Below are 57,671 nucleotides of genomic sequence, written 5' to 3'. Positions count from 1 at the left end.
GGCGCAGGTCACGCGCGAGGTGATGCGCCCGCAGGACCTGCTGGCCCGCTACGGCGGCGAGGAGTTCGTGCTGCTGCTGCCCGACACCACCGTGGACGCCGGCGTGGCCGCCATGACGCGCCTGCAGCGCGAGCTGACCACGCGCTTCTTCCTGCAGGGCAGCGAGAAGATCCTCATCACCTTCAGCGCGGGCGTGGCCCAGCTGCACGACAGCGAGAGCAGCTTCGACGCGATCAAGCGCGCCGATCAGAGCATGTACCTGGCCAAGCGCTCGGGCAAGAACCGCGTGATGGCTGCATGAGCCCCCGCCGGTGACTCCCCAGCAGCGCCGCGCATTCCTGCTGCTGGCCGCCCACGGCGCAGCCACCACCGCCCTGCCCCGCTGGGCCTGGGGCCAGCCGCAGCGCCAGCAGGCCAACCCCTTCGCCCTGGGCGTGGCCAGCGGCGACCCCAGTGCCGATGGCGTGGTGCTCTGGACACGGCTGATCCCCGACGACAGCCACGCCAGCCAGGCTTTCACCGTGCGCTGGGAACTGGCCGACGACGACGGCTTTCAGCGCATCGTGCAGCGCGGCCAGGCCACGGCGCATCCGGGCCTGGGCCACAGCGTGCACGTCGAACTGGCCGGCCTGGCGCCGGGCCGCTGGTACCACTACCGCTTCATGCATGGCGACGCGGTGAGCGCCACCGGCCGCACACGCACCGCGCCCGCCGCCGATGCCCTGCCCGAACGTCTGCGCCTGGCCTTTGCCTCGTGCCAGCGCTGGGAGCATGGCCACTATGCGGCCTGGCGCCATGTGCGCGCGGATGCGCCGGACCTGGTGCTCTTCCTGGGCGACTACATCTACGAGTACGCCAGCCCCAGGGACACCTCGGGCCTGGCCCGCGTGCACGGCCTGCGCCTGGCCACCACCCTGGCCGACTACCGCGACCGCTACGCGCTACACCGAAGCGACCCGGCCCTGCAGGCCGCCCACGCCGCCTGCCCCTGGCTGGTGACCTGGGACGACCACGAGGTACAGAACGACTACGCCGGTCGCACGGGCAAGGGCGATCCCGCCGCCTTCCTGGCCCAGCGCAGCGCCGCCTGGCAGGCCTTCTACGAGAACATGCCCCTGCGCCCCTCCAGCCTGGTGCAGCGCGACTACACGGCCCTGCAGCTGTACCGGCGCCTGCCCTGGGGCCGCCTGGCGCAGTTGCATGTGCTCGATGCCCGCCAGTACCGCAGCCTGCAGGCCTGCCGCACCGCCAGTGCCAGCGGTGCCGGCGCCGTGCGCCCCAGGGACTGTGCCGAACTGGCCGAACCCGCCCGCAGCTTTCTGGGTACGGCCCAGGAGCAGTGGCTGGACACGGGCCTGGCCAGCGATGCCCGGGACAGCCGCACCCGCTGGAGCGTGATCGCGCAGCAGACCCTGTTCTCGCCGCGCCACTACCCCTCGGGCGTGGTCTCTACCGACAGCTGGGACGGCTACCCGGCCGCACGCACCCGCCTGCTGCAATCCATCACGCAGCATGCCCCGCGCAATACCGTGCTGCTGGGTGGCGACATCCACCAGAATTACGTCTGCCGTGTGCTGGCCGACGCGGCGCGGCCCGATGCCCCGGTGATCGCCAGCGAGTTCTGCGGTACCTCCATCAGCTCGCGCTCGGGCAGCACGCAGGACAAGGTGGACGCCGTGGTGCGCCACAGCCCCCATGTGCTGCTGGCCCGCTGCGAGCAGCGCGGCTATGGCCTGGCCGACATCACCCCTGGGCGCTGGACCACCAGCTTGCGCGTGCTGGACGACCCGCTGCGCGAGGACAGCGGCGCCAGCACGCTGGCGCGCTTCGTCGTGGAAGACCGGCGTGCCGGGCCGGTGCCGGCCTGAGCAAGGCGGCCAGCCTCCGGCAATACCCTTTCGGGCGCTTGTAGCATCCTGTAAAAAAAGCGCGCGGCCGCCGTGCAGGCGCCTTACCATGGCCCGTATTCCAGCCCCCTTGGAGACAAGCAATGCGCAAGACCACCCCCACCTTGACCCTGCTGGCCCTGGCCGCGCTGCTGGCCGGTTGCACCAGTGCCCCGCGGTTCGAATACGCGGTGCCGGCCCAGCCCGAAGGCTCCTCGGGCTACACCGAAAAGCCCGGCTGGGCCACCGAAAAGTTCGCCGTGGCCGCCGCCAACCCGCTGGCCACCGATGCCGGCTACCAGATCCTCAAGGCCGGTGGTTCGGCCCTGGATGCGGCGATTGCGGTGCAGATGGTGCTGACACTGGTCGAGCCGCAATCGAGCGGCATCGGTGGCGGCGCCTTCCTGCTGCACAGCGCCGGCACCAAGGTGGAGGCCTATGACGGCCGCGAAACGGCACCGGCGGCCGCCGACGAAAAACTGTTCCTCGGCGCGGACGGCAAGCCCGTGCCCTTCCACGACGGGGTCGTGGGCGGCCGCTCGGTGGGCGTGCCCGGCACCGTGCGCATGCTGGAGATGGCGCACAAGGAGCACGGCAAACTGCCCTGGGCCACGCTATTCCAGCCTGCCATCACCTTGGCCGAAGGCGGCTTCAAGGTCAGCGCGCGGCTGAACACCCTGGCTGCAGCCGACGCCCACCTCAAGAAGGACCCGGTGGCAGCGGCCTACTTCTACAAGCCCGATGGCGATGCGCGCGACGTGGGTTTCAACCTGCGCAACCCCGAGCTCGGTGCCGTGCTGCGCCGCATCGCGGCCGAGGGCAGCAAGGCCCTGCACGAGGGCGAGATCGCCCAGGCCATCGTGGACAAGGTGCAAAAGCACCCCACCAACCCGGGCAAGCTCAGCCTGGCCGACCTGGCCGGCTACCAGCCCAGGAAGCGCGAGCCCCTGTGCCACGACTACCAGGTGGCCAGCAAGAATTACCGCATGTGCGGCTTTCCGCCGCCCAGCTCGGGCGCCATCGCCATCGCGCAGATCCTGGGCATCCTGAAGAACACCGATGCGGCCGCCATGCCGCTCGAAAACGACCTGCCCACGGCTGACTGGCTGCACCTGTACACCGACGCCGCGCGCCTGGCGTTTGCCGACCGCGCCCAGTACGTGGCCGACCCCGATTTCGTGCAGCCGCCCGCCGGCAACTGGGCCAGCCTGATCGCCCCGGCCTATTTGGCAGAACGCGCCAAGCTCATCGGCACGCAGAGCCTGAAGGTCGCCCAGCCCGGCAAGCCCGGCGCCGTGGCCACCAGCTACGCGCCCATGCCCGACCAGCCCGAGTACGGCACCAGCCACATCAGCATCGTCGATGCCTCGGGCAATGCGGTGGCCATGACCACCACCATCGAGGACCAGTTCGGCGCGCGCCAGATGGTCAAGGGCTTTTTGCTCAACAACGAGCTCACCGACTTCAGCTTTGCCCCGGCCGATGCCCAGGGCCAGCCGATCGCCAACCGCGTGCAACCGGGCAAGCGGCCACGCTCGTCCATGTCGCCCACGCTGGTGTTCGACAAGGCTACGGGCGAGCTGCTGATGAGCGGCGGCAGCCCGGGCGGGGCGGCCATCATCCACTACACGGCCAAGACGCTGTATGGCGTGTTCAACTGGGGGCTGATGCCGCAGCAGGCGATCAACCTGCCCAACTTCGGTTCGATGAACGGGCCCTCGCTGCTGGAGGAAAAGCGTTTCCCTCCGCTCACTGTGGAGACCTTGCGGGCGCGGGGGGCGGAGGTGCGGGAGATGAACATGACCAGTGGGCTGCAAGCCATCACGCGGGGGCATGCGCATGGGAAGAAGTTGTGGTTTGGGGGGGCTGATCCGCGGCGTGAGGGGGTGGTGATGGGGGATTGAGCTGGTCTCTGGTCTCTCTGGAATCTTGCCGTATGCCTTGGTTGAGGGCGGGGGCCGGGATGTGCGCCCGGCGGCGCAGTAACTTTCTCTTGGGCCGCCAAGAGAAAGTCACCAAAGAGACGGCGGCCCCCAGTCTGCGACCCTCCGCTTCGCTGCAGGCAACCTGCGATGCTCGGTCCTGGGGTGACGTCGCGGAACTCGCTTCGTTCTTCGAACTCCGCTCAAACATCCGCGACGAGCCAGATCACGAAGTGCGTGTGTCCTGCGGCACACGCACCCACCCCAGGCCCTGCGCTTCTCGGCGCAGCCAGCAGGGGTGGGGAGCGGGGTCAGGGACGGCTGCTGCTTCGCAGCTGCGCCGGGTATAGGTCACGCGCTGGGCACAGCCGCCCTGCCCAGGCCGAGCGCAGCGACGGCAGACCGGGCCGAGCGGAGCAATGGCCCGTGTGGGGCCCCAATCCCTTCTGGACGTGCCGAGAAGCGCAGGAGCTTGGGTGGCGCGTGTGCCGAAGGACACACGCGCTTCGTCATCTGGCTCGCCGAAGCTGTTTGACCGGAGCTGCCTCAAAGAGGCAGCGCAGGGAGTTCTTCGGCGCACCCCAGCTTCGAGGCATTGCAGGTTGCCCGCAGCGAAGCGAAGGGCCACGGACAGCAGGGTCGCCTTTCTTTTGGGTACTTTTCTTTGGCGAAGCAAAGAACAAGTACCTCGGCCGCCGGGCCGAGACCCGGCCTCCGCCCTCGACTAAAGCATGCCGTTCAAAACAGATCGCACATGCATGCAGGGAAATTACTGCTCTGCAATCACATCCACAAAAACCAGCGGCTCGGTGCCCGTGTTCGTGAGGCCATGCGATTCGTTCTTGCGCACGATGGTCACATCCCCGGCCTTCACCGGCACATCCTTGCCATCCTTGTCCTTGAAGGTGCCACGGCCCGAAATGATGATGTAGGTGTCCTCGTTCGTCGTGTGCTTGTGGTAGCCGATGGAGTCGCCGGGCTTGAGGGTCAGCCAGCTGATTTCCTTGATCGCCTGGTCCTTCAGGGCCTTGTCGCGCGTGAATGCGTATTCACCGATCAGGGTGCCCTTGCCGCCGCCCGCGGCTTCCTTGTTGACCTTGATGAGTTCTTCCTTGGTGAACACGTCGGCCAGGGCGGGCGTGGCAGCGAAGGACAGGGCCATGGCTGCGCACGCAGCCCATGCAGAGATTGCTTTTGTCGTCATATGTCTCCAGTGTTGTTGTCTGTCGCGGCAGCGCAGGGCGCACTGCCGGTGGAGATATTAGAGCGTGCCGGGCTGCGCGTGCTTGGGCCGTCAGGAATCTGAAGGCCCCGTCATCCCGCCAGCTTGGGCAAGGCGGATGCCAGCATCGCCACGCCCGACAGCGTGAGCATGCCCAGCACGATCTGGCGAAAGCGCGCCTCGCTGATGCCGTGGTACAGCCGCGCGCCCAGCAGCACGGGCACCAGCATGGCCGGCAGCGCCACCGCCAGGTAGGGCAGCATGGGCGCCGTGACCATGCCCGTGGCCAGGTAGGCCACCATGGTCACGAGCAGCATGGACAGGTTGAAGTTCTGGATCACCGCGCGCTGGGCATCCTTGTCCCAGCCGCGCAGGGTGCACCATAGCGTGGGCAGCACGCCGGTGAAGCCGCCGATGCCGCCCATCACCCCACCCGCCATGCCCACCACCGCATCGGCCAGCCGGCCGCCGCGCGCGATGCGCGGCAGCTGTTTGGCCAGCAGCATGGCCGGGCACCACAGCACCAGCAGCACGCCCAGCACGAGCTTGAAGGCGTCCATGTCCAGCCGCGGCAGTAGCGCCACGCCGATGGGGATGCCGGCGAGCCCGCCCAGCACGAAGGGCAGCAGGCGCAGCTTGTCGAAGCCCCGGCGCACCGAGAACGCCGCCAGCACCTGGCCCGTGAGCGAGCCCGCGACCACCAGCACCGCCGCCAGGCGCGGCTCCAGCGTCCAGGCCCAGAGCGACATGGCCGTCAGGCCGAAGCCAAAGCCCGACAAGCCCTGCACGAAGCCTGCGGCCGCCGCGCCCAGCCCCACGATCACGAACACCGACGAATCCATTGCCTGCCCCCGCTACTGCTGTTGTTGCCTGGTGCCCGCCCCGTACGGCACCCGTAGGCATCCACGGATTGTGGTCGCTCCATATAAGCAAACCATCAGCAATTACTATTCACCCATGCGATTTTCCGCATACCCATTCCAGACCGCCATGCCACCCCACGACACCGACGCCGCCCAGGCCCTGCAGGCCCGGCTGGCCTCTCGCCTGAAGATGCGGCACCTGGTGCTGCTGCAGCAGATCGAAACGCACGGCACCCTCACCCGCGTGGCGCACCACATGGCCACCAGCCAGCCGGCCATCACCCATGCGCTGGCCGAACTCGAGGCACTCTTCGGTGCGCCGCTGTTCGAGCGCCTGCCGCGCGGCATGGTGCCCACCGCGCTCGGCACCCTGGCACTGGCCCGAGCACGCACCATGCTGCAGGACCTCACCCACTGGGCGCTGGACATCGAGGCCACCAGCGCCGGCCGCGCCGCCCACCTGCAGATCGGCGTGATCCCCTTCGTGCCAGGCCGCCTGCTGGCCGCCGCCATCGGACAGACCCGGCCGCGCGGGCTGCGCGCCACCGTCAGCATCCACGAGGGCACCAGCGACCACCTGCTGCAGCGCCTGCGCGCGCACGAACTCGACTGCGTGATAGGCCGCGCCTCGGCCGTGCTCGACATGGACGGACTGGTGCACGAGGTGCTCTACCACCAGGAACCCCGCCTCATCGCCCACCGCCGACTGGCAGCACGACTGGCGCGGCGCCCGCTGTCCTGGCCCGAGCTCGCCGAACTCGACTGGGTGCTGGGCGCGCGCCAGACCCCCATGCGCGAGCAGATCACCGACTTCTTTCTGCGTGCGGGCGTGGCGCCACCGCAGGCCTATGTGGAGAGCCTGTCGTCCAAGATCATTGGCGAGCTGATCGCCGCCAGCGAACGCGCCGTCTCCATCGTGCCGGCCGACATCGCGCAGGAGCTGGTGCGCATTGCCGGCGTGGCCATCGTGCCGCACCGCTTTGGCTGGACGCTGCCGCCCATCACCCTGTTCCAGCGCTCCGAAGGGGCGCAGTACGCGGAGGTGGCGCTGCTGGCACAGGCCCTGCGCGATGCGGCCACGGGGTTTGCGGCAGAGCAGGCCTGAGTTCCGCTGCGCAGGGAACCTTTGTCGCGGGGCGCCACTCCATAGAGCCCAGGAACCGGGGACACCAGCCATGCAACGAAGAACGCTTGTCATCGCCGCCGCCAGCCTGGCGGCTGGCTGCACTGCGCGAGCGCCGCTGGCCGAGTCCGCTGGCAGCACCGCCGACCCGGCCTCGGATGCGCCGGAGCCGGGCCGCACCACCAGGGCCCTGGCCGACGCACCGGCCTCGTATGCCGAAGCCTTGCAGCGCTGGAAGGGTGCGGCCGAGGTGAACACCTGGATAGGTGCGCGCTTCGAGTACGACCTGCAGCGCGCCATGCAGTTGTCCGAGACCCAGCGCAGCCGCAGCGCTCGCATGCCCATCCACGAACCGGCGGCCTTCTTTGCCAACCCCCGTGGCGTGTGCGTGGACCTGTCCCGCTTTGCCGTGGAGACATTGCGCGCCGTGGACCCGGCCTCGCGCCCCGGCTACGTGATGATCGAATTCAACCCGGTCGCCATCCGTGGCAACACCCTGCGCCGCCACTGGGTGGCCTCGTTCCAGCGGGATGGCCAGACCTGGTTCTTTGCCGACTCTAAGCGGCCGGGCCATATCGCCGGCCCGTATGCAGACACGCAGGCCTTCATGGCCGAGTACGCCCAGTACCGCGGGCGCGAGATCGTGGCGTTCAAGGAGATGGACGGGTACGAGCGCAAGCTGCGCTCGGCATCCTCCGCGAAGGATCGCGATACCGATTCTCCGCAATAGCGGGCTGGGCGCCAGGCAGTGTCCGGCGCGTGCCCACTCAGAACGCCGCCGTCAGCGGATTGGGCCCGATGCGCCCCTCCGCCTGGTCCAGTTTCGCGACGGCCGCCATGTCCTGCGCGTCCAGCGCGAAGTCGAACACACCCGCGTTCTCGGCGATGCGGCCCGGGTTCACCGACTTCGGGATCACCACATGGCCCATGTCGATGTGCCAGCGCACGACCACCTGGGCGGCGGTCTTGCCGTACTTCCTGGCGATGGCCTGGATGGCCGCATCCTCCAGCAACTGCCCCTGGCCCAGCGGGCTCCAGGCCTGGGTGGCGATGCCGTGGGCGGCGTGGTAGTCGCGCAGCCGGTGCTGCTGGAATCGCGGGTGCAGCTCGATCTGGTTGAGCACGGGCTTGGCGCCCGTCTCCTGCACGATGCGGTCCAGGTGCTCGGGCTCGAAGTTCGAGACACCGATGGAGCGCACACGCCCTTCGTCGCGCAGGCGGATGAAAGCGCGCCAGGTGTCCACATACAGTTCGCGCGAGGGGCAGGGCCAGTGGATCAGATACAGGTCGAGCACATCGAGGCCCAGCAGCTGCATGCTGGCGTCGAAGGCGCGCAGCGTGCTGTCGAAGCCCTGCTCGGCATTCCACAGCTTGGTGGTGATGAACACCTGATCCCGCGCCACGCCACTGGCGCGCAGGCCTTCGCCCACCCCGGCCTCGTTGCCGTAGATGGCTGCCGTATCGATGTGCCGGTAGCCCGAGGCCAGCGCGGCCTTCACGGCCTGCGCGGTGGCATCGGCCGGGGTGCGCCAGACACCCAGGCCGAGCTGGGGGATGGAGCGGCCGTCGTTGAGGGGCAGGGAAGGAGGCGACTGGGTCATTGCGGGGTTCCTGGCGTCTGGCGGTTGGGAGATTAGATCCGCTGCATGCGGCTTTGCAAAGCATCTTCGCACGCCTGCCAATTGGCTGTACACCCGCGTCCCATAGCTCCAGCCGAAGAGACTGCAACCATCCGCGCGGCCACGTGCCATTAACCCAGTTGGCTGCCAAATGAAATATTTCCGTGGCGCCCACCAAAGTGCATCCATATGCAACCGCCCCAAAACAGGGAGAACCCAGGGGGCAAGCCACGCGCCGATAGACATGGACCCACAACGGACCCTTGGCAGATACGTCTGCATACGTTTTGCAATTAATTAACGCAAATTAACTGAGGCGCCCACGCAACTGCGGTAGACGGCGCAATGGCCTGCATGCCTATGATTTGCCCACAACAAACACACATGGATCCGGGGTGGGAACAGCATGCAGCACACGATGAAAAAGGGCGCGCATCGCGGTGCGCGCTGGGGCGCCTTGAGCGCATTGGCCCTGGGCCTGGTCGCCTGCGGCGGCGGCAGCAGTTCGGACAGCGGCGGCAGCGGCCAGGGGGCTTCGCAGTCCTCGTCCGAAGTGGTGTACGTCCAGCACAAGTCCGCCTACGAGGTGGCAGCAGCGGCGCCCACCCAGCCGGGCGTGGCGATCAAACCGGTGAAGGCCACCTCCTCTGCTGTGGAGAACCCCGGCATGTCGGCCAGCGCCGCCATCGACGGCAACCCGAACAGCCGCTGGGGCAGCACCTTCGTGGACGATGCCTGGATCCAGTTCGACTTTGGCGCCAAGGTCGATGTGGGCTACATGAAGCTGGTCTGGGAGCGCTCCTACGGCAAGGAGTACGCGCTGCAGGTGTCGCAGGACGGCGAGAGCTGGACGCAGGTCCGCTACATCACCAACGGCAAGGGCGGCACCGAGGAATTCCTGAACCTGGGCATGAGCGCACGCTACATCCGCCTGCAGGGCGTGGCGCGGGCCGGTGGCTACGGCTACTCGCTGTTCGAGGTGGAGTTCAAGACACCGGGCACCGACAACACCCAGGGCGTAGGCACCACCTCGGCCTGGCGCTACCCTGCCAATGGCCAGGGGCTGGCGCCCCTGCCCGCCTCGGCCGAACCGGCCGAGCTGACCCAGTTCCGCCTGGCCGATGGCACGCTGGTGACGCGCTTCGGCGCACGCGCCCTGGGGCGCCATGGCCGCGAACGCGGCGAGGAGTGGAACGAGATCGGCTTCGGCCCCAACGACACGGTGGACCTGGTCACGGGCGCCCCGGTGGACAAGGGCCCCGGCGCGCACCTGACCTTCGTGACGCAGTATTTCCAGAACCGCACCTGGGGCATGGAGATCATCGACAACAGCCGCGTGGCGGGCGTCACCAAGCCCACGCTGGTGGTCAACCGCTACACCACGGTGGACTTCCTGGCGGGCGACACGGCGTTCTTCCGCGCCTTCGACCGGCCCGGTGTCACCGGCTACGGCTGGATGAACCCGGGCGAGCTGGTGGACCGCAACGCCAAGGTCTGCACGCCCACGCCCTACCCGGCCAATGGCCGCCTGGCCAGCCCCGACGGCATCAATGGCCCCTGCACGTTGCGCATCAAGGACTACCCGGGCCACGGCGGACTGGGCGCCGACGGCCTGCCCAACGGCACCAACGTGCCTTCGCGCGCGCTGGTGGCCGGTGACGCCATCGAAGTCTCTCCCGCCATGTTCAGTACGCGCGAATCCATGGCCGGGAAGGGCGACACCGGCGGCATCCGCTACTACTCGGCCGAATGGCTGTACGTGGTGGGCACGGGCCTGGTGCCCTGGTATGGCGTGCAGCCACGGCTGAACTCGGCGCCGCTGCCGGCGATCACGCTCTCGGGTGGCACGGGCTCGGTCTCGTACAACTACTCGGACAACGGCGCCTCGATGTTCCAGCAGCCGTTCAACAACGTGGGCATGCAGAACATGCAGCGCTTCGTCGAGGGGCGCCGGCTGATCCACACCAGCTTCGACACCGGGGCCCACAGCGAGCCGGGCAACGACCCCTACCTGCCCGCCGCCAAGCTGCAGGGCACACACTTCAACCAGTCGGCCTGCGTGGCTTGCCACATCAACAACGGCCGCAGCCCTGCGCCCATGCAGGTCAACCAGCGCCTGGACAGCATGTCGCTGCAGACTGCCAGCCTGGGCGATGGCGGCCAGCAGCAGCCGCACCCACGCTACGGCAGCGTGCTGCAGATGAACGCCCGCGCCGCCACCGGCGAGGCGCAGGACTGGGGCAACAGCGTGCGCGTGGCGAAGTTCGAAACGCGCAACGTGCGCCTGGCCGATGGCACGGTGGTGGAACTGCGCAAGCCCGTGCTCGGCTTCGACGGCCCCGTGCCGGCCGTGCACTCGCTGCGCGCCGCACCGCCCATGATCGGCATGGGCCTGCTCGAGGCCGTGCCCGAGGCCGACATCCTGGCGCGCGCACGCGCCACCCCGGATGCCGATGGCGTCAAGGGCGTGCCCAACTACGTCTACGACCCCGAGAGCGGCGCCGTGCGCCTGGGCCGCTTCGGCTGGAAGGCGTCCAAGGCCACGCTGCGCCAGCAGGCCTCCACGGCGCTGCTGCAGGACATGTCGGTGACCTCCACCGTCTACCCCTCGCGCGACTGCAACTACGGCCCCAGCGCCTGCGCATCGGGCGCGCGCAAGCCCGGCATCACCGAGGCCGACCTGGCCTCCATCTCCAACTACCTGGCCCTGGTGGCCGTGCCGGCCCAGCGCAGCCAGGCCAGCGGATTCCCCAAGGGCGTGGCGCCGCTGGACGAGCACCGCGTGAACCCGCAGCAGGTGGCCCTGGGCAGCAAGCTGTTCGACAGCCTGCGCTGCGTGGCCTGCCACACGGCCGAGATGAAGACCGGCTCGGGCCACCTGTTCGCCGAGCTGCGCGACCAGACCATCAAGCCCTACTCCGACCTGCTGCTGCACGACATGGGCGCCGAGCTGGCCGACAACTTCGCGCAGGGCCAGGCCACGGGCGCGCTGTGGCGCACCGCGCCGCTGTGGGGCATCGGCTATACCGACAAGGTGATGGGCGCGGGCCAGGCCGCCAAGGTGGGCTACCTGCACGATGGCCGCGCCCGCTCGCTGACCGAAGCGGTGCTCTGGCACGGTGGCGAGGCCGACGCCGCACGCCGCCGCTTCGAGGCCCTGCCCACGGCCGACCGCGAGGCGCTGCTGGCCTTCCTGCGCTCGCTGTGATCTGATCCTGAAGGCCGCTGCGGGCGAATCGCCTGCAGCGGCCTTTTTTTCGTTTCAATAGAGGGTTGTGCGTTGCCGCTCGGGCAGCGCCTGGTCGTAGGCTGCGCCGTCGAAACTCTGGCTGATGGCCGAGAGAATCGCGCCCGGCGTGGGCACGGGCCGCGGCGCGGCGGGGTCCACCGCCTCCCACAGGCGCGAGCGCAGGATGGCGCGGCCACACTGGAAATACACCGACTCCACCGCAATGCGCACCACGCACTTGGGCGCCTGGCCGCTGACCACGAAGCGCTCCATCAGCTCCGGCGCCGTGGTGATGCTGGCGCGGCCATTGACCCGCAGCGTCTCGCCCACGCCGGGGATCAGGAACAGCAGCGCCACGCGCGGGTCGGCCACGATGTTGCGCAGGCTGTCCACGCGGTTGTTGCCGCGCCGCTCGGGCAGCAGCAGGGTGCGCTCGTCCAGCACCTGCACGAAGCCCGGCGCATCGCCGCGCGGCGAGGCGTCGAGCCCGCCCGGGCCCGAGGTGGCCAGTACCGCGAAGGGCGAGGCCTCGATCATGGCGCGGTACGACGGGTGCACGAAAGGCACCTCCTTGGACAGCGATGCTTCGCCGGGCGTGCCGAACAGGGCTTCGAGCTGGGCAATGCTCTCGATCGAATGGGCGGTATCGGCGACGGTAGCGGTCATGGCAGGTTCCAGGGGTTGATGGCGAAGATCGGGCAGAACATGGCCGCCATGGTGCAGTGCGGCAGCGCTGGCGACAAACGAGTTTACGGTCCGCCATGCGTGAGAAAATCGCACGCATGACACCCCGCCTGCCCCCGCTGAATGCTGTGCGCGCCTTTGCGGCCGCGGCGCGCCACCAGAGCTTCACGTTGGCGGCGGCCGAGCTGTTCGTGACGCATGGCGCCATCAGCCGGCAGGTCAAGGCGCTGGAGGAGTTCCTGGGCGTGGCGCTGTTCGAGCGGCGCGTGCGGCAGGTGTCGCTCACGCCCGAGGGACAGCGCTTCTTTGCCGAGGTGGCCCCTGCGCTTGCGCAGATTGGCGCTGCCGCGCAGTCGCTGATGCAGGACGCGCCCGCCCGCACGGTCACCATCAACGTGCGCCCCTCGTTCGCGGTGCGCTGGGTGATTCCGCGCCTTCCGGCATTTGTGGCGCAGTTCCCCGGCATCGCACCCCAGGTGGTCACCAGCACCGTCCCGCCGGACCAGGCCAGCGAGCATTTCGACGTGGCGATCCGCCGGGGCCGCACCACGGGCTGGCCGACCTCCATCGCCGTGCAGCCCTTCCTGCAGGACGAGGCGCTGATCGTGGGGACCCCGGCCCTGTTCGCCAGCGCAGCCTTGGCCGAACCCCGCGGCTTGGCCGCCCACGTGCTGCTGTGGTCGCGCTCGCGCCCCGACGACTGGGACCACTGGAAGCGCCAGGTGGGAACGCCCCGCCTGCGGCCCGCAGGCCAGTTGCAGTTCGACCACCTGCACTTCGTGCTGCAGGCGGCCATCGATGGCCTGGGCTTTGCGCTGGCCCCGGCTTCGCTGGTATCCCACGACCTGGCCGCCGGCCGCCTGGTCTGCCCCCTGCCCGCGCTGCGCCTGCCGCTCACGCGCCACTACTACGGCCTGGCACCTGACGCGGCGCCCGAGGCGCAGTGCTTTGCACAGTGGCTGCAGGCGCAGTTGCCGCCCCTGGACTGAACGACTGGGCAGCCAGCGCAGCTCAGTCCTGCGCCATCAGGTGGCGAAAAAAGCCGTTGCATTCACGTTCGCGCTCGATGTCGGCCAGCACCTCGGCATCGCCCGCCGCCTGCGCCGCAGCGACAGCGGCTTTCAGGGTGGGCAGCAGCGACCGGGCCGCGGCCACGATGGCGTTCGCATCCACGGTGTTGGCATAGGAATGTGCTGCTGCGTAGGTGCCCTCGAAGCGCTTCCAGTGTGCGAGAGGATGCAGGTAGGGATGCGCGCGGTAGGCCAGGTAGAAATCGCCCTGGTTGGGTGAGTTGCGGGCATAGGACCTCGATGCCGTGCCCTCCACCAGGTGGTGGTTCAGGTAGCGTGTGAAGACCTGCCGCAGCGGGTGGTCGCGCGCCGGGTCCTGCGCATCGGCCAGCGGTGCGAACGAAGTGCCAAGCGCCAGCCGGCGCAAGAATCCGCCCAGCGCCCGGGTGCCGTGCTGCCCGTCGATGGGCGGCAGTTCCAGGATGGAATCCAGCAGTTGCGGCGACACCTGAGGTGTGGAGGTCTGCCGTGCCTGCTCGGCCATGGCCTGGAATTCGGGGTGCTGGTGCAGCGCCGACAGATCGGGGTCTTGCCAGAGCTTGTCGAGGTGCGGATAGCGATAGACCATGGCCCGGCGCACCTCCTCCAGTGCCTCGTCCACGCGGCCCAGGGCGGCGTAGCTGCAGGCGGTGTGGTGAAAGAGGTGGGGATTGAACCAGGCGGTTGCCTCTATGCGCGGATAAAAAGCAATCACCTCGGCCGGCCGGCCCAGCTGGAACAGCGCATAAAAGTAGTTGTTGACATCGCGGTACAGCGAGCCGTCGGCATCCAGGCGATCGCGCGCGTACTCCGCATCGAAGTGCTCGCTGGCCCAACGCGCAAAAAGGTCTGCATAGGCGCCAATAGCGGCCCGGTCATCCGGGCTTGCCGGGTGGGGCATCGAAGGGCGGCCTTGCCCGGGCTGATTGCGGTCATGGTAGGCCTGCCCCCTCTGCGCCAGCAGTACCTGCGCAGCCGCCAGGTCCGCCACGGGCGTGAGCCGCAAGCCGTCGAATCGACCGCTTGGCAGACACTCCCGATCCAGCAGGTAGCGCCCGCTGGCATCACCGACCACATAGGCGTTGACGAATGCGATGCCTGTGCCCTCTACCGGCAGGTCGTGCTCCAGCCGGAAGCTCGCGGCATCGAGCGGCAGGCGGTCCGCGCCCAGGTACACGGCATGCTCGCCCACGAGCAGCTTGAGGTCATGGAAGTAGCCCGCCGGCTCGACCCGGCAGGTGCCGATGTCGGCACGCGGCACCACCTTGCCGCGAAAGTAGAAATGGTGCGCGTCCTCGGCCAGGAAATCGCCCCGCAGCTTGAAGCTGTGCGCGTCGGCCTGGGGTATGCGCCGCAGCTGCCGGGGCCATGTCGCCTCGCCATGGAAGTCGGTGGAGAACACCTGCGCCTGGTCCTTGTAGAACTCCGTTTCTCCCTTCTGCAGCATCTGGAAGCTGGCGACGTCCACCTGCAGGACCTGCCTTGCGACAACGGCGTGCCGCGCATCGGTGCCGCCCCATGCGGCAGGGCGGAAGCTCGCGGCATCGATCTCGGGCAGCGGCGTGATGTCGCCGGCCTTGTGATAAACGCACTGCCCGTTGAAGAAGTAGTCGCCGAAGAGATGCATCGGCTGCACGAAGCTCGCCTCGTGCAAGCTGTCGGCCAGGCGCTCGATGCGCTGCGCCTCGACGCGCGCCAGGCTGCGCTTGGCAATGGACTTGTCCACGATGCGCCCCTTGGGCAACTGCAGCGCGAAGTGGACCTCGGTGGCACGAAAGAAGTGCCTCTTGCATTCCTTGAGGAATGCCGGCTGGTCCAGCCCCTGGACCAGCGCCAGCGGTGTTTCCGTGCAGCGCCCGTCCGCCACCTGGTAGGCGGCAACGGTGTCGTCGAACAGATTCAGCGCATCCAGGCTGTGCAGCACGAAGCCACCCGGCCCGGTGGCATGCGCCGCCAGCTGCTGCAAGGCCTGCCATTCGCGGGATTCCCGCAGGAATGCAGCATTGCCGTGGTTGAAATAGAAAAACGCGAACAGCGCCTGCTCCGGCTTGAGGTAGCGGAACACCGGATAGGCGTTGGAAGGCTGCATCAGCTCGTCGGCAATGCAGTCGGCCAGCAAGCCGGCGGCCTTGCTGCGCAGGAATTTCTTGAAGGCCGCTTCGGTCAGCGGGATGCGGGCGATGAGGGCAACGGGTTGGGACATGAGGACGTCAACAGCGAGGAACAGGGTCAGCCCATTGATTACAGTGCGCGCATGTCCTCGCAGGCCGCACTGTCTGGTGAGAACAACGCAGCGATGAGGAAAAGTGCACGAATGCACGCGATATCACTGGACGCCGGCCGCCCTCTTGCTGCTTTTGAACAGGTCCTCAAACGTCGATGGCGCTGGCAGAACCCGCCTGCTTGCGCAGCTCGAACTTCTGGATCTTGCCGGTGCTGGTCTTGGGCAGCTCGCCGAACACAACGGCGCGCGGCACCTTGAAGCCCGCCAGGTGCTGCTTGCAGTGGGCCACGATGTCCCCGGGCGTGAGCGTGGCGCCGGCCTTGAGTTCGACAAAGGCGCAGGGTGTCTCGCCCCACTTGGGGTCGGGCCGTGCCACCACGGCGGCGGCCAGCACAGCGGGGTGGCGGTAGAGCACGTCTTCCACCTCGATGGAGGAGATGTTCTCGCCGCCCGAGATGATGATGTCCTTGCTGCGGTCCTTGATCTTGATGTAGCCGTCGGGGTACTGCACGGCCAGATCGCCGCTGTGGAACCAGCCGCCTGCGAAGGCTTCGTCCGTGGCCTTGGGGTTCTTGAGGTAGCCCTTCATCACGATGTTGCCCTTGAACATGATCTCGCCCATGGTCTCGCCGTCCTGCGGCACGGGCTGCATGGTGGCGGGGTCGAGCACGCGCACGTCGCGCTCCAGGTGGTAGCGCACGCCCTGGCGGGCGTTCAGGCGGGCACGCTCGCCGATGTCCAGTTCGTCCCAGGCCGCATGCTTGGCGCACACGGTGGCTGGGCCATAGACTTCGGTCAGGCCATACACATGGGTGAGATCGAAGCCCATCTTCTCCATGCCCTCGATCATCGAGGCCGGCGGCGCGGCACCCGCCACCATGGCCTTTATGCCGGCGGGCACGCCGGCCTTCATGGCATCGGGTGCGTTCACCAGCATGCCGTGCACGATGGGTGCGCCGCAGTAGTGCGTCACACCATGCTCGCGCATGGCGTCGAAGATGGCCTGCGCCTCCACCCGGCGCAGGCAGACGTTGACACCCGCGCGTGCCGCCACCGTCCACGGAAAGCACCAGCCGTTGCAGTGGAACATGGGCAGCGTCCACAGGTAGACCGCCCCCTTGGGCATATCCCACTCCAGCACGTTGCTGATGGCATTGGTGGCCGCGCCGCGGTGGTGGTAGACCACGCCCTTGGGGTTGCCGGTGGTGCCGCTGGTGTAGTTCAGGGCAATGGCGTCCCACTCGTCGGCCGGTAGTTCCCACGCGTGCTTGGCATCGCCTGCAGCCACGAAGGCGTCGTAGTCCGTGCCGCCCAGGTCCTGCACGGCCGGGCCGTACACGGCGTCCTGCACCGTGAGCACCAGCAGCGGCGCCTGGGACTTGCGCCATGCCAGGGCCTTGGCCAGGGTGCCGGTGAACTCCGGGTCGACGATGATGGCGCGCGCCTCGCCATGGTCGAGCATGAAGGCGATGGTCTCGGGATCGAGCCGGGTATTGATGGCATTGAGCACGGCGCCGGCCATGGGCACGCCGAAATGCGCCTCCACCATGGGCGGCGTGTTGGGCAGCAGTGCCGCCACGGTGTCGTTCTTGCCGATGCCGGCCCGGTTCAGGCTGCTGGCCAGCTGGCGGCAGCGCGCATAGGTCTGGCCCCAGGTCTGGCGCAGGCTGCCGTGCACGATGGCCAGGCGGTCGGGGTAGACCTCGGCCGTGCGCTCGATGAAGGACAGGGGCGACAGGGGCGCGAAGTTGGCGCTGTTGCGCTCCAGGTGCTGGTCGAACATAGGGGGCATGGCGGCGTTCCTTGGCAGTTGAGAACCTGTTCTAAGGGCAATCGGGCCATTAGACCAAAGGGCCATGCCGCCGCATTCAGGGCCAACCCGCGGGCCGTCCGTCCTTCCTGGCGGCTCATTCCTTGCGGTTGAGCAGCGCGTACAGCAGGATGGCGCCGAAGGTGGCTGTGCCGATGCCACCCAGTGCGAACTGGCCGAACTTGAGCGTGAAGTCGCCCGTGCCCAGGATGAGCGTGATGGCGGCCACGATGAGGTTCTTGTTCTGCGAGAAGTCCACCTTGTTGTCCACCCAGATCTTGGCGCCGGCCACTGCGATCAGGCCGAACACCACGATCGACACCCCGCCCATCACCGGCAGCGGAATGGTCTGGATCAGCGCGCCGAACTTGGGGGAAAAGCCCAGCACCAGCGCGAACACGCCCGCCAGCAGGAACACGGCGGTGGAGTAGATCTTGGTGGCCGCCATCACGCCAATGTTCTCCGCATAGGTGGTCACGCCCGTGCCGCCCACACCGCCACTCACCATGGTGGCCACGCCATCGCCGATGAACGCGCGGCCCATGTAGCGGTCCAGGTCGCGGCCGGTCATGGCCGTCACGGCCTTGATGTGACCCAGGTTCTCGGCCACCAGAATGATGGCCACCGGGGCGATGAGCAGCATGGCGTTGCCGCTGAACACCGGTGCGGCGAAGTTGGGCATGCCCACCCACGCGGCGTTCGCCAGGATGGAGAAGTCGATCGGCTTGCCCAGGCCCATGCCGTTGGTGAGCACCGCGTAGATGATGCTGGCCACGATCAGGCCCACCAGGATCAACAGGCGCTGCACCATGCCGCGTGTGAGCACGGCCACCAGGCCCACGCTCACGAAGGTCACGAGCTGCATCCAGCTGTCGAAGTTGCTGGCTGCCATGTTCTTGATGGGGATGCCCGCCAGGTTCAGGCCGATCACGGCCACCACGGCACCGGTGACCACGGGCGGCATGAAGCGCTCGATCCAGCCCGTGCCGATGGCCTGCACCAGCACGCCAATCAGCGTGTAGAGCAGGCCGCACGCGATGATGCCGCCCAGCGCCACGCCGATGTTGGCGTTGGGGCCGCTGCCCGCATGGCCCGTGGCCGCGATCACCACGCCGATGAAGGCGAAGCTCGAACCCAGGTAGCTGGGCACCTTGCCGCCGGTGACGATGAAGAAGATCAGCGTGCCCACGCCGCTCATCAGGATGGCGACGTTGGGGTCGAACCCCATCAGGATGGGCGCCAGCACCGTGGCGCCGAACATGGCGATCACGTGCTGCACGCCCATGGCCGCCGTCTGCGGCCAGGGCAGCCGCTCATCCGGCGCGATCACGCCCCCCTGCTGCAGCACGTCTGCACTCTTTTCCTGCCAGTTCATGAATCCCATGATGTACTGTTCCTTGTGATTTGAGGCGGGAATGCTAGTGGATGAATAGCGGCCCAATGCGCTGGTTCGGCAGGTTCGTCTTTCAGGGACAACCTGGCCCAGGGGCCGGGCAGCCGGATTCAGGGCCCAACCGCGGGCATTGCAGATGGAGGAAAATGCCCAGGTGTCCATCCCCCAGTCATTCATCCAGGAACTGCTTGCCCGCACCGACGTGGTCGAGATCGTGGGCCGCTACGTCCAGTTGAAGAAGAGCGGGGCTAGTTTCATGGGGCTGTGCCCCTTCCATGGGGAAAAGTCGCCGTCCTTCAACGTCATCCCTACCAAGCAGTTCTACCACTGCTTTGGCTGCGGCAAGAACGGCAATGCCATCGGCTTCCTCATGGACCATGCGGGCATGGGCTTCGTCGAGGCCGTGCAGGACCTGGCCCAGCAGGTGGGCCTGCAGGTGCCCGACGACGACATCTCCCCGCAGGAGAAGGAGCGTGCCGCCGCCGCCCGCCAGAAGCAGGCCACGCTGACCGACGTGCTGGAAAAAGCCGGTGACGCCTACCGCCGCCAGCTGCGCGAGTCGCAGCGCGCCATTGCCTACTTCAAGGGCCGGGGCGTCTCGGGCGCGGTGGCCAAGCGCTATGGCCTGGGCTATGCGCCCGAGGGCTGGCGCAGCCTGGCCAGCGTGTTCCCGCACTACGACGACCCGCTGCTGGAGGAAAGCGGCCTGGTCATCGTGGGCGAAGAGGGCCAGGGCAAGCGCTACGACCGCTTTCGCGACAGGGTGATGTTCCCGATCCGCAACGTCAAGGGCGAATGCATCGGCTTTGGCGGGCGCGTGCTGGGCGACGACAAGCCCAAATACCTCAATTCGCCCGAAACCCCGGTGTTCCACAAGGGGCGCGAGCTCTACGGCCTCTTCGAGGCGCGCACACCCATCCGCGAGCATGGCTATGCGCTCGTGACCGAAGGCTACATGGACGTGGTGGCGCTGGCGCAGCTCGGTTTTCCGAACGCCGTAGCCACGCTGGGCACGGCGTGCACGCCCGAGCATGTGCAAAAGCTGCTGCGCTTCACCGAGGCGGTGGTGTTCAGCTTCGACGGCGACAACGCCGGCCGGCGCGCCGCGCGCAAGGCGCTCGATGGCGCCCTGCCCCACGCCACGGACACGCGCAGCATCAAGTTTTTGTTCCTGCCGGCCGAGCACGACCCGGACAGCTTCATCCGCGCCCATGGCACGGATGCCTTTGCCAGGCACGTGAGCGAGGCCGTGCCGCTGAGCCGCTTCCTGGTCGAATCGGCCAGCGACGGCTGCGACCTGACCACCGCCGAGGGCCGCGCCCACATGGCCAGCAACGCCCGCCCCTTGTGGACGGCGCTGCCCGATGGGGTGCTCAAGCGCCAGCTGCTGGGCGAACTGGCCGAGCTCACGCAGCTCAATGCGCGTGACCTCTCCGAGCTGTGGAACCCCGGCGGAGCCCGCGCTCCCGCCGCAGCGCCGGCACCCCAGCAGCGGCCTTCACGCACGCAGGAAGCCGCCAACCCGTATGCCGATGAGCCCCCCTGGGGCGCCTCCCCGCCCGACCTGGACGGCTGGCAGCCCTCCCATGGGCCCGACTACGTGGGCGGCGGATACCAGGGCCACAGCGATGGTGGCCATGGCGGCTACAGCGGTGGTGGAAGCGGCGGAGCTGGCAATGGCAAGCCCCCCTTCCGCAAGGGCGGCGGCAGTGAATGGGTCAACAGCGGCGGCAAGTGGAAAAAGAAGGACAAGGACTCTCCCTGGGGCCCCCAGCCGCGCTTGCCGCGCACCCCCGCCATGGGCCGGGCAGACCACGCTGCGCGCCTGCTGCTGTCGCACATGGGCTTTCTCGAAGAGCTCACCCACGACGACCACACCGCCCTGTGCGCCCTGCCGGCGCCTCATGGACCGCTGTTCACTTGGCTGGAAGCGCAGTTCCACGAGCACGGCCCGCAGGCCTGGGCGGTGCTGCGCGAGAGCCTGCGCGACCACGAATGCGAGGAACTGGGCGTCAAGGTGATGACCGGCGCCCACGCCCAGACCGAGGGCGAACTGGCGGAACTCCGGCTGGAATTGCGGGATCTACTGAACCGGATGCTCATCGAAGACATCAAGGAACAACAGAAACTGCTGATCCTGCAGGCGGCCAAGGACCCCACCGCCCTGGAGCGCTACCGCGTTCTGGAGCAAAAACGTGTTGTTTTATTGGGTGCAACCGTCAAGGCGGCTTGAAATCGGCCCAGATGGTATAATGTAGGGTTAGGCAAGAGCGACAGCAGCACCTCCGAGCCGGGCCACCGTGACAAACGCGCACAACCGCCCACCCATCGCAAGGACTGCACACCAAATGTTCGCCCAGACATCTTGCCCCTGAGGGATGCCCCTCGAGCTGCAAAAGCACGGCTTTTGCAGTGCCACCCGCGCCGGGATCTGTGGCGCTTGCGTTTTCTTTGTGTCCGTTTTTGATTCTGAGGTTGTTCATGCCCGCTCAAAAGTCCGCGAAGCCATCCAAGTCCGCTCCAGCACCCGCCGCCAAGGCCGTCTCCAAAACTGCGGCCAAGGCTCCCGCCAAGGCCGCGGCCTCCAAAGCCGCCGCTGCGCCCGCCCCTGCCGCCAAGAAAGTGAAACCAGTGCCTGTGAACAAGTCTGCCGAGAAGACGGAAGCCCCCGAAGAACTCAAGAAAGCCCGCGCCAAGGCTGCCGTCGAGGCAGACGGCGAAGAAGCCCCCAAGAAGCGCCCTGGCCGTCCAGCCAAGGCCGCGGGTGCCACCACGGCCGAGGCCAAGGTGCCCGCCAAGCGTGGCCGCAAGCCCAAGGCAGCCGCCGGCGGCGCAAGCGCCGAAGAGAGCGGCGACGACGCCGACCTGTCGGACATCGAAGCCGACCTGGAAGGTGAAGTCGAGACCGAAGCCGAGGCCGCGCCCACGGCCGAGAAGGTCAAGCCGCTGCGCATGAAGATCAGCAAGGCCAAGGAACGGGCCTTGATGAAGGAATTCGGCCTGGACGAGACCGTCCTGTCCGAGGAAGACCTGGCCAAGCGCCGCTCGCGCCTGAAGACCCTGATCAAGCTGGGCAAGACGCGCGGCTACCTCACGCACGTCGAAATCTCCGACCACTTGCCCGACAAGCTGGTCGATGCCGAAACGCTCGAAGCCGTCATCACCACGCTGAACGACCTGGGCGTGGCCGTGTACGAGCAGACGCCCGATGCCGAGGCGCTGATCATCACCGACAACGCCCCCACGGGCGCCAGTGAAGAAGAAGCCGAAGAAGCCGCCGAAGCCGCCCTGTCCACCGTGGACAGCGAATTCGGCCGCACCACCGACCCCGTGCGCATGTACATGCGCGAAATGGGAACGGTGGAGCTGCTCACCCGCGAAGGCGAAATCGAAATCGCCAAGCGCATCGAAGGCGGCCTGATGGCCATGATGGAGGCGATCAGCGCATCGCCCGCCACCATCGCCGAGATCCTCAACATGGGTGAGGAGATCCGCGAAGGCAAGGTCGTCATCTCCACCATCGTGGACGGCTTCTCCAACCCCAACGAGGCCGACGACTACGTGGCCGAGGAAGACTTCGACGAGTTCGACGAAGCCGACGACGACGACGGCAAGGGCGGCTCCAAGGCGCTGACCAAGAAGCTCGAAGAGCTCAAGAAGCAGGCCCTCGAGCGCTTCGACAAGCTCCGGGACCTGTTCGAGAAGGTCCACAAGATCTACGACAAGGAAGGCTACGGCACGCCTGCCTACGTGAAGGCCCAGCACGCCCTGTCGGAAGAGCTGATGACCATCCGCTTCACCGCCAAGACCATCGAGAAGCTGTGCGACATGGTGCGCGGCCAGGTGGACGACGTGCGCAAGAAGGAGCGCGAGCTGCGCCGCATCATCGTGGACAAGTGCGGCATGCCGCAGGAAACCTTCATCAAGGACTTCCCGCCCAACCTGCTGAACCTGCAATGGGTGGAAAAGCAGGCCGCCGCCGGCAAGCCCTGGAGCACGGTGATGGCGCGCAACATCCCGCCCGTGCAGGAACTGCAGCAAAGGCTGATGGACCTGCAGGCCCGCGTGGTGGTGCCGCTGACCGAGCTCAAGGACATCAACAAGCGCATGAACGAGGGCGAGGCCACCTCGCGCGACGCGAAGAAGGAAATGATCGAGGCCAACCTGCGCCTTGTGATCTCCATCGCCAAGAAGTACACGAACCGCGGCCTGCAGTTCCTGGACCTGATCCAGGAAGGCAACATCGGCCTGATGAAGGCCGTGGACAAGTTCGAATACCGCCGCGGCTACAAGTTCTCGACCTACGCCACGTGGTGGATCCGCCAGGCCATCACGCGCTCGATCGCCGACCAGGCGCGCACCATCCGTATCCCGGTGCACATGATCGAGACCATCAACAAGATGAACCGCATCAGCCGCCAGCATCTGCAGGAGTTCGGCTTCGAGCCCGATGCGTCCATCCTGGCTGCGAAGATGGAGATCCCGGAAGAGAAGATCCGCAAGATCATGAAGATCGCCAAGGAGCCGATCTCGATGGAAACCCCCATCGGCGACGACGACGACAGCCACCTGGGCGACTTCATCGAGGACGGTGCCAACACCGCCCCCATCGACGCCGCCATGCAGGCCGGCCTGCGCGACGTGGTCAAGGACATCCTGGACGGCCTCACGCCGCGCGAAGCCAAGGTGCTGCGCATGCGCTTCGGCATCGAGATGTCCACCGACCACACGCTGGAAGAAGTGGGCAAGCAGTTCGACGTGACGCGCGAACGCATTCGCCAGATCGAAGCCAAGGCGCTGCGCAAGTTGAAGCACCCCAGCCGCTCGGACAAGCTGCGCAGCTTCATCGACTCGCTGTAAGCAACAGCTCTGGCGAACGTCCCCTGGCGGGGGCCTTCGCCACCGCCGACGCCCTGCCCCGCACCCGCGGCGCAGGGCGTTTTCCATGGTGGCGTGGCGGCCACAGATGTCACCCGCTTCGGCGTATACCCTGATACCCTGGACAGCCAAATGACAGTTTCAGCGCCCACCATGGCGACTGGATACATCCGCTTACCGAGGGAATGCCATGACCGCCACCACACCAGAGAACACGCAGCGCCGCAAGGTGCTGGCCCGTGCCGCCGCGTTTGCCGCCCTGGCAACCCCCTTGGGCAGCACCGTGCTGGCCCAAGCCCGCCCACCTGCCAAGGTCGCCAAGCTGGCCGGCAACCTGCGCATCGTGATCCCCGCCAACGCGGGCGGCGGCTGGGACCAGACCGGCCGTGCGCTGGGTGCCGCCCTGGTGGGGGCCGGTGCCGTGGACCAGGTGGAGTACGAGAACGTGGGCGGCAAGGGCGGCACCATCGGCCTGGCCCGCTACGCCGAAAAATACGCCAACGACCCCAACACCCTGCTCATGGGCGGCATGGTCATGGTGGGCGCCGTGGCGCTGCAAAAGCCTGCCGTGGACCTGACGCAGATCCAGCCCATCGCGCGCCTGACCAGCGACTACCTGGTGGCCGCCGTGCCGGCGTCGTCTCCCATCCGCAGCGCCAAGGACCTGGTGGCCGCCATGAAGGCCGACCTGCCCGCCCTGCCCGTGGCCGGCGGCTCCGCGGGCGGCGTGGACCACATCTATGCGGGCGTGCTGGCCCGCGCCGCCAAGGCCAGCCCCGAAGCACTGGTCTACCGCCCCTTTGCGGGCGGCAACGAGGTGGTGGATGCCCTGGTCACCGGCAAGGCCGCCCTGGGCCTGTCGGGCTACAGCGAGTTCAGCGAGGCCATCGCGGCCGGCAAGCTGCGTGCCATCGGCGTGTCGGCCCGGCGCAGCGTGTTCGGCCTGCCGGCCTTTCGCGAGCAGGGCATCGATGCCGTCATGGCCAACTGGCGTGGCGTGTTCACGGGCAAGGGTGTCTCTGCCGCACGCCTGGCCGAGATGGTGACCGCCGTGGAAGCGGCCACCGTGCATGAATCCTGGGTGCGCACCCTGAAGGCCAACAAATGGGACGCCTCCTGGCTCACCGGCAAGGACCTGACCGAATTCATGGAACTGGACCTGACCACCGCGCGCGTGATGGTCTACCTGCTCAAACTGAAGGCCTAGGCTCAAGGATTTCCTGATGAACATGTCCCGCTACTCCATCGGCACCCGCATGGCGGGCGCACTGGGCCTGGTGCTGGCGCTGATGATCGGCGCGGCACTCTTCGGGATTGCCGCGCTGTACGGCACGCTCGGTACCTATGACGCCACCGTGCTGCAGCGCGTGGCGCAGGAGCGCGCGGTCTCGCGCATGGAGAGCGAGTTCAAGACCCAGGTGATGGAGTGGAAGAACACGCTCCTGCGCGGCGAGGACTCGCGCAAGCGCGAGCTGCACTGGAACGCCTTCCAGGCCAGCGAAAAGCGCGTGGCCGATGCCGCCAAGGCGCTGGCACCGCAGCTGGTGGACAGCAGCGAGCGCGCCGCGCTGCAGAAATTCGCCGACGCCCACACCCAGATGGCCCAGGGCTATCGCAAGGGCTTCGAGGCCTTCCAGTCGCTGGGCTTCGTGGCCTCGGCCGGTGATGCCGACGTGGCCGACATCGACCAAGGCCCTGCCAAGCTCCTGGGAGAGCTGAGCCGGCAGGTGGCCGACAGCAGTGCCGCCATTGCCCAGCAGGCCGCGCAAGATGCGCGCCGGGCCCTGGTCAGCAGCCTGGTGGCGCTGGCCCTGGTGAGCGCACTGGGTGTATTTGCGGGCTGGGTGCTCACCCGTTCGGTAGTGGGCCCGCTGCGCGTGGCCGTGTCCCTGGCCAACAAGGTGGCGGCTGGCGACCTGACGACCACCATCTCCATCGACGGCAACGACGAACCCGCGCGCCTGCTGCAGGCCCTGGCTGCGATGCAGGAAAACCTGGAGCGCGTTGTCTCGGGCGTGCGCACCAATGCCGAGGGCGTGGCCAGTGCCAGCGCCGAGATCGCCCAGGGCAACACCGACCTGAGCATGCGCACCGAAGACCAGGCCTCGTCGCTGGACGAAACCTCGTCGTCCATGCAGCAGCTGCAGCAGACCGTGCAGAACAACGCCGCCAGCGCCCAGCGCGCGAACGAGCTGGCCAAGAGCGGTGCCTCGGTCGCCGAGCGCGGCGGCCAGGTCGTGGGCCAGATGGTGGAGGTGGTGCAGGGCATCCAGGACAGCTCGCGCAAGATCGCCGACATCATCGGCGTCATCGACGGCATTGCCTTTCAGACCAACATCCTGGCGCTCAATGCCGCCGTGGAAGCGGCCCGCGCCGGCGAGCAGGGCCGCGGCTTTGCCGTAGTGGCCAGCGAGGTGCGCAACCTCGCCACGCGCAGCGCCAGCGCCGCGCGCGAGATCAAGGCCCTGATCCAGACCAGCGTGGATCGCGTGCAGGCCGGCTCCGACCTGGCGCGCAACGCCGGCAGCACCATGGACGAAGTGGTCACATCCATCCGCGGCGTGAGCACCCTGGTGGAAGAGATCAGCCAGGCCAGCGCCGAGCAGACCCGCGACATGCTGCGCGTGACCCAGGCCATCGTGCGCATGGACGACGCCACGCAGCAAAATGCCGCACTGGTGGAGCAGAGCGCGGCCGCCGCCGGAAGCCTGAGCGGCCAGGCCCACCAGCTGGTGGAGGCGGTGGCGGTATTCCGGCTGCGCTGAGACCCACGCAGCGCTTCAGGGCGTGGCGCGCCCGGTGCCTGCGGCCTCGCACACCACGGCCTCCCAAAGCGCCTCGGCGGCGCGCCCCATCTGAGTGTGGGAGCGGTAGACCCGGATCTCGAGTTCGATGTTCCATTGCGGCGTGGCCGCAGCGGCGGCCAGCCGACCGGCTGTCAGGTCATCGCCCACCAGACTCTGGGGCAGCCAGGCAATGCCCCGGCCTTCCAGTGCCATGGTCCTGAGCACGGACGCCAAATGCGCGGTGAAGACGGTATGGGTCGGCAGCCGGCCCAGCGCGCTGTCGAGGGTCTTGTGCAGGATGTTGCCCAGGCCTGATTCCGCGCTGTAGGCCAGCAACGGCGCTGCCGCGACGGAGCGCTCCAGGCCGTACAGGGCTGCACCGCCCGGCCCCATGGCGCACACGGGCCGCAGAACGTCCGAGCCCACGCAGACCGAAGGGTAGCCCTGCGCATGCAGTTGGCTGGGTGCCTGCGCATGCGCGTGGCACAGCACGAACTGCACCTTGCTCTGGGCCAGCAGCGCCTCGCAGCGGTGCAGCATGTCGGACTCCAGCTGCAGGGTACCAGCCATGGTGTGCGCGCCGTAGCTGCGCAGCCAAGCCGGCATGAAGGTCAGCGACAAGGCATGGGTCGCTGCAAAACGCAGGCTTTGGGAGCTTGCCTCGGCCACCGCACGCGCCGCACCGGGCAGGCGCGCCACCTCCGCGAGCAACTCGGGCGCAACGCCCTGGAACCACAGGCCCGCCTCAGTGAGCTTGACCGGCTGCGTGCTGCGATCAAACAGCTCCGCCCCCAGCCACTCTTCCAGCGCGCGCACGCGGCGGCCGAAGGCAGGCTGCGTCATGTGGCGATCTTCCGCCGCGCGCGAGAAGTTTCCGACCGCGGCCAGGACCAGGAAATCCTCGAGCCAGGAGATGTGCATGGGCGGTGCTTTGAAAGCACTGAAGAGAAGAAAAACGGCATTGGTCAAACGCCGTGCAGTTGCGGATCATACCGACCCCGACACCCGTTTTGACCTATGGAGCACCGCATGAAAATCGTTGAGATCCGAGAAAAGACCATCCCCATCAGCTCCCCCATTCGCAATGCCTACATCGACTTCAGCAAGATGACGCTGAGCCTGGTGGCGGTAATCACCGACGTGATTCGCGACGGCAAACCGGTGGTCGGCTATGGCTTCAACTCCAACGGCCGCTATGGCCAAGGCAAGCTGATGCGCGAGCGCTTCATCCCGCGTGTGCTCGAAGCCAACCCTGATTCCCTGATCGATGACAGCGGCAAGAACCTGGATCCGCACAAGATCTGGAACGCGATGTTCACCAACGAAAAACCAGGGGGTCACGGTGAGCGCTCCGTCGCCATCGGCACCATCGACATGGCCGTGTGGGACGCTGTGGCCAAGATCGAAGGCAAGCCACTGTTCCAGTTGCTCGCCGACCGTTATGGCAATGGCACGCCCAACCGCAATATCTTCGTCTACGCTGCCGGCGGTTACTACTACCCCGGCCAGGACCACGGCAAGCTCAAGGACGAGATGAAGAGCTACATCGACCGCGGCTACACCGTGGTCAAGAAGAAGATCGGCGGAGCCTCGCTCGACGAAGACCTTCGCCGCATCGACTCCATCCTCAGCGTGCTGCAGGACGGCCAGAAGCTGTGCGTGGATGCCAATGGCCGCTTCGATCTGGACACCGCCATCCAGTACGCCAAGGCGCTGTCTCAATACGACCTGTTCTGGTACGAGGAGCCAGGTGACCCACTCGACTTCGAGCTGCAGGCAGCCTTGCGCAACTACTACAAGAACCCCATGGCCACGGGTGAAGACCTGTTCTCCATGCAGGACGCGCGCAACCTGATCCGCTATGGCGGCATGCGCCCCGACCGCGACTGGCTGCAGTTCGATTGCGCGCTGAGCTACGGCCTGGTGGAGTACCTGCGCACTCTGGACATGCTCAAGGAACACGGCTGGTCCGCAAGCCGTTGCATCCCGCACGGCGGGCACCAGATGTCGCTGAACATCGCGGCCGGCCTGGGCCTGGGCGGCAACGAGTCCTATCCGGACCTGTTCCAGCCGTTCGGCGGCTTCCCGGACGGCGTGAAGGTGGTCGACGGCCACGTGACGCTGCCCGACCTGCCGGGCATCGGTTTCGAAGGCAAGGCCGACCTGTATGCGCAGATGCAGGCCCTGTCCGCCTGATCACCCCCTCACAAACAGAACCTGAAGGAGACAAGCCATGGGCACTTTGAAGCTAGGGGCTGCAGCCGCAGCCATCGGACTGATTGCGATCAGCAGCAGCACTACCGCATGGGCGGAATTTCCGGACAAGCCAATTACCTTGGTTGTCCCCTTTTCCGCTGGCGGTCCCAGCGACAAGATTGCCCGTGATCTGGCAGAAGCCCTGCGCAAGCCTTTGGCCCAGACAGTGATCGTCGACAACACTGCGGGCGCGGGAGGCACCATCGGCGCGGCGCGCGTCGCACGTGCATCCCCGGATGGCTACACCCTGCTGGTGCACCACATCGGCATCTCCACGGCACCCGCGCTCTACAAGAAGCTGCCCTACAGAACGCTGGAAGACTTCGAGTACCTCGGACTCATCAACGAAGCGCCTTCCACCCTGATCGGCAAGCCAGGCCTGGCGGCCAACAACTTTGCCGACCTTCGCAAATGAATCAGTTCCAACGACGGCAAGGTCAACCTCGCGAATGCCGGCGTGGGCTCGGCATCCCACCTGTGCGGACTGGTGCTGCAGGCCACCCTGCAATCGAAAATGGCCTTCGTTCCCTACAAGGGAACGGCGCCCGCCATGACCGACTTGATGGGCGGACAGGTGGACCTGATGTGCGAGCAGGCCACCAACGCCGTGCCCCAGATCGAAGCGAAGAAGGTCAAGGTCTTTGGCGTCACCAGCAAGCAGCGGATGGCGTTGCCCGCGCTTGCCCAAGTGCCCACGCTGGCAGAAGCGGGCCTGACCGGCTTCGAGATGTCGGTATGGCACGGCGTGTACGCACCCAAGAGCACGCCACCGGCCGTGCTGGCCAGACTGAACGCCGCCATCCGGGCAGCGCTCAAGGATCCCGAACTCATCCAGCGCGAGGAAGCACTTGGCGTGCGTATCGTGACCGACGCACGCCTGGAACCTGCGGAGCATAAGAAATACGTGGAGGGCGAGATGATCCGTTGGGCCAGGATCATCAAGGACTCCGGGGAAACCGCGGACTGACGATAGAAGGCAGCCGCCGGATCGACTCGACCGAAGACTCCGGAGGCTGCCAGGTCCCTCGGCGCTTCAGAACGGCACGCGACCCCGCCAGATATCCCGGTACATCGCCCAGTCCCCCATGAAGCTGTACAGCGGCCGCTTGAAGCTGGCCGGCTTGTTCTTCTCAAACCCGAAATGCCCCACCCACGCAAACCCGTAGCCGCACAGCAGCCCCACTAACAGAAACCACGGTTGGCGGGTGGCAACCGCCAAAGCCACGCACAGGAGTGACAGGGTCGAGCCCACGAAATGCAGCCGCCGGCAGGTGCGGTTGCTGTGCTCGGTCAAGTAGAACGGGTAGAACTCCGCAAAGCTCTTGAAGGCGCGCGGATCGGTGGGGGTCGTGGGCGCAGCGCTCAGGTCCATGGCTTGTCTCCTTGGGGTTTTGTTGTCTGCGCTTTATACGCCCAAGTGCACTGCACAAGCGTGCCGGGTTTGACAGTGTGCAAGGGGCAATGTTTTAATAGATCGACTGGTTGATCTATTAATAGCCCTTTCCTTATGCGCACCTTCAATCCCGCACAGCACCAGGCCCGGCGCCAGCACATCCTGGCTGCGGCCGTGGAGTGCTTCATGCGCAAGGGCTTTCATGGCACCCGCACGGCCGAGATCTGTGCCGAGGCCGGCATGAGCCCCGGCAACCTGTTCCACTACTTCCCCACCAAGGAGGCCATCATTGCCGCCATCGTGGAGGAGGACCAGCGCGAGACCGCCGAGCGCTTTGCCCAGGCCGCGCAGGAGCAGAACCTGTACCAGGCGCTGCTGGGCATCTTGGAAGACAGCCTGGCCCTGCTGGCGGACCCCGTCTACACCCGCATCGGCCTGGAGGTGCTGGCCGAGGGAGTGCGCAACCCGGCTGTCATGGCCTGTGTGGCGCAGGGCGAGGCGGTGCGCAAGGCTGCGCTGGTGCAACTGCTGGAGGCGGCCGTAGAGCGTGGGCAGGTGCGCCTGTCCATGCCTGCGGCCCAGGCGGCGGACTGGGTGCTGCTGCTGCTAGACGGCGCCTTTGGCCGCGCCATGGTGGAGGTGCCGTTCGACAGCACCGCCTACCGCACGCTGGTGCTGGGCGCGCTGGCGACCGTGATCGGGCCCCTGGCATGACACCGCTCGACACCCCCACCCTCCCCGGCCCTGCAACCCTGGCGCCCGCAGGCGGCCCCAGCCGCGAACACGCCATCGACGCACTGCGCGGCTTCGCGCTGCTGGGCATCCTGGTCGTCAACGCAGGCAGCTTTGCCTCGACCTACTTCGGCCTCGGCGTAGCCGACCCTGCGTTCTCGCGGCCCGTGGACCATGCCGTGCGCTGGTTCGTTGCCCTGGTCTTCGAGACCAAGTTCTACCTCTTGTTCTCGCTGCTGTTCGGCTACAGCTTTGCCTTGCAGATGGACTCGGCCCAGCGCTCCGGCAGCGCCTTCGGGCCGCGCTTCCTGCGGCGCCTGGCGGGATTGCTGCTGCTGGGTGTGGCGCATGCCTGGCTGCTGTTCGCGGGCGACATCCTGGTGACCTATGCGCTGCTGGGCGCGCTGCTGCTGCTGATGCGCCGGTTGCGGCCAGGCACTGCGGTGGTGCTGGCCGTGGCGCTGCTGGGGCTGGTGTCAGCCTGCTGGGGGCTGCTCGCCTGGTTGATGTCGCTGGCGCCGCCGATGGATTGGCCCCTGGCCGAGATCCATGCCAAGGCCCAGCAGGCCGCCGCGGCCTACCGCGCCGGGGCCCTCGACGCCATTGCCCAGCGCGGGCGCGATATGGCCGATGGCGTCTGGTTCGTGCTGGTGTTCGTGCAGGCGCCCTGCGCACTGGCCATGTTCCTGCTGGGGCTGGCGGCCCACCGCTCGGGCTATCTGGCCCGCGCCGCATCAGAGCCAGCGCGCCTGCGCCGGTGGCTGTGGTGCTGCCTGCCGATCGGGGCTGCAGGCGCCTTGCTCTATGCCACGGTGCAGACCAGCATGGTGCGCCCGAGCGACCATGTCTCTGCGGCAGTGCTGGCCGTGGACCTGGCCACGGCACCGTTCCTCACACTGGGCTATGTCGCCGCGTTACTCTGGGCGCTGCAGCACCGCCCCGGCGGCGGGACGCTGGCCGCATGGCTCGAACCCGCGGGCCGCATGGCGCTGTCCAACTACCTGCTGCAGTCTCTGGTGGGTGCGCTGGTGTTCACGGCCTACGGCCTGGCGCTGGTGGGGCGGGTGCCACCGCTGGCGGTGCTGCTGGGCTGCGTGGCGCTGTACGCGGCACAGCTTTCACTGAGCCGCCGCTGGATGGCGCAGCACGCCTACGGGCCGGTGGAGTGGCTGCTGCGCGCCTTCACGCTGCTGCGCTGGCCCGCATGGCGGCGTGCACCCCGGCCGGCAGAATGATCACCGCCCGATGGGCACGAGCTGGTCGTCCGCCATGCCCACCAGCAGGGCCTTGCCGTCCGGCTGCACGCGGAATTCACCAAAGCGCGCCTGCTCCCAGCGGCTGGCATCGCCCTCGGCGAAATACCAGCCATCGGTCACCAGTGTCCACTCGCCGTTCTTGGGCGTGAGCTGGATGCGGAACTCGCCGGGGGCGATGGGGGCATCGTACTTTTCCACACGCTCCCAGTCCACCACGCCGCGCGCATCGAGCCGGCCGACGGCATAGGGCCGGCTGCCCAGCAGGCCTTCCACACCGGCCTCGCGCCGGTCGACACCGGGCATCTGCGGCAGCGTGAAACGCAGGCGCATGTAGTCGCCCTGCATCAGCGAGCGCGGGTCCACCGGGGCCAGGGGCACGTAGACCTTCTGGCCCTTGGCAATCGTGTTTTCCTTGTCGGCGATGCCGATGTTGGCCACGGCCACGGTGGCCACCGCGCTCAAGGCCAGCAGCCAGGGGCTGGCGCGGTGGGCCCAGTGGCGGGCTGCGTGGCCAGGCACCGCAGTGGCGGCAGCACGTGGCGTGCGCAGTGCGCTCCAGGCCAGCACCCCAAGCAGCGCGCCACAGCCCACGAGCACCATGGCCTTGGTGGCCAGGGGCCAGGCCAGCAGGTAGTAGAAGCCGCCCATGATCCAGGTGCAGGCCAGTGCGGCCGCGGTGGCCTGGCCCCAGCGGCGGGTGGTACCGGCGATGGCCAGGGCCAGCAGCGCACTGCCCAGCAGGGGCGAGAACCAGCACAGCAGGGCCAGCACCAGGGCCACCACGGCGGCGCGGGGCTGGCGCAGCACCGGCCAGGCGCGCTGCGCAATCGCGGCGGCAGCCAGCGCCAGCAGCACGCTGCCGGCCTGCACCATCCACCACAGCGCGTAGCCGCGCGGCCCGACCTCACGGCCCACCTCGCGCACCAGCTCGCCGCCGATGCCGGCACCGAACGCACCGCCCACCAGAAAGGTCTGGCCCGACAGGCCGCAGATGCCCCACAGCAGCACCAGCAGCCAGCCGCAGGCCACGGGCTCCAGCAGCGCCGCCAGCCAGTTGCCGGCCGTACCCCGGCCAAGCGCATGGCGCTGCCACAGCAGCAGGCCCACCCACACCGCGAGCACGGCGTGCACCATGCTCCAGGGCACCAGGGGTGACAGGGCCCAGCGGCCATCGGCACCGGGCCAGATGAGCACGGCAAACAGCACCGCCGCGCCCGCCCCCAGCAGCACCCGCAGCCAGGGCAAGGCCACGAGCGCGGCCACTGCCAGCGCCACCACCAGCATGACCGCTGCAGCCGGCTGCAGGCCCATGTCGCGCCCGCAGGCAAAGCCCAGCAGGCCTGCGCCGGTCAGCAGCGCGGGGAACGCCAGCTGCTCCAGAAAGATCGGCAGGTCCTTGCTGCGCAGGGCCGCAGTAGCGCCGGCCAGCACCACGGCGCCGATGACGTAGGCACCCGCATCCCGCACGATCCACTCGCCGAAGAACAGGCCGAACATGGCCAGCAACGGCAGCGCGGCCAGCCAGGCGCCCAGCGCCGTGAGCAGCACTACGGGCCAGGGGCGCGCCGTGCCGCGGGCCCGGTTCGCATCGGCCGCAGAGGCGCCGGCCGGCAGGATGCCCTGCTCCACGGCGACCTGCACGATGGTTTCAAGCGCACCGGGCGTGGGCACGGGCACAGCAGCGCTGGCAGACAGATTCACGGGATCACCGGATACCTCGCTCATGCTGCGTCTCCTTGCTGCTGCACAGCACGGCGCGCCAGGCGCATCACCAGATTCACGGTGGCCGCCAGCAGCCCCGCCGCCACCAGGCCAATGAGCAGCAGCGAACCCACAAAATCCCCGAAGCGGGAAGCCGAGAACATGGCACGCGCCAGCCCGGTCACCAGCAGGATGTTGAGCCCCAGCGCCGCACCGCTGAGCAGGAAGATATCGAAATGTGTGCGCGTGCCCACCAGCGCCGCAGCCGCCGCCAGCAGCGCCAGGCCCAGGCCGTAGTGGCCCGCCACCGGCGAATGGAACAGGCCCCCGAGTGCGGTGAGCGTGACCAGCATCAGCGCCAGCGTGCCCGCCGTGCGCAGCGCCCAGACGCCCGCGCCGGTGAAGCGCTGCGCCTGCGGCAGCATGGCGGCCGCTACGGCCAGCGCGGCGCCCAGGGAGACCAGGTGCACCGTCATGTCCGCGGGCGACACGCGCCAGCTGTGGCCCGTGTGCGCCTGCGCCCACAGCGAGATGCCGACTATGGCCACCAGGGTCCACGGCACCCACACCACGTCGCTGCGCACGGCCAACGCCAGGGGCAGCGTGAGCGCGGCCCACACGGCAAACAGCTGCCAGGGATCGGCCCCGGTCTGGTAGGTCTGCCCGAAGTAGGCGAACAGCGCACCCGTGCCCAGCAGCGCCAGCATGGCCAGCGGTGCGCGCGCTCCGGCACGCAGCGCAGCGCCCGCACACATGGCCAGCACAAAGCCCTGCAGCAGTGCAAAGCGCATGAAGCGGCCCAGGCTCTCCCAGTTGGCCGCGATCCACATCACCAGCCCCAGACCGCCGAGCGCCGCGGCGATGACCGCCACGGTGCGCCACAGCGTGGTGTGCAGGGCGGCAGGCGGGCGGTCGAACCCCGCCAGGCCCAGCAGCCGGGTGGCGGCCGGTCGGGCCAGCGTGTGCTGGCGGGCCAGCTCGAACAGGGCGGTGCGCAGGGTCATGGGAGAGGCCTTTGGCTCAGGACAGGGAAATGAAGTCGCGGATCGCCATCAGCGTACCGTCTGGCGCCTCGCTCATCTGGTTGTGGCCCACGGGCAGGCTAGTGGTGTGCACCCGCTTGCCGGCTGCGCGCGCGGCCGCCACCAGGCCCTGGGCGGCCTTGGGCGCGGTCATCTGGTCCTGCGCGCCCAGCGCGAACAGCACGGGGCACTGCACGACGGCAATCGCATGCTCGCCGTTGGCATAGCTGTCGCAGGCCACGAAGCCGCGGTGGAACACATTCACGGCGCTGTTGCTGCGCAGCACCTTGCGGCCCAACGCCATGCCCGCGTTGTAGACCCAGAAGCCCGCGCCCGAAGGCGGCGCCAGCGTGCTGCGCGAGAACACGTTGACCATGCGCAGCGCCTTCTCGGGCTCGTTGAGCGCCGCGTCGATCAGTGCGGGCGAGACCTTCATCGGGTAGGCCGTGCCCACCAGCACCAGGTGGCTCACGCGCTCGCCCAGGCGGGCCGCGGCCTCCAGCGCGATCAGCGAACCGAAGCTGTGGCCCACCAGCGCCGCGCGCCGCACGCCCGCGGCATCGAGCAGCGCAGCGACGAAGTCCGCCCCCGCCTCGACGCTGGCCGGGGCTTCGCCCGCGCTGCGGCAGTGGCCCGGCAGGTCCACCGCCAGCACGTTCCAGCCATGGTTGGCGAGGTAGCGGCTTTGCAGCGCCCACACGCTGTGGTCGTTGAGCACGCCGTGGACCATGACCACGGTGGGCAGTGCGGGGTTGAACGCCTTGCCGCCGGTGTAGCAGTAGGTGGTGTGGCCGTTGACTTGGATCTGCATACGGATGGTTCCTCTTTGTCTGTCTTTGTTTCGTCGTTCTTGTCGTGCCAGCGCGATGGTCGCTCTCAGCGTGGCGGCACACCGGCGGCCAGGTCGTCCAGCACCTGGAGCCAGCGCTGCGCTGCGTCACGCACCTTGGTGCTGCCGTCCCCTCGGGCTGTGGCCTCGGCCAGCGGGCGCTGAGCGGCGGCCGCGCCACGCCAGTCGTCCAGGGCCAGCACGGCCAGGTAGCGCACGGTCTCGTCGCTGTCGTGTACCACGGCATGGGCCAGTGCGGGCACGGTGCGCGCACCGGCCTCGGCGCCAAGGGCCCGTTCGCCCAGCACCATGGCCGCATGCTGGCGCACCGCGGTCAGCGGCGACTGCAGGCCGCGCAGGGCCTCGTCCACCTCGTGCAGGCGCAAGGTGCAGGTGCCCTTGCCGGGGCGCAGCCATTGCTCCACCAGCGGCAGCAGCGCAGGCCGCACGGCGGGCAGGGATTCGACCGGGCGGTAGTCGAGCGGCAGTGGGTCCAGCGCACGGTTGCGGAACGCGCCATAGGGCGATGACAGGCCCTGCGCCACGCACTCGTCGCCCAGCTTGCCCGCCTGGGCCTGCTGCAGCAGCCAGGCGCTGTCGCCCAGGTGGGCCAGCGCACCGGCGCAGATATTGCGCCCGGCCTGGGCCAGATGGCGCAGGCTGCTGCGCGGCACGGCCCGGAGCACCTGGGCCCGCAAGGCAGCCACCACCTCGGGCGCGGCCGCGCCGATCTCGCCCAGCAGCCGCGCGGCCTCGCACTGCGTCTCGGTGCGCACCAGCAATTGCAGCAGTGCCGGAATGGCAGCGGAGCCAAAAGCGCGCAGCGCGCGCTGCGCCGCTTCGCCATGGCGCTGGGCCTGCTCACGCGTCAGGCCCAGTTCGGGCGCGGGCTGGTGCGCCAGGCAGGCCAGGTGGTAGCGCAGGCGCTCTGCCTCGGGCAGGGCCGCCACGCGCGCCTCTTCGGCCAGGTCTGCGGCATGGCCTGGCAGCAGGCGTGCAAAGGCTTCGTCGCCCAGGCAGCGCAAGGCCATGGCAACGCCCTCGTCGCTGTCCTCGTGCAGCAGAACGGCAAAGCCGGGTGTGAGCCGGTCGGCCACGGCCGATGCGTGCAAGGCATCGCGCAGGCGCTGGCACACGCGCACCAGGGCGTCGATGCAGCGGCGGTCCGCAGCCTCCCACTGCGCCACGTCGCCCCCTTGGGCCTCGGTCGCGAGTGCGGCTTCGGCGGCGGCCATGGCGGCGCTGCCCGACGCCATGTCGGGCCAGCACCAGTCCGCCGGGTTCCAGCGCAGTTCGTAGAGCGTTCCCTCGCCTTCCGATGCCTCGTCCCCGGCCCCGGCCAGTGCGGCCTCGCTGTTCATCGCCACGGTGGGCAGGTGGATGGGGCCATCGTGCTCGCGGTAGATGCCCGCGAGCGCCACGGCATAGACATCGCCGCGCAGCGGGTGCGCCTGCAGCGCGGGCAACACCTGCGCCAGCGCATCGTCGAGCAGCGTCTGCTCGAAGGCCTGCCAGTCCATGGCGGGTGCCGCCTGCGCTCCCATCGCCGGGCTCAGGCCGCCTTCTCCGCGGCCTTGAGGGCGCGCTTGAGGTCGTCGATCAGGTCGTCGGCATCTTCGAGCCCGATGGACAGGCGGATGGTGCCCTGCGTGATGCCGGCGTTGACCAGCGCCTCGTCGCTCATGCGGAAGTGCGTGGTGCTGGCCGGGTGGATCACCAGGCTGCGGCAGTCGCCCACGTTGGCCAGGTGGCTGAAGACCTTGAGCGCCTCGATGAACTTCTTGCCCTGCTCGCGGTTGCCCTTGAGGTCGAAGCTGAACACCGAGCCCGCGCCGCGCGGCAGCAGTTTTTGCGCCAGCGCGTGGCTGGGGTGGGTGTCGAGCATGGGGTGGCCCACGCGCGAGACGAAGGGTTGGCTGGCCAGGAACTCGACCACGCGCGCCGTGTTGCGCATGTGCCGCTCCATGCGCAGCGGCAAGGTCTCAATGCCCTGCAGGATGAGCCAGGCCGTGTGCGGGCTCATGCAGGCGCCAAAGTCGCGCAGGCCTTCACGCCGCGCGCGCAGCAAGAAGGCGCCGACCGAGCTTTCCTCGCTGAACACCATGTTGTGAAAACCCTCGTAGGGCGAAGTGAGCTCGGCGAACCGGCCCGCTGCGCGCGGGCCATCCCAGTCGAAGCTGCCGCCATCGACCACGATACCGCCCACCACCGTGCCGTGGCCCGAGAGGAACTTGGTGGCCGAGTGGTAGACCAGGTCGGCCCCCAGCTCCAGCGGCTTCATGAGCCAGGGCGAGGTCAGGGTGGAATCAACCAGCAGCGGCACACCCGCCTCGTGCGCGATGGCACTGATGGCGGGGATGTCCAGCACATCCAGGCCCGGGTTGCCCACGGTCTCGCCGAAGAACAGTTTCGTATTGGGCCGCACGGCGGCGCGCCAGCCGTCGATGTCACCAGGCTTGACGAAGGTGGTGGCTATGCCAAAGCGCGACAGCGTGTAGTGCAGCAGGTTCTGCGAGCCGCCATACAGCGCCGTGCTGGCCACGATGTGGCTGCCCGCGCCCATCAGCGTGCAAATGGCCAGGTGCAGCGCGGCCTGGCCGCTGGCGGTGGCGATGGCGCCCACCCCTCCTTCCAGTGCAGACACGCGCTGCTCCAGCACCGCGTTGGTGGGGTTGCTGATGCGGCTGTAAACATGGCCGGGCCGTTCCAGGTTGAACAGCGAGGCGGCGTGGTCGCTCGATTCGAAGACGAATGAGGTGGTCAGGTGGATCGGCACGGCACGTGCGCCGGTGACCGGATCGGGGGTGGCGCCGGCATGCAGCGCGAGCGTGTCAAAGCCGGGGTCGGAGTAACCGGGCATCCAATGTCTCCCATGTTGTCGGTGCTGGCAGGCATTGTGGGCTATATTTGATCGGAAACAAGCTGCGCCACCCCGGCGGTGGCCGCCCCGCTCGCCCCATTGGAGACCGATCATGAAAGTCAGCGATATCCTTCGCGTCAAAGGCAACACCCTCTACACCGTGACCCCCGACGAGCCGCTGGCCAACGCCGTGGACATCATGGCCGAGCGCGACATCGGCTCCCTGGTGGTGATGGAGCTTGGCGACCTGGTGGGCATGCTCACCTTCCGCGAGGTGATCCAGGCCATCGTCAAGAACGGCGGCAGCGTGGGCACGCTGCAGGTGCGCTCGGCCATGGACGACCACCCGCTGACCTGCACCCTCGAAACCGAGATGGACGAGGTACGCCGCATGATGCTGGACCGCCACGCGCGCTACATGCCGGTGATGGACAAGCGCATGCTCATGGGCGTGATCAGCTTCTACGACGTGGCCAAGGCGGTGGTGGACAGCCAGAACTTTGAGAACAAGATGCTCAAGGCCTATATCCGCGACTGGCCCGAGGAAGAGTCGGGCGGCTGAACAGGTTCCGCCACTCTGGGATAATCGGTCCCATGAGCGGCAACACCATCGGTACCCTATTCGCTGTCACCAATTTTGGTGAATCCCACGGCCCGGCCATTGGCTGCGTGATCGACGGCTGCCCGCCGGGCATGCCGCTCGCCGAGGCGGACATCCAGGCCGACCTGGACCGCCGCCGCCCCGGCACCAGCCGCCACGTCACCCAGCGCAACGAGCCCGATGCGGTGGAGATCCTCTCAGGCGTGTACGAAGGCAGGACCACCGGCACCCCCATCGCGCTGTTGATCCGCAACACCGACCAGCGCAGCAAGGACTACAGCAACATCTCCGAGAGCTTTCGCCCGGGCCATGCCGACTACACCTACTGGCACAAGTACGGCATTCGCGACCCGCGCGGCGGCGGCCGCTCGTCGGCACGCCTGACGGCGCCCACCGTGGCCGCTGGCGCCGTGGCCAAGAAGTGGCTGGCCCAGCAGTACGGCACGCAGTTCCGCGCCTGCATGACGCAGCTGGGCGAGCTGCCCATCCCCTTCGAGAGCTGGGACCATGTGCGCGCAAACCCCTTCTTCGCCCCCGTGGCCGACGTGCAGCAGTACGAGGACTACATGGACGCGCTGCGCAAGGCCGGCGACTCCTGCGGCGCGCGCATCCGCATCTCGGCCAGCGGCGTGCCCGTGGGCCTGGGCGAGCCGCTGTACGACAAGCTCGACGCCGACATCGCCCACGCCATGATGGGCCTGAACGCCGTCAAGGGCGTGGAGATTGGTGCCGGCTTCGAGAGCGTGGCCCACCGCGGCACCATGCACGGCGACTCGATGACGCCCCAGGGCTTTCGCACCAACCACGCCGGCGGCGTGCTCGGCGGCATCAGCACCGGGCAGGACCTGGAGGTCTCGATCGCGATCAAGCCGACCAGCTCCATCATCAGCCCGCGCGAGTCCATCGACATCCACGGTCAGCCCACCGAGGTGATCACCAAGGGCCGCCACGACCCCTGCGTGGGCATCCGCGCCGCACCGATTGCCGAGGCGCTGCTGGCGCTGGTGGTGATCGAGCACGCTCTGCGCAACCGCGCCCAGTGCGCGGACGTGGTGCGCGAGGTGGCCCCGATCCAGGCGTCGTTCCTTTGAGCTCCGCCGCCCGCACCCGTGGCGCCCGGGCATGCGCCACGGCGATGGCCCTGGCGGCAGCAGCACTGCTGGCAGGCTGCGCGTCGACGCCCGCGCCCACGCACATCGACATCGGCCTCATCGCCTTCAACGACCTGCACGGCAACCTGGAGCCGCCGCGCATGGCACTGCAGGTGGCTGCGCCCGATGGCAGCGGCCCGGCGCGCGTGCCCGCGGGCGGCGCGGCCTACATGGCCAGCGCCATCGCGCACCTGAAGACCCTCCACAGGCACCATGCGGTGGTGGCGGCCGGCGACATGGTGGGCGCGTCCCCCCTGGTGTCGGCCTTGTTCCTCGACGAGCCGACCATCGAGGCCGTCAACCGCATGGGCATCGACTTCAATGCCGTGGGCAACCACGAGTTCGACAAGGGCTGGCGCGAGCTGCTGCGCCTGAAGAACGGCGGCTGCGAGAAGCACACCGTGCGCGAGCCCTGCCAGCTCAACCCCGGCTTTCCCGGCACCAACTTCGGCCTGCTGGCGGCCAACACCGCGCACGACGACGGCCGCCCGCTGCTGCCGCCCACCGGCATCAAGCGCTTCACCGAAGGCGGCGTGACGGTCAGCGTGGGCTTCATCGGCCTGACCCTGCGCGGCACACCCGCCATGGTGGCGCCCGCCGGCGTGGCCGGCCTGCGCTTTGCGGACGAGGCCGACACGGTCAACGCCCTCATCCCCGGCCTGCGCGCCCAGGGCGCCGACGTGATCGTGGTCATGGTGCACGAGGGCGGCGAAACCGAGGCCGCCCTGGGCGAGACCAGTTGCAAGGGCCTGAGCGGCGACATCGTGCCCATCCTGGAGCGGCTCGACCCGGCGGTGGACGTGGTGGTCTCGGGCCACACGCACCGCTCCTACCTGTGCGACTACGGCACCGTGAACCCCGCGCACCCGCTGCTGCTGACCAGCGCAGGCCAGTACGGCACGCACGTCACCGACATCAGCCTGCGCGTGGACACCGCCACCCGCCGCGTGGTGCGCAAGAGCGCGCGCCAGGTCATCGTGCAGGGCGAGGGCTTCACCAGCGGCCCCACCACCTTCGCGGTGGACCAGCGCTTCCCCGTCTTCGCGCGCGATGAGGGCGTGCACGCCATCGTGGAGCGCTACCGCGCCGCTGCCGAACCCCAGGCCCAGCGCCCCGCGGGCCGCCTCACCGGCCCGGTCTCGCGCGAGCCTGCACCTTCGCTCGAAACCTCCATGGGCAACCTAATCGCCGACGCACAATTGCTCGCGGCCCAGGGCCCGGGCCTTGCCGCCCAGATCTCCTTCATGAACCCCGGCGGCGTGCGCGGCGTGCTGGTGCCCGGGCCCGATGGCCAGGTGCGCTACGGCCAGATGTTCACGGCCCAGCCGTTCGGCAACAGCCTGATGGTGCAGTCCTTCACGGGCGCGCAGGTCAAGGCCATCCTGGAACAGCAGTTCGCCAGCGGCACCAACACCGCGCAGAGCCCGCGGGTGCTGTCGGTCTCCAAGGGGTTCACCTACAGCTATGACCTGCGGTTGCCTGCGGGGCAGCGGGTGAGCGGCGTGTTGCTCAACGGCCAGCCGCTGCGCGCCGATGCGGTCTACCGGGTGGTGGTGAGCAGCTTCCTGGCTACGGGCGGGGATAACTTCACTGTCTTCACGCAAGGCGTGGATGGGTTGGGGGCGGGGCAGGATCTGGATGCGTTGGAGGCTTACTTCACTGCGGCTGGTGGGGCTGTGGTGCCGCCGGCTACGGATCGGATTGTTCGCGTGGATCTGCCCTGATTTTTCTGTTGTCGGCTTGGGGCTTGTTTGAGCCGCGTGCTTGCATTGACGGCGGAGGCCGGGGTATGCGCCCGGCGGCGCACCTACTGTTCTTTTGCTTCGCCAAAAGAAAGTAGGCAAAGAAAAGGCGACCCCGCTGCCCGTGTCCCCACTCGCCTGGCGGCAAGTGGGGCAGCCTGCGATGCTCTGTCCTGGGGTGTGCCGCAGAACTCGCTGCGTTCTTCGAACTCCGCTCAGACAGCTGCGGCAAGCCAGACAACGATGCGCGTGTCCTTCGGCACGCGCTCACCCCAGGCCCTGCGCTTCTCGGCACGGTCAGAAGGGGGTGGATACCAACACGGGCCATTGCTTCGCTCGGCCCCATTTGCCTCGCTGCGCTTCGGCGTCGGCAGCGCGCAGCGCGTAATCGACACCCGGCGCAGCTGCGCAGCAGCAGCCGTCTTTGACCCCGCTCCCCACCCCTGCTGGCTGCGCCGAGAAGCGCAGGAGCTGGGGTGGGTGCGTGTGCCGAAGGACACACACGCTTCGTCCTCCAGCTTGCCGCAGCTGTCTGAGCGGAGTTCGAAGAACGCAGCGAGTTCTGCGGCACCACCCCAGTTGCATCGCAGGCTGCCCCCGTTCGCCCGACAGGGCGTACGGGGGACGCAGACTGGGGGTCGCCTTCTCTTTGGTGACTTTCTCTTGGCGGCCCAAGAGAAAGTTACTGCGCCGCCGGGCGCACATCCCGGCCCCCGCCCTCAAACCAAGCACGCCCGATCAAAGCGAAGCGACGCCCCCAATCACGCAATCACGCAATCAGAACTCGTAAGTAGCCGAAAGCCAAAGACGCCGCCCATCCTGGCTGTTCGTATAAAGATTCCGATAGTTCACCACCGCAGGCGACCCCGGCACCGTATACGGCGTGTACTCCACAAAATCCTTGTTGAACAGGTTGTAGACCGCCGCGTTGACCGTGAACTGCGGCGTGACCTGGTAACTGCCCCCCACATGGAACTGCGTGTACGCCTTGAAGTCCCCCAGTGCAGCCTTCGCAGCCCGCGTATCCGCCGTGGTCCCCGGATCCCGGAAACGCTCGCTGCGGTACTCCGCACGCAGCCACACATTCCACTGCTGCGAAGGCTCCCAGTTCAGCCGCGCGTTGAGCGCATGCTCGGGCGTGTCCATGAGCGGCTTGCCCACGTTGGGCCCGCTCTTTTGCTCGCTTTGGGTGTACGTGTAGTTGGCCGTGGCCGACCAGGCCTTGGCGATCGGGATGCGGGTGCTCAGTTCGAGCCCGCGCGTCACGGCCTCGTCGACGTTGATGGACTGGCCGAAGGCGTCCACGCGTGGCCAGTTGCCGAAGCTCACGCAGCCGGGGCGGTTGGGCGCCACGCTGTAGCTGCAGTTGAGCAGGCCCGGGCCGCTGGTGATCTTGTCCTTGAAGTCGTTGTTGAACAGCATGGCGCTGGCCGCAAAGCCACCGGGGCTGTCGAAATACACGCCCAGCTCGGTGCTGCGGCTGGTCTCGGGTTTCAGGCCCGGGCTGCCCACCAGGGGAATCGTGCCCTGCCCGCCAAAACCGTTGATGCCAGGCGCCAGCTGCTCCACGCGCGGCGTCTTGTAGCCGTTGCTCACGCCACCCTTCACGGTCCACTGCGGGGCCGCGTTCCACACGCCATAGACGCGCGGGCTGACCTTGCCGCCGAAGATGCTGTGCTTGTCGTAGCGCGCGCCCAGGGTCAGCTTGAAGTTCTGCAGCAGGCTCCATTCATCCTCGGCGAACACGGCCTTCTGCGTGAAGGCGAACGTGCCCGGGGCCACGCCGTCCTTCATCTCGGCGTCCCACCACTGGCCGCCCACGGTGGTCAGGTGGTTGCTGCCCCAGGGCAGCATGAGCTTGGTGTCCAGCACCTTGCTCTGTACCTCCAGCGCGCGCGCCGTGCCCTGCACCGCACCGGGGGTGCCGGGCGGAATGGTGCGGCCGATGGTCTCGGTGCGGTTGAGCATGTAGCTCGTGTCCCATGTGCCGAAACCGTAACGGCCGGTGTGGGCCAGTGTGAGCTGGTCGCGGTGGTACTTCTGCTCGGGGGCATAGCCGCCCTGCACACCCAGCGTGCCCAGTTGCCCGCGCGAGTTGTCGTAGGTCTGACGACCCGTGTCCAGGTCGAGCGTGAGGTCGTGGTATTGGTTGGGCGTGAGTGCCAGGCGAGCGCCCAGGGTGTTGACCTCGGACTTGACCGGGTTGGCCCCCATGATGGGCACCACCTCGCTACCGGCCTGCGTCACATAGCGGATGTCCGATGCACCGCGGCGGAAGCTGCTGCCGCGCAGGGACAGGCCGAGCATGTCTTCCTTGATCGGGCCGCTCAGGTAGAACTTGCCCGAGCGGGTGTCGCCAAAGTCTGACTCCTCCTGCAGCGTGTAGTCGGCCGAGAAGGAGCCGGCCCAGGTCTTGCCGACCTTGCGGGTGATGATGTTGACCACGCCGCCCATGGCGTCCGAGCCGTACAGCGTGGACATGGGGCCTCGGATGACCTCGATGCGCTCGATGGCTGACAGGGGCGGCATGAAGCTGGTCTGCGTGCCGCCGAAATCGTTGGGGGTGACGTTACCGGCCGCGTTCTGGCGGCGCCCGTCGATCAGGATCAGCGTGTAGTCGCTGGGCATGCCACGGATGCTGATGTTCAGCCCGCCCGACTTGTCCGTGGCCGTGCCGATGTCCACGCCCTCCACGTCCTCGAGCGCCTGCGCGATGCTGTTGAAGCGGCTGTGCTCCAGCTGCTTGCGCGTGATCACGGTGATGGAGGCCGGCGCCTCCTTGATGTCCTGCTCGAAGCCGGAGGCAGAGACGACCACCTCGCGCAACTGGGCCGTGGCAGGCTCCTGGGCCATTGCAGTGCCCCCCGCGCACACGGCGGCGACCAGCAGGGAAAGGGAAGAAAGACGCAGCGGGCACGCGGCGCCGGCAGGCATGCGGATGGGCATGAGAACAACACTCCAGGGAACAACGATGGAAAACGACGGAAAGGGTCCGTGCCACGCGCTCTGAAATGTTTTGTTCTGCGGCTCAACGACGGTCGACAGCGGCAAGCGCTGTCTGCGGTGTTGACTGTATCAATCAATAACAAAAATCGTTGTCATTACCATTCGCGTCCGATGGATTCGCAGGCATGTGCTGCGGCGCGTGTATACGCACGCATGCGATGAGGGCTCGCCCTCAGTACACATCGCGCCGGTAGCGCCCGCTGCGCACCAGCTCGGCCATGGGCACGGGCCCGAGCAGGCCGGCGAGTGCCATGTCCACGCCCTGGGCCATGCCCTGCAGGCTGCCGCAGACGTAGATGGCGGCGCCCTGCTCCTCGACCCAGGCACGCACGGTGGCGGCCTGCGCCTGCAGCAGGTCCTGCACATAGACCTTGTGGGCCGGGTCGTCACGCGAAAAGGCCAGGTCCAGCCGCGTGAGGACCCCACGGGCCTGCCAGGCGAGCAGTTCATCGCGGAACAGGAAATCGTGCGTCGCCTGCCGCTCGCCGAACAGCAGCCAGTTGGGCCCTGCCCCGGCCTGTGCGCGGGCCCGCAGGTGGCTGCGCAGGCCTGCAATGCCCGTGCCGTTGCCCACCAGGATCAGCGGGCGCGCCGCGTTGTCCTCCAGCCGGAAATTGCGGTGCGCGCGCAGGCGCATCTGCACGGCCTCGCCCACGGGCGCGCCATGCGTCAACCAGTGCGATGCCAGGCCCGGCGTGCCATCGTCGCGCAGGGCCTGGCGCACCACCAGGTGCACGCGGCCATCGCTGGCGAGCGAGGCGATCGAGTACTCGCGCGGTTGCGCCATGTCGCCCGGTACGCAGACCTGCACCAGGTCGCCCGACTCCCAGGCCGCAACCTCGCCGGCCGGCGGTGCCAGTTCGACCAGGTGCACCGGTGCCCCAGCGCTGCCGGGATTGAGGTGGCTGCGCGCGGCCAGCGTCCATGGGCCAAAGGCCGGGGCCTCCCAGGCGGGCAGTTCGCTCAGGCTGGAGACCTGGGCCAGGTGGTGCTGCCAGGCCGTGAGGGCAGCGGGATCGCCGTTGTCCATCTCCACGCACTCGAACAGCGGCACCGCGCCGCGTGCGCGCAGCCAGGCATCGAGCTGGCGGCCAAAGCCGCAGAAGTGCGCGTACTGGCGGTCGCCCAGGGCCAGCAGGCCGTACTGCAGCTGCGACAGATCGGCTGCGGCGCCCTCCTCCGAGCCCATGCAGGCCTGCTGGAACGCGGCGGCATTGTCGGGCGCATCGCCCTCGCCGTAGGTGCTGGCCAGGAACAGCGCACGCCGGCTGCGCGCCAGCAGGCCCGCATCGAGCTGGTCCAGCGTGCACAGGTGCACCGGCTCGCCGGCCGTGTGCAAGAGGCGCGCGGTCTCGCGCGCAAGCTCCTCGGCCTGGCCGGTCTGGCTGGCATAGACCACCAGCAGCGGTTGCACGCCTTCGCGCGCCGATGCCAGGGCCTGGGCCTGCGCGGCCTGGGCGCGGTGCCTGCGCCGCTCGCGCAGCCAGATGGCGGCACACATGGCGGCGTACAGCAGCACCAGGGCGGCGGCAGCGGCCAGCCGCACAGTGGGATCAGAAAAGTTCATTGAAATTCGGGAATGCGCTCGCGCCAGGCCGGGGTCGCAGTCCACCGGGCCCCCTGGTCCGTGCGCTCGCACAGCAGCGCGGCCACGCCCTGCCCTGTGGCAAAGGCCAGGCCTTCGACCGGCCCCAGCACCGTGAGTACCGTGGCCAGGGCATCGGCGTGCATGCACTCGGGGTGCAGCACCGTCACGCTGGCCAGCGCATGGGCCACCGGCTCACCCGTGCGCGGATCGACGGTGTGCGAGTAGCGCCGCCCGCCATGCTCGAAGGCATGCCAGTGGTCGCCCGAGGTGGCGATCGCCATGTCCTTCAACGGCAATGCCCGGGCCGGGCCTGCGGCCTCGCCTGCCACGGCCACGCGCCAGGGCTGTCCACCGGGGCGCATGCCGCTGGCGCGCAGCTCGCCGCCCACCTCGGCCAGGAAATCGGTCCATCCCTGCGCACGCAAGGTGTCCACCACCAGGTCCACCGAATAGCCCTTGGCAATGCCCGACAAGTCCAGCTGCAGGCCGCCAGGCTGCAGCGCCTGCATGGAATCATCGCGCAGCACCAGGCCAGCGCCAGGCGGGCGCAGGGCCGACAACTCCGGCGCCAGAGGCATCGCCGCCGGTGCGCTGTGGTCGGCATGCGGATCGGGCCGCGGGCCGAAGCCCCAGCGGCTCACCAGCGCCCCCACGCCCACGTCGAACGCACCGCCGCTGGCCAGCGCCCAGTGCCGCGCGGCCTGCAGCACCGCGCAGAACTCGGGCGACAGCGTGTGCCAGCTGCCCGCCGGCGCGCGGTTGAAGCGCGACACCTCCGACTCCGGCTCCCAATTGCTCATCTGCCGCACGACCAGCGCCAGTGCATCCTCGATGGCAGCGCGCACGGGCGCCAGCGGCGCGAACTGCGGGTTGCACAGGCGCACCGACCAGGTGGTGCCCATGGCCTCGCCGGCCAGGATCTGCAAGGCCGTGGAATCGGCCGCACGCACGGGTGCATGCGGCGCGGCATGGCCGGCACCGCCGAACGACACCCGGGCGGCAAGGGGCGCAGCGCCTGCGGCTGCGCGCCCGAACCCGGGGCCGTAGTGCACCTTGATGGTCATGCGCGCAGCAACCTCACCGTCGACTGGTCAGGGCAGGACTTCGAGCGTGCCCACGTACGACAGGCGGCGTTCCTTGGCCTGGGGCAACGAGGTCTTGTCGTCCTTGGCGTCCGCGTCCACCCAGTACATGCCGGCGGCAGGCCAGGTCACGCTGAACTCGCCCTTGGCATCGGTGGTGGCCTTGATCTCCCCGACCTTGTCGCGGTAGCGCGTGGCACCCGCCACCAGCACCACTTCAAGGTTGGCCGCAGGCTTGCCGTCGACGTGGAAGGCGAAGGTGGCCTTCTCGCCCTTCACCAGGTCGTTGGGGTGCGTCACGGGTACCAGCTCCAGGCCCTGGCCCGTGGGCTTGATGGCGCTGGGCTTGCCGACCGTGATGAAGGTCTCGATGCGGCCGGCGGACTGCGTCACCTTGAGGTCCTGCGCGTCGGCAGGCACTTCGGCCGCGAACTTCTCGGCCGTGCCACGCCAGCGCTTGTTCTGGCCGGCCTTGTCCTTGTAGGTGGCGTTCAGGCCGCTGTTGACCACGGCCAGGTGGTAGGTACCGGGCAGCGTGAGGTTCAGGTCGAACACGCTGCGCAGCTTGCCGCGGTGCGCGTTCTCGGGCTTGATCGAGGAGCCATCGGGTGCCACCACCACGAGGTTGTCCAGGCCCAGCGGCACATGGTTGAAGAAGAACAGGTCGTTGGACACGGCGGCATCCACCGTGACCCACTCGGCCTTGGAGAGCACCGTGGTCGATGGCAGGAGCCAGACATTGTGGGCCTGGGCCGAGAAGGCACCGCACAGCAGGGCGAAGCAGGTGGCGATACGGGTCTTGAATTGCATGGAAGGTCTCCGGGTATGGGGGGGTGATGCTGTCAGGGCTTGAGGTCGAGGGTGACCTCGCCGAGCTCGCTGCTGCCCTTGGCGCTCAGCTGCTGGGCCTTGGCGGCGGGCCAGGTGAAGGGGATCGTCACCAGTTCGCGGCCGCCGACCTCGCGCGAGGCCTCGACCACCAGCTTGTAGCTGCCGGCGGGCAGCGTGGCCAGTTGCTTGGTGCCTTCGTTGAAGGCCACCTGGTGCTTGCCCACGGGGCGCGTGGGGCTGGTCACGCCGTCGATGGGCACGGCCAGGTCACGACCAGTGCGGCGCCACCATTGGCGCAGGTCCTTGAGCCACTTGGCGCCCTCGTCGTTCTTCATCTTCACGTCGTACCAGACGGCCAGGGTGGAGGCCACCGAGTTGTCGGCACGCTCGACCCACATCGCCACGTAAGGGCGGTGGTACTCGGCCACGTCCAGGCGCGGGATCTCCACGCCCACGCCCAGTCCGGCCGCGAAGGCCGGGGCCCCCAGGCAGGCGCCCAGCGCCATGCTGTAGCGCAGGTGCAAATGCTTCGTCACAGGCATTTTTCGTTTCTTTCGGTTCAGTGGATAAACAGGAGCGCCAGCACCACCGGTATCACCAGCCCCATGCCCACCATGGGCCAGGTGAAGGGGCGGTTGCCCGCGTGCATCTTGAGGATGAACAGGCCGGTGACCGTGAACACCAGGCAGGCGGCGGCGAAGATGTCGATGAACCAGCTCCAGGCAGCGCCCGTGTTGCGGCCCTTGTGCAGGTCGTTGAGGTAGGAGATCCAGCCGCGGTCGGTGCGCTCGTACTCGGCCTCGCCGTCGGCCAGGTTCACGCGCAGCCAGGCATCGCCGCCGGGGCGCGGCAGCGAGACATAGACCTCATCGGCCGACCATTCGGCCTCGCGCCCCGCCGCGTCCACCGACCACTGTGTGCGCGCCCAATCCTGCAGCGCGGCAGGCAGCGGCCCTCGGTCCTTGGGCGGTGGCGGTGCGGCCTTGAGCGTGGTGAGCAGCGCATCGGGCAACGTGGCCTGCTGGCTCACCACCCTGGGCTTGGCCTCGATCTGCCCGGCATGGTTGAGCGTGAAACCGGTCACCGCGAACAGCAGCATGCCGATGAGGCACATGGCCGAGCTGACCCAGTGCCATTCGTGCAGCGTCTTGAGCCAGTATGACCGGCGCCGGTTGTCCTGTGGTTTGTTCATTCCTGGAGGGGTACGCGCGGATTGCCTTGCAGGAAGACGGGTGCGCCAGATGCGAAGCCGACATTCTAGTTTCAGAGAATGACAACCATTTGCATTTGCACAATCTTTACCTTGAGAAGTCAAGGGATTGGCTGGCCTCCATCTGACCTCAAGGGCCGTCTTGGAATGAAGCAAAACAAGAATAGTTATCATTCCTGTGCTTTTCACTTCCGGTCGCCACGCGGCGGACACCGCCGCTCTATCCCCATGTCCTTCCCGCACGCGCTGACCGACCTCTACGTACAGCACCACGGCTGGCTGCGCAGCTGGCTGCTGCGGCGCCTGGGCCATGCGGACGATGCGGCCGACTTCGCCCAGGACACCTACCTGCGCGTGATCGAGTCGCGCACCGTGCTGGCCGACATCCGCGAGCCGCGCGCCTTCCTGACCACCGTGGCCAAGCGCGTGGTGGCCAACCACCTGCGCCACCGCGAGATCGAGCGCGCCTACCTCGAAACGCTGGCCCACATGCCCCAGCCCCTGGCGCCCTCGCCCGAGGACCGCGCCATCGTGCTCGAAACGCTGCAGGAGATCGACGCCATCCTCGACGGCCTGCCGTCCAAGGTGCGCACCGCCTTCCTCTGGGCGCAGCTCGACGGCATGCCCTATGCCGAGATTGCCGAGCGCATGGGCGTTTCGCTCAGCTCGGTCAAGCAGTACATGGCGCGCGCCATACGGCACTGCTACTTTCCAGGGGCGGGCGCATGAGCGCCCACCCGCCGCCGCACACCGGCACAGCCCTGCCCGCCCCCGTCGTGGATGCCGCGGTGCAATGGCTGGTGCACCTGTGGTCCGGCACGGCCACGGCCGAGAGCCGGGCCGACTGGCAACGCTGGCGCGCCGCCCACCCGCAGCACGAGCAGGCCTGGCAGCAGATCGAGGCCACCGACACGCGCCTGCGCGGACGCAGCACGGCCGGCATGGTGACGGCCGCCACCGCTGTGAGCACGCTGGCCGGCCCCGCATCGCCGCGCCGGCGCCATGCGCTGCGCGGCATCGGCGGCCTGGCCGCCGGGGGCATTGCCGCCTGGCTGGGCTACGAACAACTGCCCTGGCGCGGCTGGGGTGCCGACCTGCGCACGGCCCGGGGCGAGCAGCGCAGCACCACCCTGCCGGACGGCACGCGCATCGTACTCAACACCGGCAGTGCGCTGGACGTGCGCTACACCGCGGGCCTGCGCCGCCTGCACCTGCGCGAGGGCGAGGTACTCGTCACCACGGCGCACGACGGTGCCGCCCAACCGCCCCGCCCGTTCGTGGTGGACACGCCCGCTGGGCACATCCGCGCGCTGGGGACCCGCTTCACCGTGCGGCACGACGGTGGGGCCAGCGAGGTCGCCGTGTATGAAGGCGCAGTGGAGCTGAGCCCCCTGGACAGGCCGGACGCCACCGTGCGCGTCGATGCCGGCCAGTCGGCGCGGCTCACCCCCCGTGCCGCCACCGCACCAAGCGCGGGCCCGGTGGAACCCGCCTGGCCCGAAGGTGTACTGGTGGCCTCCGACATGCGGCTGGCGAACTTCGCGGCCGAATTGCAGCGCTACCGCGGCGGCATGGTCAGCGTGGCTCCCGAGGTGGCACACCTGCGCCTGTCGGGCGTGTTCCCGCTGGCGGACACGGACCGCATCCTGCAGTCACTGGCCCAGGTGCTGCCCGTCGAAGTGCGCATCCCCGTGCGCTACTGGGTGCGCATAGGCGCCCCGCCGCACGGCCGGGGTTGAGCCCGGCATCGGACGCTGCTTTTTTTTGCACCGGGTCTGTACCTTTCACGCGCTCGCGTGACAAGGGAGGGAATAGCGCATTTCTTTCCTCTCACCTTCCATCCGACCACCATGCCCACCGCACCCCGGCACCCCGCTGCCCGCCCGACCGCCTGCCCGACCCTCTTCACCCTGCGCCCCACGGCCGTGCTGGCGGCCACGCTGGCCAGCGCACTGCTCGCCAGCGTGGCCCTGCCCGCCCCTGCGCAGGCGCAGCAGCAGGCCGCGCAGGCCAACCGCAGCACCAGCTACGGCATCCCCGCCGGCCCGCTGGAGCCCGCGCTCACGGCCTTTGCCAAGGCCTCGGGGGTGCTGCTGGCCTACACGCCGGACCTGGTGCTGGGCCGCAGCAGCCCGGGCCTGCAGGGCAGCCACACACCGGCCCAGGCGCTGGCCGCCCTGCTGGTGGGCACCGGCCTGCAGGCCGTGGTGGCCGACAACGGCACCTACACCCTGCGCCGGGCCCCCATTCCCACCCCATCGCCGGGAACAGCCGGTGCAGCGGCACCCGCCGGCAGCGTCACCCTGTCCGAAGTGCGCGTGACGGCCGAGGCACCGCGCAGCGATGCCACCACCGAGGGCACAGGCAGCTACACCGCGCGCGGGCCCAGCGGCACCGCCACGGGCCTGGCACTCTCGCTGCGCGAAACACCGCAGTCCGTCAGCGTGATGACGCGCCAGCGCATGGACGACTTCCAGCTGGAAACGCTGACCGACGTGATGGAGCAGACGCCCGGCATCAGCACCTACCGCCAGGGCAACGCCACCGACTTCCAGGCGCGCGGCTCCAGCGTCAACCTGCAGACCGATGGCGTGCGCCAGCTCACCAGCGGCTGGTACTACTTCACCAGCACCATGTTCGCGCTGGACGACATGGCCGAGATCGACCGCGTCGAGGTGCTCAAGGGCTCCTCGGGCCTGGTCAACGGCTATGGCAGCGCGGGCGCCACCGTCAACATGGTGCGCAAGCGGCCCACGGCCGAGTTCCAGGCACACGTGGGCGCCAGCGCCGGCAGCTGGAACACCCTGCGCAGCGACGTCGACGTGAGTGGCCCGCTCAACGCCAGCGGCAGCCTGCGCGGGCGCATCGTGGCCTCGGCATCGGACGCCGATTCGTTCCGCGATCATGAGAAGAGCAACAGCCAGATGCTGTTCGGCGCGCTGGAGGCGGACATCGGGCCCCAGACCACCGTCAACGGCGGCTTCACCTTGCGCCGGCGCGAGCTGCGCGGCATGGGCAGCACCCAGCCCATCCAGCGCACCACCAGCACGGGCGAAGCAGTTGCCTGGTTGCCGCGCTCCTTCAACCCCGGCGCGCCCTGGGCCGGCTATGAGCAGGAATCGCTCAATGTCTTCGGCAGCGTGGAGCACCGCTTTGCCGCCGACTGGTCGGCAAAGCTGCAGTTCTCGCACCAGAGCGTGCAGATGGACGACATGCTGCTGGGCTACCTGTACGACCGCAACAGCATCGCCACCGCGCCCTACCAGGACATCGACAACCGCAACTGGACGGTGAACCTGGATGTGAAGGGCCCCATCGAGCTCTTCGGCCGCAAGCATGAGCTGCTGATGGGTGCGGGCACGGCGCGCTACCGCGGCGAAATGCAGACCAGCAACAGCGTGCGCGTGCCGCTCACCAGCCTGGGCCTGGCCTACGCCGATGGCGGCGCGCAGATTCCCACGCCCGACTGGAGCCGCTACACCTATGGCGCCAACCTGTTCTCGCGCAAGCAGCACTACGCCTATGCGGCAGGGCGCTTTCACCTGGCCGACCCGCTCAAGCTGATCACCGGCGTGCGCGTGACCGACTATGCGCAGCGCGACACCACGCCCTTCTGGTGGAACTACGACCTCAAGGAACACGGCGTGGTCACGCCCTATGCGGGCCTGGTGTTCGACGTGCAACCGAATGTCTCGCTGTACGGCAGCACCACCAACATCTTCGAGGCGCAGAGCGGCCAGGACGAGCAGGGCCGCGCCCTGCCGCCCGAGAAAGGCGTGACCTACGAAGTCGGCGCCAAGGGCGAGTTCTTCGACAAGCGCCTGAACGCCAGCATCAGCCACTTCTGGATGAAGACCGACAACACCGCAGAGGAAACCGGCAACCTCACCCCATCGGGCGACATGGCCTACCGCGCCGTGACAGGAGCCACGCGGCGCGGCTGGGAGGTCGAGCTTTCCGGCGAGATCGCCAAGGGCTGGCAAGCCCAGGGCAGCTACGTGACGCAAAGCAGCAGCCTGACCAGTGCCAGCCAGCACCCCAAGCACCAGTTCAAGCTGGGCACCACCTACCGCCTGGGAGGCAGCGCGCTGCAGGGCCTGACGGTGGGCGCGGCCACGCGCTGGCAAAGCGAGACGTCCACCCGCAACGACGCCGCGGCGCTGTCGCAGAAGTCATACTGGCTGGTGGACCTGATGGCCCGCTACCAGGTGAACCGCCACCTGAGCGTGGGCGCCAACATCAACAACCTGTTCGACAAGAAGTATCTCTCGGGCGTCACCAACTTCGGCAGCCTGCACTACACCTGGGGCGCGCCGCGCAGCTTCAACCTCAATATGCGCTACACGTTCTGAGGCAGCAGCGCACGGTGGCGGGCGCCGATCAGTCCATGGTCACGTGCGCGTTCTTCACCACCTGGGCCATGCGCGCCAGCTCGCTGCGCATGAAGGCGGCGGAGACCTCGGGCGTGCTGAGCCTGATCTCGTAGCCCTGGGCGATCAGCGCATCGCGCGCCTCGGGCATGGCCAGGGCATTCCTGAAGCCGGTGACCAGGCGTGCCACCTCGGCCTTGGGGATGCCGGCCGGCGCCACGGCGGCGATCCAGCCGTCGAGTTCGTAGCGCGGCAGACCTTGCTCGGCGATGGTGGGCACATCGGGCAGCGAGGGCACGCGCGTGGCCGTGCTCACGCCCAGGGCACGCAGCGTGCCGGCCTTGATGTGCGCGGCCGCCGGTGCCACCGCCACCACGCCGAGCTGCACCTGCCCCCCCAGGATGTCGTTCATCAGCGGGCCCATGCCCTTGTACGGGATGTGCTTGATATCGAGCTGCGCCTGCTCCACAAACATGGCTGCACCCAGGTGCAGGATGGTGCCATTGCCCGACGAGCCGTAGTTCAGCACGCCCGGCTTGGCCTTGGCCAGCGCGATCAGCTCCTTCACGTTCTTCGCCGGCACTGCCGGGTGCGCCACCAGCACGAAGGGCGTGGCGCCGATGATGGTGAGGGGCGTGATGTCCTCGATGGAGTCGAAGGGGATGTTCTTGTAGACGCTGGGGTTGACCACATGGTTGTTGGACACCACGCCGATCACCGAACCGTCCTTGGGCGCGCGCACCAGCTGCGTGGTGCCGGTGATGCCGCCAGCACCGGGCAGGTTCTCGATCACCACCGGCTGCACCAGTGCCTTGGCCAGGCTGGTGCTGATGGCCCGGATGGCACCGTCCGCGCCCGAGCCGGCCGACAGCGGCAGGATGATGCGCAGGGGCTTGTCGCCCAACTGGGCCAGCGCGAGGCCGGGGACCGCGAGGGTTGCAGCGCCCCAGGCCAGGGCGCGGCGGCGGGAGTGCGTGGGTGTCGATGGCATGGTCTTGTCTCCAGAAATGTGAGGACCACCCGGGACACGCAGACTGCCGCCGCGTTCAGGCCCGAGCGGGAGCGGGAAAAGATCAAGCCACGGCGGCGGCTTCCTGAAGGGCCTGCACCTGGGCCGGCGTGTAGCCCAGGCCGGCGAGCAGTTCGGCCGTGTGCTGGCCCAGCCGGGGTGGGTCGGCGCGTACCGGCAGGCGCTGGCCATCCAGGCGCAGCGGCAAGAGGGTCACGCGCGCCGTGCTGCCGGCACGCTCGCCGTCGGGCAGCGTGATGTCGGCCAGGCCGCCAGTCGCGTTCAGGTGCGGGTCGTCGAACAGCTGCTCGGGCCGCATGATGGGCGCGAACGGCAGGCCGTGGCGCTCGAAGATGGCCGACAGCTCCTCGGCCGTGTGCAGCGCCAGGCGCTGGCGCAGCTCGGGCAGCAGCGTGGCGCGGGCGCGCACGCGGTCGTTGTTGCTGGCCAGGCCGGCGTCGGTCTTGAGGTCGGCATAGCCCATGGCGTCGCAGAAGGTGGTCCACTGCGCATCGCTCACGGCGGCCAGGAATATCTGCCCGCCGTCCTTCACGCTGAACACGTCGTACACGGCCCACGAGGAAATGCGGTCGGGCATGGGCGCGGCGGGTTGGCCCGTGACGGCGTACTGCATCATGTGCTGGCCGACCAGGAAGACATTGTTCTCGAACAACGCCGAATCGACCTCCTGGCCGCGCCCCGTGGCCGCGCGCTGCATCAGTGCCGCCATGGCGCCGATGGCGCCGAACATGCCGCCCATGATGTCGTTGACGCTGGTGCCCGCGCGCAGCGGATCGCCCGGGCGCCCGGTCATGTAGGCCAGGCCGCCCATCATCTGCACCACCTCGTCGAGGGCCGTGCGGTGTTCGTACGGTCCGGGCAGGAAGCCCGCGTGGTTCACGTAGACCAGGCGCTCGTTCAGGCGCGACAGGGCGGTGTAGTCGAGCCCGTACTTGGCCATCACGCCGGGCTTGAAGTTCTGCGCCACCACGTCGGCCGACGAGGCCAGGCGGATGGCCACCTCCAGCCCCTCGGGCGTGCGCAGGTCCAGCGCAATGCTCTTCTTGTTGCGGTTGAACATGGGGAAGAAGCCGGCACCGGCGCCCAGCAGGTGGCGCGTGCGGTCGCCATCCACCGGTTCGACCTTGATGACCTCGGCCCCCAGGTCGGCCAGCACCATGCCGCAGGTGGGGCCCATGACCATGTGGGTGAACTCCACCACGCGCAGGCCGGCCAGGGGCAATGCGGCAGGCGCGGATGAAGAAGGGGAAGCAGCAGTGTGGTTCAGGGAAGCATTCATGGGGCAGGACGATAAACGGTTCAGGCCAGGGCCGCAGTGGCTGCGCGGGTGCGGGGAAGCCCGGCCTGCCACAGCGTGCCGTGCAGGGTCTCGCCGGCCAGCCAGCCCGCCACCCGCTGGCGCAGGGCCAGCAGCGCGGCCACGTCGAGGCCAGTGGCCACCCCCATGCGTTCGAGCATGAAGGCCAGGTCCTCGGTGGTGACGTTGCCGCTGGCGCCCGGCGCGTGCGGGCAGCCACCGATGCCGGCCAGGCAGGCATCGAAGCGGGTGATGCCCGTCTGCCAGGCCGCGTACGCATTGGCCAGGCCCATGCCGCGCGTGTCGTGGAAGTGCGCGCAGGCCAGGCGTTCGCCCACCAGGGCCCGGGCTTTCTCGAACAGGCGCCGCACGCCCGCCGGGTCGGCATAGCCCACGGTGTCGGCCAGGCTCACGCGGTCGGCACCGGCATCGAGCAGGGCCTGCAGGAGGCGCAGCACCTCGCTCTCGGCCACCTCGCCCTGCAGGGTGCAGCCAAAGGCCGTACCCACGCCGCCTTCGATCAACGTGCGCGATCCCGCGGCATCGCGTGCGGCGCGGATGCGCGCCACCTCGGCCACCACCTCGTCGGGCGTCTTGCGCAGGTTGGCCAGGCTGTGCGCATGGCTGGCCGACAGCGGCACCACCATCAGGTGGGCGCCGCACCCGATGGCACGCTCGGCCCCCCGAAGGTTGGGCACCAGCACCGAGGCCTTGAGGCCCGGCAGCGTGAGCGCATGCGCCAGCACCTCGGCCGTATCGGCCAGCTGGGGCAAGAGGCGTGCAGGCACGAAGGAGCCGACCTCGATCTCGCGCTGGCCGGCCGCATAGGCGGCGTCCAGCCATTCGATCTTGTGCGCGGTGGAGACGATGGTGGCAATGCTCTGCAGGCCATCGCGCAGGCCGACCTCGCGGAGGATGGCGGTGGTGGGCTGGGGGTTCACGGTGTTTCTCGCGGTGGTCATGGGGTGGGTGAATTTTAAAAATTCCACCACGCCACATGAACTCAATTTAGGAACACCTAAAATT

The 57,671-nt window shown here is 68.4% G+C and carries 43 protein-coding genes and 1 pseudogene (1 of these 44 running past the window's edge); 21 read left to right on the top strand and 23 right to left on the bottom strand.

Annotated elements, in window-relative coordinates; all coding sequences use genetic code 11:
* From AC07PF_RS17325 to AC07PF_RS17315, 3 genes are all read left to right on the top strand, one after another.
* Positions 1-301, top strand: the 3' portion of a protein-coding gene (locus tag AC07PF_RS17325) for a GGDEF domain-containing protein (RefSeq protein WP_494610258.1). The gene continues 1,229 nt to the left of window position 1, outside the view; the window shows 301 of its 1,530 coding nt (coding positions 1,230-1,530); its start codon lies beyond the left edge, outside the window; it ends in the stop codon at positions 299-301.
* Positions 302-311: 10 nt separating this feature from the next.
* A complete protein-coding gene (locus AC07PF_RS17320) occupies positions 312-1,868 on the top strand; it encodes an alkaline phosphatase D family protein (RefSeq protein WP_494612687.1) in 1,557 nt (518 codons plus the stop codon).
* A gap of 122 nt (positions 1,869-1,990) precedes the next feature.
* The gene (locus AC07PF_RS17315) at positions 1,991-3,790 is read left to right on the top strand and encodes a gamma-glutamyltransferase family protein (RefSeq protein ID WP_494612686.1); all 1,800 of its coding nucleotides are present in this window, start codon (positions 1,991-1,993) and stop codon (positions 3,788-3,790) included.
* Positions 3,791-4,577: 787 nt separating this feature from the next.
* On the opposite strand, the gene AC07PF_RS17310 is transcribed toward AC07PF_RS17315, so the two are convergent.
* Positions 4,578-4,970 (bottom strand): cupin domain-containing protein, encoded by a 393-nt coding sequence (locus tag AC07PF_RS17310; protein WP_007858595.1) that lies wholly within the window; start codon positions 4,968-4,970, stop codon positions 4,578-4,580.
* Between the two features lie 152 nt (positions 4,971-5,122).
* Positions 5,123-5,872, bottom strand: a complete 750-nt coding sequence (locus AC07PF_RS17305) for a sulfite exporter TauE/SafE family protein (RefSeq protein ID WP_494612685.1) — start codon at positions 5,870-5,872, stop codon at positions 5,123-5,125.
* A 148-nt stretch (positions 5,873-6,020) separates the two neighbouring features.
* Here AC07PF_RS17305 and AC07PF_RS17300 point away from each other — a divergent pair, with 148 nt between their 5' ends.
* Positions 6,021-6,998 carry a LysR substrate-binding domain-containing protein gene (locus AC07PF_RS17300; protein ID WP_494612684.1) on the top strand — a complete coding sequence of 326 codons (978 nt, stop codon included), beginning with the start codon at positions 6,021-6,023 and terminating at the stop codon, positions 6,996-6,998.
* A gap of 70 nt (positions 6,999-7,068) precedes the next feature.
* The gene (locus tag AC07PF_RS17295; protein ID WP_494612683.1) at positions 7,069-7,746 is read left to right on the top strand and encodes a transglutaminase-like domain-containing protein; all 678 of its coding nucleotides are present in this window, start codon (positions 7,069-7,071) and stop codon (positions 7,744-7,746) included.
* 37 nt (positions 7,747-7,783) lie between these two features.
* Here AC07PF_RS17295 and AC07PF_RS17290 read toward each other — a convergent pair whose 3' ends face one another.
* Positions 7,784-8,617, bottom strand: a complete 834-nt coding sequence (locus AC07PF_RS17290) for an aldo/keto reductase (RefSeq protein WP_494612682.1) — start codon at positions 8,615-8,617, stop codon at positions 7,784-7,786.
* Positions 8,618-9,041: 424 nt separating this feature from the next.
* Here AC07PF_RS17290 and AC07PF_RS17285 point away from each other — a divergent pair, with 424 nt between their 5' ends.
* Complete coding sequence (locus tag AC07PF_RS17285; protein ID WP_494612681.1) at positions 9,042-11,843, top strand: di-heme oxidoredictase family protein; 2,802 nt, start codon at positions 9,042-9,044, stop codon at positions 11,841-11,843.
* A gap of 54 nt (positions 11,844-11,897) precedes the next feature.
* Here the strand turns inward: AC07PF_RS17285 and AC07PF_RS17280 are convergent, their stop codons facing one another.
* Positions 11,898-12,530 carry a pyridoxamine 5'-phosphate oxidase family protein gene (locus tag AC07PF_RS17280; protein WP_494612680.1) on the bottom strand — a complete coding sequence of 211 codons (633 nt, stop codon included), beginning with the start codon at positions 12,528-12,530 and terminating at the stop codon, positions 11,898-11,900.
* 116 nt (positions 12,531-12,646) lie between these two features.
* Here AC07PF_RS17280 and AC07PF_RS17275 point away from each other — a divergent pair, with 116 nt between their 5' ends.
* Positions 12,647-13,537, top strand: coding sequence for a LysR substrate-binding domain-containing protein (locus AC07PF_RS17275; protein WP_494612679.1), 891 nt, complete (start codon positions 12,647-12,649; stop codon positions 13,535-13,537).
* Positions 13,538-13,559: 22 nt separating this feature from the next.
* Here the strand turns inward: AC07PF_RS17275 and AC07PF_RS17270 are convergent, their stop codons facing one another.
* The 3 genes from AC07PF_RS17270 to AC07PF_RS17260 all read right to left on the bottom strand — a co-directional run bounded on the left by AC07PF_RS17270 (position 13,560) and on the right by AC07PF_RS17260 (position 19,015).
* Positions 13,560-15,800 (bottom strand): TPR end-of-group domain-containing protein, encoded by a 2,241-nt coding sequence (locus tag AC07PF_RS17270; protein ID WP_494612678.1) that lies wholly within the window; start codon positions 15,798-15,800, stop codon positions 13,560-13,562.
* Between the two features lie 166 nt (positions 15,801-15,966).
* On the bottom strand, positions 15,967-17,613 hold the full coding sequence (locus AC07PF_RS17265) for an acyl-CoA synthetase (protein WP_494612677.1): 1,647 nt from the start codon (positions 17,611-17,613) through the stop codon (positions 15,967-15,969).
* Between the two features lie 115 nt (positions 17,614-17,728).
* Positions 17,729-19,015: a solute carrier family 23 protein gene (locus AC07PF_RS17260; protein ID WP_494610155.1), complete on the bottom strand. Its 1,287-nt coding sequence runs from the start codon at positions 19,013-19,015 to the stop codon at positions 17,729-17,731.
* A 163-nt stretch (positions 19,016-19,178) separates the two neighbouring features.
* Here AC07PF_RS17260 and dnaG point away from each other — a divergent pair, with 163 nt between their 5' ends.
* The 4 genes from dnaG to AC07PF_RS17240 all read left to right on the top strand — a co-directional run bounded on the left by dnaG (position 19,179) and on the right by AC07PF_RS17240 (position 26,667).
* The gene (dnaG, locus tag AC07PF_RS17255) at positions 19,179-21,257 is read left to right on the top strand and encodes a DNA primase (RefSeq protein ID WP_494612676.1); all 2,079 of its coding nucleotides are present in this window, start codon (positions 19,179-19,181) and stop codon (positions 21,255-21,257) included.
* A gap of 248 nt (positions 21,258-21,505) precedes the next feature.
* Positions 21,506-23,884, top strand: a complete 2,379-nt coding sequence (rpoD, locus tag AC07PF_RS17250; protein ID WP_494610153.1) for an RNA polymerase sigma factor RpoD — start codon at positions 21,506-21,508, stop codon at positions 23,882-23,884.
* A 208-nt stretch (positions 23,885-24,092) separates the two neighbouring features.
* Positions 24,093-25,109, top strand: coding sequence for a Bug family tripartite tricarboxylate transporter substrate binding protein (locus AC07PF_RS17245; protein WP_007858615.1), 1,017 nt, complete (start codon positions 24,093-24,095; stop codon positions 25,107-25,109).
* Between the two features lie 16 nt (positions 25,110-25,125).
* Positions 25,126-26,667: a methyl-accepting chemotaxis protein gene (locus tag AC07PF_RS17240; RefSeq protein WP_494610151.1), complete on the top strand. Its 1,542-nt coding sequence runs from the start codon at positions 25,126-25,128 to the stop codon at positions 26,665-26,667.
* Between the two features lie 15 nt (positions 26,668-26,682).
* Here AC07PF_RS17240 and AC07PF_RS17235 read toward each other — a convergent pair whose 3' ends face one another.
* Positions 26,683-27,609: a LysR family transcriptional regulator gene (locus AC07PF_RS17235; RefSeq protein ID WP_494610150.1), complete on the bottom strand. Its 927-nt coding sequence runs from the start codon at positions 27,607-27,609 to the stop codon at positions 26,683-26,685.
* Between the two features lie 108 nt (positions 27,610-27,717).
* On the opposite strand from AC07PF_RS17235, the gene AC07PF_RS17230 reads away from it, so the two are divergent.
* Together AC07PF_RS17230 and AC07PF_RS17225 are read left to right on the top strand one after the other, a co-directional pair.
* The gene (locus tag AC07PF_RS17230; RefSeq protein WP_007858618.1) at positions 27,718-28,884 is read left to right on the top strand and encodes a mandelate racemase/muconate lactonizing enzyme family protein; all 1,167 of its coding nucleotides are present in this window, start codon (positions 27,718-27,720) and stop codon (positions 28,882-28,884) included.
* Positions 28,885-28,921: 37 nt separating this feature from the next.
* Positions 28,922-29,911: pseudogene (locus tag AC07PF_RS17225) on the top strand (tripartite tricarboxylate transporter substrate-binding protein).
* Positions 29,912-29,977: 66 nt separating this feature from the next.
* On the opposite strand, the gene AC07PF_RS17220 reads toward AC07PF_RS17225, so the two are convergent.
* Complete coding sequence (locus tag AC07PF_RS17220) at positions 29,978-30,316, bottom strand: Mpo1-like protein (protein ID WP_494612675.1); 339 nt, start codon at positions 30,314-30,316, stop codon at positions 29,978-29,980.
* A gap of 135 nt (positions 30,317-30,451) precedes the next feature.
* On the opposite strand from AC07PF_RS17220, the gene AC07PF_RS17215 reads away from it, so the two are divergent.
* Positions 30,452-31,051, top strand: coding sequence for a TetR/AcrR family transcriptional regulator (locus AC07PF_RS17215; protein WP_494612674.1), 600 nt, complete (start codon positions 30,452-30,454; stop codon positions 31,049-31,051).
* Positions 31,048-32,304, top strand: a complete 1,257-nt coding sequence (locus AC07PF_RS17210; protein WP_494612673.1) for a DUF418 domain-containing protein — start codon at positions 31,048-31,050, stop codon at positions 32,302-32,304. The genes AC07PF_RS17215 and AC07PF_RS17210 overlap by 4 nt, the downstream gene beginning before the upstream one ends.
* On the opposite strand, the gene AC07PF_RS17205 is transcribed toward AC07PF_RS17210, so the two are convergent.
* The 5 genes from AC07PF_RS17205 to AC07PF_RS17185 form a co-directional block, all read right to left on the bottom strand.
* Positions 32,305-34,050, bottom strand: coding sequence for a GDYXXLXY domain-containing protein (locus AC07PF_RS17205; protein WP_494612671.1), 1,746 nt, complete (start codon positions 34,048-34,050; stop codon positions 32,305-32,307).
* A complete protein-coding gene (locus AC07PF_RS17200; protein ID WP_007858624.1) occupies positions 34,047-35,030 on the bottom strand; it encodes a DUF2157 domain-containing protein in 984 nt (327 codons plus the stop codon). The genes AC07PF_RS17205 and AC07PF_RS17200 overlap by 4 nt, the downstream gene beginning before the upstream one ends.
* 16 nt (positions 35,031-35,046) lie before the next feature.
* Positions 35,047-35,859, bottom strand: coding sequence for an alpha/beta fold hydrolase (locus AC07PF_RS17195; RefSeq protein ID WP_494612670.1), 813 nt, complete (start codon positions 35,857-35,859; stop codon positions 35,047-35,049).
* A 65-nt stretch (positions 35,860-35,924) separates the two neighbouring features.
* Positions 35,925-37,397, bottom strand: coding sequence for a DUF4303 domain-containing protein (locus tag AC07PF_RS17190; RefSeq protein WP_494612669.1), 1,473 nt, complete (start codon positions 37,395-37,397; stop codon positions 35,925-35,927).
* Between the two features lie 32 nt (positions 37,398-37,429).
* On the bottom strand, positions 37,430-38,737 hold the full coding sequence (locus tag AC07PF_RS17185; RefSeq protein WP_494612668.1) for an O-acetylhomoserine aminocarboxypropyltransferase: 1,308 nt from the start codon (positions 38,735-38,737) through the stop codon (positions 37,430-37,432).
* Between the two features lie 112 nt (positions 38,738-38,849).
* Between AC07PF_RS17185 and AC07PF_RS17180 the strand changes: the two genes are divergently transcribed.
* Genes AC07PF_RS17180 through AC07PF_RS17170 form a run of 3 tightly spaced genes read left to right on the top strand, consistent with a single transcriptional unit; the run spans position 38,850 to position 42,213 of the window.
* Complete coding sequence (locus AC07PF_RS17180; RefSeq protein ID WP_494612667.1) at positions 38,850-39,299, top strand: CBS domain-containing protein; 450 nt, start codon at positions 38,850-38,852, stop codon at positions 39,297-39,299.
* A gap of 32 nt (positions 39,300-39,331) precedes the next feature.
* Positions 39,332-40,429 (top strand): chorismate synthase, encoded by a 1,098-nt coding sequence (aroC, locus tag AC07PF_RS17175; RefSeq protein WP_436179269.1) that lies wholly within the window; start codon positions 39,332-39,334, stop codon positions 40,427-40,429.
* A 44-nt stretch (positions 40,430-40,473) separates the two neighbouring features.
* Positions 40,474-42,213 (top strand): bifunctional metallophosphatase/5'-nucleotidase, encoded by a 1,740-nt coding sequence (locus AC07PF_RS17170; protein ID WP_494612700.1) that lies wholly within the window; start codon positions 40,474-40,476, stop codon positions 42,211-42,213.
* A 795-nt stretch (positions 42,214-43,008) separates the two neighbouring features.
* Here the strand turns inward: AC07PF_RS17170 and AC07PF_RS17165 are convergent.
* The 6 genes from AC07PF_RS17165 to AC07PF_RS17140 form a co-directional block, all read right to left on the bottom strand.
* Positions 43,009-45,177, bottom strand: a complete 2,169-nt coding sequence (locus tag AC07PF_RS17165; protein ID WP_494612666.1) for a TonB-dependent receptor domain-containing protein — start codon at positions 45,175-45,177, stop codon at positions 43,009-43,011.
* Positions 45,178-45,409: 232 nt separating this feature from the next.
* Complete coding sequence (locus AC07PF_RS17160; protein WP_494612665.1) at positions 45,410-46,804, bottom strand: sulfite reductase subunit alpha; 1,395 nt, start codon at positions 46,802-46,804, stop codon at positions 45,410-45,412.
* Positions 46,801-47,889 (bottom strand): FAD:protein FMN transferase, encoded by a 1,089-nt coding sequence (locus tag AC07PF_RS17155; protein WP_494612664.1) that lies wholly within the window; start codon positions 47,887-47,889, stop codon positions 46,801-46,803. Before AC07PF_RS17155 ends, AC07PF_RS17160 begins: the two co-directional genes overlap by 4 nt.
* 27 nt (positions 47,890-47,916) lie before the next feature.
* A complete protein-coding gene (locus tag AC07PF_RS17150; protein ID WP_494612663.1) occupies positions 47,917-48,717 on the bottom strand; it encodes a DUF4198 domain-containing protein in 801 nt (266 codons plus the stop codon).
* 32 nt (positions 48,718-48,749) lie between these two features.
* Positions 48,750-49,280, bottom strand: a complete 531-nt coding sequence (locus AC07PF_RS17145) for a DUF2271 domain-containing protein (RefSeq protein WP_494609335.1) — start codon at positions 49,278-49,280, stop codon at positions 48,750-48,752.
* Positions 49,281-49,297: 17 nt separating this feature from the next.
* On the bottom strand, positions 49,298-49,930 hold the full coding sequence (locus AC07PF_RS17140; protein ID WP_494612662.1) for a PepSY-associated TM helix domain-containing protein: 633 nt from the start codon (positions 49,928-49,930) through the stop codon (positions 49,298-49,300).
* A gap of 246 nt (positions 49,931-50,176) precedes the next feature.
* Between AC07PF_RS17140 and AC07PF_RS17135 the strand changes: the two genes are divergently transcribed.
* The 3 genes from AC07PF_RS17135 (at position 50,177) to AC07PF_RS17125 (ending at position 54,300) form a co-directional block, all read left to right on the top strand.
* Positions 50,177-50,677, top strand: coding sequence for a sigma-70 family RNA polymerase sigma factor (locus AC07PF_RS17135; RefSeq protein ID WP_494612661.1), 501 nt, complete (start codon positions 50,177-50,179; stop codon positions 50,675-50,677).
* Positions 50,674-51,687: a FecR domain-containing protein gene (locus AC07PF_RS17130; protein WP_494612660.1), complete on the top strand. Its 1,014-nt coding sequence runs from the start codon at positions 50,674-50,676 to the stop codon at positions 51,685-51,687. Before AC07PF_RS17135 ends, AC07PF_RS17130 begins: the two co-directional genes overlap by 4 nt.
* Before the next feature lie 111 nt (positions 51,688-51,798).
* The gene (locus AC07PF_RS17125; protein ID WP_494612659.1) at positions 51,799-54,300 is read left to right on the top strand and encodes a TonB-dependent siderophore receptor; all 2,502 of its coding nucleotides are present in this window, start codon (positions 51,799-51,801) and stop codon (positions 54,298-54,300) included.
* 28 nt (positions 54,301-54,328) lie between these two features.
* Here AC07PF_RS17125 and AC07PF_RS17120 read toward each other — a convergent pair whose 3' ends face one another.
* From AC07PF_RS17120 to AC07PF_RS17110, 3 genes are all read right to left on the bottom strand, one after another.
* Positions 54,329-55,309 carry a Bug family tripartite tricarboxylate transporter substrate binding protein gene (locus AC07PF_RS17120; RefSeq protein WP_494612658.1) on the bottom strand — a complete coding sequence of 327 codons (981 nt, stop codon included), beginning with the start codon at positions 55,307-55,309 and terminating at the stop codon, positions 54,329-54,331.
* An 82-nt stretch (positions 55,310-55,391) separates the two neighbouring features.
* Positions 55,392-56,627: a CaiB/BaiF CoA transferase family protein gene (locus AC07PF_RS17115; protein WP_494612657.1), complete on the bottom strand. Its 1,236-nt coding sequence runs from the start codon at positions 56,625-56,627 to the stop codon at positions 55,392-55,394.
* A 20-nt stretch (positions 56,628-56,647) separates the two neighbouring features.
* A complete protein-coding gene (locus tag AC07PF_RS17110) occupies positions 56,648-57,607 on the bottom strand; it encodes a hydroxymethylglutaryl-CoA lyase (RefSeq protein ID WP_494612656.1) in 960 nt (319 codons plus the stop codon).
* Between the last annotated feature and the right edge of the window lie 64 nt (positions 57,608-57,671).

This window comes from Acidovorax sp. GW821-FHT10A04, from assembly GCF_059415825.1.
This window is presented reverse-complemented; position numbering and strand designations above follow the sequence as displayed.

Coding starts and splice junctions, on each gene's coding strand:
- AC07PF_RS17315 (WP_494612686.1), top strand. CDS start 1,991: ATGCGCAAGACCACCCCCACCTTGACCCTGCTGGCCCTGGCCGCGCTG.
- AC07PF_RS17310 (WP_007858595.1), bottom strand. CDS start 4,970: ATGGCCCTGTCCTTCGCTGCCACGCCCGCCCTGGCCGACGTGTTCACC.
- AC07PF_RS17305 (WP_494612685.1), bottom strand. CDS start 5,872: ATGGATTCGTCGGTGTTCGTGATCGTGGGGCTGGGCGCGGCGGCCGCA.
- AC07PF_RS17300 (WP_494612684.1), top strand. CDS start 6,021: ATGCCACCCCACGACACCGACGCCGCCCAGGCCCTGCAGGCCCGGCTG.
- AC07PF_RS17295 (WP_494612683.1), top strand. CDS start 7,069: ATGCAACGAAGAACGCTTGTCATCGCCGCCGCCAGCCTGGCGGCTGGC.
- AC07PF_RS17290 (WP_494612682.1), bottom strand. CDS start 8,617: ATGACCCAGTCGCCTCCTTCCCTGCCCCTCAACGACGGCCGCTCCATC.
- AC07PF_RS17285 (WP_494612681.1), top strand. CDS start 9,042: ATGCAGCACACGATGAAAAAGGGCGCGCATCGCGGTGCGCGCTGGGGC.
- AC07PF_RS17280 (WP_494612680.1), bottom strand. CDS start 12,530: ATGACCGCTACCGTCGCCGATACCGCCCATTCGATCGAGAGCATTGCC.
- AC07PF_RS17275 (WP_494612679.1), top strand. CDS start 12,647: ATGACACCCCGCCTGCCCCCGCTGAATGCTGTGCGCGCCTTTGCGGCC.
- AC07PF_RS17270 (WP_494612678.1), bottom strand. CDS start 15,800: ATGTCCCAACCCGTTGCCCTCATCGCCCGCATCCCGCTGACCGAAGCG.
- AC07PF_RS17265 (WP_494612677.1), bottom strand. CDS start 17,613: ATGCCCCCTATGTTCGACCAGCACCTGGAGCGCAACAGCGCCAACTTC.
- AC07PF_RS17260 (WP_494610155.1), bottom strand. CDS start 19,015: ATGGGATTCATGAACTGGCAGGAAAAGAGTGCAGACGTGCTGCAGCAG.
- rpoD (WP_494610153.1), top strand. CDS start 21,506: ATGCCCGCTCAAAAGTCCGCGAAGCCATCCAAGTCCGCTCCAGCACCC.
- AC07PF_RS17245 (WP_007858615.1), top strand. CDS start 24,093: ATGACCGCCACCACACCAGAGAACACGCAGCGCCGCAAGGTGCTGGCC.
- AC07PF_RS17240 (WP_494610151.1), top strand. CDS start 25,126: ATGAACATGTCCCGCTACTCCATCGGCACCCGCATGGCGGGCGCACTG.
- AC07PF_RS17235 (WP_494610150.1), bottom strand. CDS start 27,609: ATGCACATCTCCTGGCTCGAGGATTTCCTGGTCCTGGCCGCGGTCGGA.
- AC07PF_RS17230 (WP_007858618.1), top strand. CDS start 27,718: ATGAAAATCGTTGAGATCCGAGAAAAGACCATCCCCATCAGCTCCCCC.
- AC07PF_RS17220 (WP_494612675.1), bottom strand. CDS start 30,316: ATGGACCTGAGCGCTGCGCCCACGACCCCCACCGATCCGCGCGCCTTC.
- AC07PF_RS17215 (WP_494612674.1), top strand. CDS start 30,452: ATGCGCACCTTCAATCCCGCACAGCACCAGGCCCGGCGCCAGCACATC.
- AC07PF_RS17210 (WP_494612673.1), top strand. CDS start 31,048: ATGACACCGCTCGACACCCCCACCCTCCCCGGCCCTGCAACCCTGGCG.
- AC07PF_RS17205 (WP_494612671.1), bottom strand. CDS start 34,050: ATGAGCGAGGTATCCGGTGATCCCGTGAATCTGTCTGCCAGCGCTGCT.
- AC07PF_RS17200 (WP_007858624.1), bottom strand. CDS start 35,030: ATGACCCTGCGCACCGCCCTGTTCGAGCTGGCCCGCCAGCACACGCTG.
- AC07PF_RS17195 (WP_494612670.1), bottom strand. CDS start 35,859: ATGCAGATCCAAGTCAACGGCCACACCACCTACTGCTACACCGGCGGC.
- AC07PF_RS17190 (WP_494612669.1), bottom strand. CDS start 37,397: ATGGACTGGCAGGCCTTCGAGCAGACGCTGCTCGACGATGCGCTGGCG.
- AC07PF_RS17185 (WP_494612668.1), bottom strand. CDS start 38,737: ATGCCCGGTTACTCCGACCCCGGCTTTGACACGCTCGCGCTGCATGCC.
- AC07PF_RS17180 (WP_494612667.1), top strand. CDS start 38,850: ATGAAAGTCAGCGATATCCTTCGCGTCAAAGGCAACACCCTCTACACC.
- aroC (WP_436179269.1), top strand. CDS start 39,332: ATGAGCGGCAACACCATCGGTACCCTATTCGCTGTCACCAATTTTGGT.
- AC07PF_RS17170 (WP_494612700.1), top strand. CDS start 40,474: ATGGCCCTGGCGGCAGCAGCACTGCTGGCAGGCTGCGCGTCGACGCCC.
- AC07PF_RS17165 (WP_494612666.1), bottom strand. CDS start 45,177: ATGCCCATCCGCATGCCTGCCGGCGCCGCGTGCCCGCTGCGTCTTTCT.
- AC07PF_RS17160 (WP_494612665.1), bottom strand. CDS start 46,804: ATGAACTTTTCTGATCCCACTGTGCGGCTGGCCGCTGCCGCCGCCCTG.
- AC07PF_RS17155 (WP_494612664.1), bottom strand. CDS start 47,889: ATGACCATCAAGGTGCACTACGGCCCCGGGTTCGGGCGCGCAGCCGCA.
- AC07PF_RS17150 (WP_494612663.1), bottom strand. CDS start 48,717: ATGCAATTCAAGACCCGTATCGCCACCTGCTTCGCCCTGCTGTGCGGT.
- AC07PF_RS17145 (WP_494609335.1), bottom strand. CDS start 49,280: ATGCCTGTGACGAAGCATTTGCACCTGCGCTACAGCATGGCGCTGGGC.
- AC07PF_RS17140 (WP_494612662.1), bottom strand. CDS start 49,930: ATGAACAAACCACAGGACAACCGGCGCCGGTCATACTGGCTCAAGACG.
- AC07PF_RS17135 (WP_494612661.1), top strand. CDS start 50,177: ATGTCCTTCCCGCACGCGCTGACCGACCTCTACGTACAGCACCACGGC.
- AC07PF_RS17130 (WP_494612660.1), top strand. CDS start 50,674: ATGAGCGCCCACCCGCCGCCGCACACCGGCACAGCCCTGCCCGCCCCC.
- AC07PF_RS17125 (WP_494612659.1), top strand. CDS start 51,799: ATGCCCACCGCACCCCGGCACCCCGCTGCCCGCCCGACCGCCTGCCCG.
- AC07PF_RS17120 (WP_494612658.1), bottom strand. CDS start 55,309: ATGCCATCGACACCCACGCACTCCCGCCGCCGCGCCCTGGCCTGGGGC.
- AC07PF_RS17115 (WP_494612657.1), bottom strand. CDS start 56,627: ATGAATGCTTCCCTGAACCACACTGCTGCTTCCCCTTCTTCATCCGCG.
- AC07PF_RS17110 (WP_494612656.1), bottom strand. CDS start 57,607: ATGACCACCGCGAGAAACACCGTGAACCCCCAGCCCACCACCGCCATC.